This window comes from Rothia sp. HMSC058E10 (genome assembly GCF_001809415.1).
GTDB lineage: Bacteria > Actinomycetota > Actinomycetes > Actinomycetales > Micrococcaceae > Rothia > Rothia dentocariosa.
Window position 1 is genome coordinate 890 of sequence record NZ_KV797613.1, and the last position, 57,671, is coordinate 58,560.

Below are 57,671 nucleotides of genomic sequence, written 5' to 3' on the forward strand. Positions count from 1 at the left end.
TTGCGGCAGGCTGGGTGGAAGATTATTGAGTTCTCCAGTGAAAAGTTATTGGAGTCTTCGGGGTCTGCGGAGGCTGCTGTGATGGTTTTTGAGGCTATTGAGTTTCCGTATGAGGTTCCTCGGTTGCCGGATGATTGGATTCATGAGTATCTTGAGGATTTGCATTGGTTGGATTTGAGTCAGGGGTTCTTTTTTGTTTTGAAGAATTATGATGCGCTATTCCAGAGTCCTCATGATCCTCATTATTATATGGCGAAGTGGGCTGCACAGCTGTTGCAGACTGTGGATACTGAGTTGAGGTACCGGTATTCGGAGGATGAGGATGGGGAGTATGATCCTGCGAATATCCTTTATGGTATGGAGGTGTCTCTAGAGCATCTTGATCAGGTGTTGGAGTTTTTTGAGGGTCGGGCGGTTGTGGTGCCTGATTTCGATGAAGAGGATCCTGGGGCTGAGCATCCTTTGTATGTTAAAAATAAGGAAGATACTATTAGGAGTTGGCGGGGTATAACAATTGACCCAGCAGATACTGAGGGTTAGTTGTATCTTCTGAATAGACGATATGACGAATCGTGCAGATCTTCAAATTACCAAAGATGGTAAACGGTACTATGTTGAATGGGATCGTACTACTTCGGGACGTGAAATTGAGCATGCAGAACGCATTGCAGCCAATGATCCTAACCATGGCGGTATTGAGCTACGTATTGTTGATTCGTATAAAAAATAGCTAGTGTACGGAAAGGTGTGAATTGTCATGACTGAAAATACTGATCGGTACAGGCTTGTAGATGGAAAATATGAGCCTGTGACTTATGACTTAGCATTTTTTAAGGAAAATTACCAATATGTAGCTGAATGCTATAAAAATTGGGTATCGAATATCGAAATTCCTAAGACCTTAAAATGTAAAAAAGTTCATATTTTAGGAAATAATATATTTGAGTCTTTATTGCCTTTGCAATTTGCTGAGACTAAGATTATTTTTGTCCAATGTAAGAACGGGTGGACTGTCATGTTAAGGAATAGTCCAAAAATGCAAGACTATACAACTATTATGTGGAATATGGAGAAAAAATATTTTCTTGATGGTGTTCTAATAAGGTATATTCCCAATATTTATCCACCGAAGAATTATAAAGATCTTGATAGCTATAGGGAATCATATGGAGATATATTTTTTGGTTATTATAATGGATCTGGAGAAAAACTGTGCGGTAAGACCGGGCGTCGTATCATACATTTAAGTCGGCAAGGGCTTCGGAAATGGTATTTTCAGGCGGCAGGTCAACCACCTTTCAGTTTTGAGGATATGAATGTCTATGAGAAACGGAAAGTAACTGACCGTTTTTCTCCAGGGCTAATGTTACAGTATGCACAGCATTTAGGGATTGACCCGTATAATCCAAGTTTCTACACTGGTCCTGCACTTGTATGTGATGTAGAAGCGTCTTGGCATCATGATGATCCAAAATTCTTAAAACCTTTAACTTTTGCCCAGGCTCGCAAAGAATATAAACTTGATCATCTTTACGATAGCTATGGTGATGATGAAGACTCATCGAAACCACATCTTGATGATATCCAGAAGAATGAATCTAAAAAATCTGATGAATTCGAGCCTTTAGATGAATATCAGGCTGATTCTCTACGTCTGAGTGAGCTACAGGCATTGTTGCCATTACCGGTTGAACAAGTTAGCGTGGGAGATTTGAATTTCTCTTTCACGGGTAATAAAGATAATTCTTCCTTTAAGCTCTATGTGGATTGTGACTGGCGTATCGCTCCAGCACTAGAGAAAAATCGCCTAGAGGAGTTTCCGAAGAATCAGCAAGAGCCTATTAAAGCTCTCCAAGGCGGCATGATAGTTGCCGTTGAAGCGGATACACCAGATGCCTATGATCCGCTTATTACCGTTCGCGATATTCATGGTGAGGACTGGGTAATTCACATCCTGAGCGAAGATGAAAATGCTCCGTGGGGTGTCATGCAAAATCGGGAACAGATTATCGAAGGCCCCAGTTGGCAGGCTCACGAAGCATGGAAAGAAGCACGCTGTCAGGAGACCGAGAGGTAAAAGCCTACACATTGGTGACGAAAACTCGTACACCTGCAAACTCCGTCCGGTACTATCGCTAATGTAGATCATTACATCCTCTGCCCCATGATGAAGGAATAAATACATGGCACTCATAAGCCCCGTTACAAGCCAGAACGATGACTTACAGCGCATCATCGAGCAATTACATTATCAGGGCGCTGAGGATATTCTTGTTAATGCCCCTCAGCAGAGTGCTTACGGCTACCAAGTAGGGTATAACCATCCCGAGTTGCAGTACACGCTTGATGGTAAACGGTACTATGTTCTCTGGCTGACTGAAGAGAGTAAGCTCGCGCAGTATAAGGCACAGCGTATAGCTGCTAATGACCCAGAACATGGAGGGATAGAAATACGTACTGTGCGGGAATACGATGATCCCGCGACGAAGACCTTTACCCGTTCCGCATCCTAAATTCTTACGTAGCGATAACCGACAGAATAGAGTGTTATGAATCCCCACTACACGTTAGCTAACGGTGCATATGAGCCCACTACCTACGAACTTGGCTATATTTATGCGGATCTGCAGGATATCGCCCAGGCATATATCGACTGGCAGCAAAAGCTGGGCTATCGCATGCAGTATGAGGTTGTTGAATCGGGCGGTTTAGCTGCGGCGATGTCGTACCTTGAGCCGCTGCGTCGTATCAGTGATGCTGTTGTGTTTACTGAGTGCGAAAATTATTGGGTTTCGGTTTTGACAAATCGTGTGCCGAGTAACGATGTAAATTCTATTGTGCACACAACCTCTCGACTATTGAATACTACCGGTGTGCTGATCTCAAATGTTCCGAATCGGTACCCTATAGCTTCTCATGCTGATTCTCGGGTGAATGTGCGGGGTCGTCGCCGGTTTGAGGTTCTTTTTCAGCCTGATAATCCCGGCGATATTCACACGGAACGGGCTCGACGATGTGTTGAGGTTAAACGTGAGATGGGTTCTCGGTGGCGTTTCGTTCATGAGGGGCTCCCAATTAACTTTGAGCAGGAAGAAGCATATAAGGTTGCGCGTATTCCTGACCGCCTTAGTGAGGATATGCTGATTGATTATGCGCACGCTATGCGAATTAACCCGTATGATGAGAACTTCTACACGGGTCGTAGCGTGGCGGTGTATCGGTACAAACCAGAGTTTGAGGTAGAAGAGAATAAGAAATTTATTGTGCCTCATAGTTTTGCCGAGGCACGCCACTATTTTGGGTATGTTCCTTCTGATGGCACAGCCCCGTTGGAACCATCGGATGAGACACCTGCCGGGTGGGATACCCGTTCAGTACTTGAACGTATGCGTTCACACCTCCCGTTAACCATTGATGCAGTTGAGATCATGGGCGAGAACGCCTGCGCAGTTTTATCTGGGAAGGATTGGGCACTTCAAGTTAACTGTAGCGGTGTTCTTACTGCGGCAGAGGGCTCTGTTCCCAAGGAGCCCCAGGATAATCATTTTCCGGATAGTCTGGGGCAAGTTCAGGGAACGGTAATCACTGAGGTTTCCGGTTCAGAAGACGGGTATAACCCCGTGATAACACTGCGTGCTTCTGATGGTTCCCCGTGGACTTTAACCCTGCAAGCGGGTGCGGTGAACGATCCATGGGAGCTATTTGCTCATGGCGAGCGTATTGCTGGCTTTTCGTGGCAGGATCACCAGGCTTGGCAAGCAGGAGATCTCACCGAAGGGTAGCTCATATAGAAGGTGACTTCTCGACATAGCCATCGGGATGTCACCTTTTTGCCGTCCCTATCATGTTCCTGCGGTTATCCAGACGGAAGCTGAACGGCGTTCCGGCTGGTAAACTGATGGTGCTATACGTGCGGTATAAAACCGCGCAGTCACCGTGTGAATGTGCCCCAGGCGTCTGCCGTAAGCACGTACCCTAAGAGAGGGTTTCTTATGATTATTGGATACGCCGCTGGCGCCTACGACCTGTTCCATTACGGGCACCTCGAAATCCTGCGCAAGGCGAAGGAAAACTGCGACTACCTTATCGCCGGTGTCGTGCACGACGACGTTCTTGAACAGACCAAGGGGCGCCGCCCCGTCATCCCCATTGATGAACGTGCCGCAATCGTCAGCCATATCGACTATGTGGACGAAGTCTACATCGAAACCACCCCCGATAAGATCGAAACATGGCACCAGAAGCCCTTCAACGTCTTCTTCAAAGGCGACGACTGGAAGGGGACTCCTCAGGGCCTCGCCCTCGAAAAACGCTTCGCAGAGGTCGGTGTGAGTGTCCACTACTTCCCCTATACGGAGCACACCTCAAGTACCAAGCTCCGCAAAGTTGTTGATCTGTTAGAAGCTGAGCACGACTTGCGTGTTGAGATGCGCCGCTTCGCCGAACTTCTTGGTGACCGTGCCTATCATGAGGCGGTAGTCGCCGCTAAAGCAGAGGCCCCCGTGGGAGCGGCAGAAGCCGAAGCATCCTAAAGCCCCATCGGTCGTTAGTATTCAGTACCCAACATAAAAAGGCTCTTTATGTGAGTGAAGCGGGTTTTTCGCCGCTTCATTCACATAAAGAGCCTTTTTAGCAGGTAGACTAGCAGACCAGTAATTAACCCTGCTGAGCGGTCCACTTCTCAGCCGAGGTACCAAGAACCTTGAGCACGCGACCAACCTGAGGTTCGGCAGCGGCAGCAATCTTCTTGCCCACCAGCGGAATCGAGCAGGAGACCTCACCATTGACGTCCACACGTGCCTGGCTGTCGCTCACAGGAGTGAGGGTCTGGGTAGCCTGCGCGCTTACAGGCATACCGCTAACCTTAACCTCGGTGTTCACGGTGCGGGTGCCGTCGGCAGCGGGTGCGCTCACCTTATCGGTCTGGGTCATACCCACACCGTTAGAGACGAACTTCTTCGCAATATCCGGCACGCGGTCTGCGGGGATGGTGCGCTCTGTGGTGATGGTGTACTCACCGGCGGGGTCACCGTCAAGGTTGAAGCTGACGAAATTAACACCAACCTCGTTGCATACAAAGCGTGCGAAATCTTCGCTGGCGTATGCTGCAGCGATCTGCTCAACTGATACGTTGACGTCGTTGGACTCTTGAACTGCCATATTTTATCTTTTCCTTCCATGGCGCGTGCGAAGCCCCGGGTATCCTATCCGGAAGATAAGCGCTCCGAGGCTTTCGTACCTAACAGGTAACAGCCTTCGTGGCTGCACAACTTGAGTGGAGCACCCGCGCATATGTGCGGTCTTCTGCCTCATATAGCGGCGGATGCTCCGGTGTAGCCTTACGTCTGAAAACTCGGCGGATACATGTGCACTATATCGCCGATAGCTACTTAGATTCTACTCGCTGGGTGTAATAGCGTTAATTCGAGCCATTTCTTGTTTACCCGCAGCGTGGGCACGTGCTGCCTGCTTGAAACGGGCTATGTATCCCTCAGCACGGCGAGTCTTCCCCGAAAGCAGGTTATCGAGCCCCTGCGCCAGCTGTTCCGCTGCGATACTTGGGTTCGCCACATAGGGCTTTGCCGCATGAAAAAGTGAGGGATTTTCAAAGGCTAGAGTAAGCTTGTCGAACAGGTCTGCGCGGCTCTCAACGATAACGGCGCCGCCTTGCTTCTCCATCATGGTAACGAAAGGGACCTGGTGGTTATCGACAACTTCATCAAACTCAACGCGGCGCGGTACAACGAGGGGGATAGCGCCGGTGGCACGCGCATCTTGAATAGACCCCGGGCCACCCTGAACCAGTACAACCTGCGCCTTGGCATATAGGCGTTTGAGGGTGCCTGCGGGCAGAAGTTTAACGTTATCTGCCCCTTCAATGGGGGAGGTATGGCCGTGCTGAATGAGGCACCGTATCTGAGGGTTCTCCGCCAAATAAGCCTTGACCCACCGTAGCAGCCGATCAAAGGTGTGATAGTCGGTTCCGAGAGAAACCACAAGATCATAAGTATCCGCCGGAAGACGTGAGGGAGCCTGGGCGAGAGTGAAGCTCGCCGGATCGAGAATAATGCTATGCCCCGCAGTATGGGGCACGTTCTGAATAGACATATATGTCTGATCCTAACTCTAATCGGTGAGTGCGGAATCGGTCAGCCTAAAGAGTGGAAGTAGGCCAGCTAACCCCGAGTGGTTGGTAAATCGGAAGAGTTTCTGCGATTGACTCCGGTGGTTAGTCGAAGGTAATGCTCGCCCGCAGATGTTGTTATCAGTTTGTTATGTATTAAGTATATACGCGCAGACGCAGGATTAAAGTAAAACTTCACGGTCATGAAAGCGGTGAAAATTATTAATCCCACGCCCGCGCATATAATGCGGTGCTGCGCCCTAGAAAATCGGGTGCAGAATCGTCGAATCCGGAAAATTCTTCTGCTGTTCCTCATTCTGAACGTTAAAGCTATCGGCCAGAATATAGAGCATTTTTCCCGTCATCGTCGGCAGTGTTGGGCGGTCATAACACTCAATGTACATGGTCTTGACCCGAAACAGCTTCGCCGCTACGAAGAACGGAACCGCAACCCCAGCCCCCGCAGAAACTACGGCCTGCGGTTTCTCCTGAGGAATAACCTTCAGAGCCAAGAAGAAATTCCGAATAGCGTTCTTAATATTGCGGGTCGTAGGGTAGTAGGCCCAATGTACACGCTCGTTCTCAAGCGCCGCCTGAACATCGGGCTGTTTGAAACTCACCCACACTCGCTCGTAGTTTTCCCATGCAGAAGCGGTCTCGGTCAGATGCTTCAAATGCCCGCCGCTGCTAGAGACGAGAAGTAACTTTGCGGACTTATCCAACGAGTTAGCCATCGTTTATCCCTCTTTCTGCGGTTCCATAAATACTGCGATGCTCACGGTATTTTCAAGAGTCTGCAGGTACGAGAAGAGCTCGCGCAGCTTTGCCCGGTTAGTATCTTTGTTCACCGGAATCAGGCACAAACGAGTGGCATTGCTGAAGCGCACAACCTGCGGAAGCGTAGCGGAGTTCCCCAAATCAACCACAACGGGAATGGAATTACCTGCAACATACTTCTCGGGGTTCTGCAGCGAGTGACTGTCTTTGAGCGACTTGTAGTCGATAAAACGCACCTGATCGCTTGGCAGCGCGGTGTAGAGAGCCTGGTACATACGGTAAGCGAGTTTGCCGGATGCAGAACTGAGGGTAATACCGGCATAACCGGCTTTCTTGAGGTCACCATCCGTAGCGCCTACACGGTGCAGCAGCAAAAGCGCTCCTTCGGTGTCGTTCGGCTTGAGCTCATGCGAATCGATACCCATTTCCTTGAGACGACCAGCGTAACCTAAGGTACGCATCGAACGGTCATAAATGTATGCCGCAGCAATACCCACCAGCAGACCGAAGGCACCGCCAACGACCATCAGAACCATGGGGGAGAGACCCTTCTGGCTCTTTGGAACCTGAGCCGAGGATACAACACGACCGCCCTCCTGAGAAATCAGCTCAAGCTGAGAAAGGCGTTCACGAAGCTGAGTAAGTTCGGAAGCTGGGATGGTATTGCTATTTTGTGCTTCGTCAATCTTCTCATTGAGCTTCTTGCGCCGGTTCTCCACATTAGCCTTGAGGCCTTCACTGCGCACCTCCAGATAGGCTTCAGCCACGGCATTTGCGTAGTCAGCCGCTTGCTGGGCGTTAGGCAGAGTCACCTCAATATCCAAAACGGCCGACTGCGAAGTACCCGTTACCTTTGTGGCAGCCATGAGCTTATCAACGTCCATCGCCTGGTAGTTGGGGCCCTCTTGGTTAGCCTGAGCCTTGGTAATGGCACGCCCGGCAACCTGGCGGGAACTTGCCGCACGGGACTCGGTGTTAATATCGACCTTCAAGGAGTTCGCGCTGCCGGTTCCAGAAAGGTCGTTCACGAGCGGATAAACCACCACAGTTGATTTCGCGGCGTATGATGCAGGCGAAATCACACCGTAGGTTCCCGCAAGAATCGCCATCACCACGATCGGAATAAGAACAATGAGCTTATGGCGCCATACTCGCTGAACCTGCTCAAGCAAAGATGCCGAAGGCTGTTTCTCGGAAGTGCTCGAATTTTCCATGGTGTTCTCTTTCTGAACGATAATCCTGGGTCGTTCGTGGTTCGTGATCGGTGTTGTGTTGTGAGAGTCCGTCGTATCTTCGGAAGACTTCGCCGGGGCTTCGGCGTCTGTGCTTTCCGTTGGTGTCGCCTGAGTCTTAGCGGCGGGCTGCGCGGGTATCATGCCCGTGGGCGTATCCGGGGCACCATTCGCGGTAGCCTGTGCAATCGCAGGAAGCCTCGGCTTCTTCACGGCTTGCACGGGTCGAGCTGGCTCGGAAGATTTATCGGCTTCAGGCTGTGCAGAATCCTGCGGCAGAGCATTTCTGAGGGTACCAACCGCAGAATCGGGTGAACCCGGCTCATCACCAGCCGCCGCACCCAGGAATATTGGTACGGTTGGCGATTTTTCGATATGCGGTGTTTTCCCCGTCTGGGGGTTGCTGTGATCCTGCGACGATGCGTTAGCCTGCGGCGCAGACTCTTGTTCTCTCCCCATGTGCGGAGTTTGTCCCTTCTCGTGAAGTTGTTCGTGGTGAACCGCCGTTCCCTCGGCGGGAGGTGTAGCTGACAGATGTGTCTCAGCTGCGGTATGTTGCTGAGATTGCGCATCCGAAGACTGCGCCGGTGGTGTTTTTGAAAGCGCCGCAGTAACGGCGGAAGCAATGCTGGAAGAGCGCTGAGGATGCTGCGGGGAAACCCCGACGAGCTGAACCATCGTTGCTCCGTGGGCAAGCGCATCATTCAAGCGCTGTGCATCGGCACCGGAATCGGTGTACTGCGGGAACGCTTCACGTCGCCCCTGAGCAATAGCGGCACGCACCGCCGAAAACTTGCTGGGGGAGCGAACGATCGCCATCACCGTGGTAGGCGCGTTTTCCGGGGTCTGGGCTGCAACAACTTCTTCCGCAGTTGCGGGCTTCTTGCGTGCCGAGAGGAAACGTTCAACGCCCAACGGCTTGCGGAAGCGCTTCAGCAGGTAACCGTAGCTTGGAACCAGAAGAACCAGGTACAGCACCAGAGCTACTAGGCTTTGCCCCAGAATCGCGAGCGGAATAAGGGCGCATACAGTCGGTACCACACCGCCAAGGATGAGCGCCGGAGCCATTTCCTTGACAGTAGCGCGAATACCCACCAGCTTGAAAACCTGGTAGCTTGCCAAGAACGTATCAATCAGCAGTGCCGCCGCCCAAGCGGTGACGGCACCATAGAGCCCCCATAACGGAACCAAGGTAAGGTTCAAGATAATCGCCAGAACCAGAGCGGAGAGCTTATTGAGAAGCTGCCAACGGCTTTTACCGCTCATAAGCAGAACCGATTGCACGCCACCCGCACTCATCGCGAGCATCGCCGCCGGGCAGATAACCCAGAGAATACCGGCGCCAGACTCGAAACCTTTACCAAAGAAACGCAGCAAAACCGGGCCGAAGAAAGCAAGTGAAAGGTAGAAAGGCCAGGCTAGGGCGGTGAGCACGCGGGTGGTCGCAAGGAAGATTTCACGGGCACGAACCAAGTTTTGGGTTGCCAGAGCCGCGCTGATCGATGGTCCAGTCACGATGCGCCCGGTGTGTTCGACCATAGTGCCAACACGCACACACCGGTTTACCGCGCCGTAGACACCGCCTGCGGCCGGTCCGAGGAATGCTGCGATAACCAGCACATCAATCCATTCGAGTGCGGTCTCGACAATGGCGGCAACGCCGCGGGCAGATGAGAACATCCAAAAAGAACGCAGCGTTTCTTCCGGGGCGTCCTGGTGCTCGTTCGTGGTGGGCGGCGCGTCCTGGCTCATTTCTTCGGGAAGAGGGCGGTTGAGCAGGTATGCAGTGACCGCCGTGGTGATAATCACCGGAATAGTCCATGCCCACACTAAGCCCATCAGAGAACCCGCAAGAATCACCGCAAGAGCTACACCCGCTAGACGGAGAGTCGGGAGCACTACGTTCTGCAGGAGGGTGAATGTCACTACCTGGTTTAGACCGCGTAATGCTCCGAACCCCACCGTCATGGCGGCGGCAATTATCAGGAACGGAGCGCTCACCCGTAGAGCGGTGGCGTATTCGTCGCTTCCCGGCATGATCAAACTGTACACCAGCGCTGCGAGGGCTACGACAACGGCAAGAAGTACCGAGGGGAAAAGAGCGAAGCGGATAAGCTGGGGGAGCGCAGAGTATCGTCCTAGGGCACGCTGTGCGGACATCGTACGTACAAGTCCGGTATCCGCGCCGAAGACTGAGAGCGAGGTTCCGATCGCAAAGAGTGCCATTAGACGGAAGAATTCACCGGCACCGGCTGCGCCGATTCCGTTTGAGACCACGAGGGTTGTAACGAACGCAATACCGGCACCGTACATCACACAGAGAGAAGCCAGCGAGCCGCTGCGCGCTAAAGAAGCATGACGTGCCATTAAAGCTCCTCTCTGTAATATCGTGCACGAATGCAAGCCATGGCGCTGAGCAGAAGAACGCTGAGCTGTGCCACATCGAAGCTATAGAAAATAATGACAACACAGCTGCAGACCGGAATAGAATGCAACCAGAATCCGGCGGGGGTGCGCACCTTCAACCCTTCACCCAAAATACTGAGAATAAAGAGGGCATATATAGCAAGACCCACAAATCCGAAACAGAACATTAGAGTCCATAGATACCCCTGAGTACCCATCGAAACACCCACGCTCAATTCCATACGGGGAGTTCCATACCCCACAATGGGAGACTCTAAGGACGCTGCCCAGGTTGAGCGGTACAGCGCCGCGCGACCGCCGGTCGAGTCAGAATATTGCTGACGACCCAAAATAGCTGCCACCGTGCCGGAGGCAATTAACGCGGTCACCACCCCGACAACCATCACCCCGGCCGCCGTTACCAGGCCCCAATAGCGACCAATAATCAGGCGAATAATGACGTATGCAGTCGCAAAACCCAGACCAATGAACATACCGCGGTTACTGGTCGCAACGAGCGGCACGACCGATGCTCCGAGGACGATCGCCAAAAAGATGCGCAGAAGCCACGAGCGTGTGCGAGCAAAGAATGCGAACATCACGGGCGTAAGCACGGTAAAGGCAAGACCCCAGCTATTGGCGTAGGGGAAAGGCGCGGCGGGGCGCACGTAGGGTTCGGGCGCTCCCCAGGGGTTTTGAACCTCCGCGAAGGGTGGGAGCATATAGTCTTTCACCAAAGAGTTCGACATGAAACTCTGTGGCACGACGTAGCTCATTGGTGTTTGAACGCGCACTTCCGGGAAGAGCACGCCGCCCCATCCGAGTACGACAACCGTAACCCACAAAGCAGTTAAACTGCCCAAGAGCTGATTGATCGAGATGCTTTCTTTAGCGTTGAAATAGTAGAGCGCATACACGCCCGCGTTGAGAATATTGACGAAGCGCAGCGTCCAGGCGATATAGTCTGTCACATCTTCTAACGAGACGGTACAGACAATCACCCAGAAGATGAACGCAGCCCATATCCAGAGCGAGCGGGGCACTCGCACGCCGCCGCGGATAGTCAAGTAAATGACCATCGTTACCGAAAGCACTAGCGGCACGATCTGAAGCAGCCCCAACGCCCAGAATGCCGGGAACCCGTAGAACAGGGTGAGAAGAGGCCACGCAGGAAGACGTTTACGGGGTGCCTGTGCGGATGCACCGCCCGCCGCGGGTGTAGACGCGAGCTTCCTTGAAGCACCGAGGGTTGGAAGAGCTAGAGCAGTAGACATTACAGACCTCTTCCTGTCTTCTGAACGAGATCAAGAAGCAGCTGAGGTTTCACAATCCCCAGTGCTACCACGTATGCCGCCCAGGCACGTAATTGCTTTTTATCGCGTTTAAGGGCCGAGCGGGCGTAGGAACGAGCAAGATCACGGTGACCGAGCGCCGCATGCACAAAAGCTATCTGCCCGGCAATACGTGCCAGTCCACGCGGGCTACGCTCAAATTCGGGGAATTTTTGCAGTATATAGGTAAGCCCGTCCGCCATAGCCTGCCACTTACCGGCAAAAAATGAGGGACGATCCCACAGCACCAGAATAAGCGGTTTCTGCACTGAAAAAACGTCGCCGTAGCGGGTTGCTCGTAAGAGTAAATCGTAGTCTTCGCCGTAGGAAGCTGGCAGCTCCTCATCGACTAAACCGAGATGGTCGGTCACAAGGTCTTGCCTCGCATAGAGCATAGCGGAAGGATGAATTTCCGTAATGCGTGAGAGCAGAAAGTCATCGAAGGATGCACGCTTAGGCGCCAGCCGCCCAATATCACGCCCACCCGAGCGAACGGTGATACCCGAAGAAACCGCGACCGCCTCCGGGTGAGCATTCCATAGTGCGAGTTGTTCGGTCAGCTTGGTGGGCATCCAATAATCGTCGTCGTCACAGAAGCCAATAATTTCTCCAATGGCGGCAAGAATCCCGCTGTTACGACCACCCGCAAGACCGCCCGTGCGTGTGTTTGCTATCGTAATGAGCTTCCGATTTTCCGGAACCTGCACGTCTTCCAGCAGATCGGGCTCTACCCGGTCATACACCACGACAACCTCGATAAACCCCGCATAATCTTGATCGAGAATAGAGCGTACCGCAGTGCGCAGAGTTTCGGGACGTTTACCGTTAGTTGCGATCACGGCGCTTACGGCGGGAGCTGAAGATTCAAACTTCACGGTTATGCCTCCTGCGAGGGGGACGATGCGGGGGTTGCAAGCGTGACGTATTTACGGTGCATAGACAGCAAAACGGTCGCCGCGTTTGCCAAGAAAAGAAGCGCATAGACGAAGACGAAGATCACGCCAAAACCCCAAAAAATGTAGATCCAGCAGAGCGTACCGGCGTCCATATGCAGATTGATGAAGGAACGGAGGTTACCCCCGGTCGAAGGTGCCGCAGTTTTACGGTTTTTGCGCAGCTGCTCAGCGAGAATCTGACTCATAAAATGTCCGGCGGTGAGTACTGTGAATGCCATGGGCAGTACCCAAAGAATCCAGCCACCGGGAAAACCATCGGCGGTATGTGATACAGAGAAGTATTCGGGAAAACGGATGAAACCTACCAGCGTTGCTAGGTGTACGGTGGGTACTCGCATGGAATCTACTACATGGTCAAGCCATTCTCCTGCTGGTGAGGATGCGCCGGTCACGCGGGCTACCTGCCCGTCCGCCGAATCAAGCCCGTAACCGAGGGCAAACAGAAGCGCAACGATAACGCCTGTCAGGATTGTTGGGGGAGCGGTTAGAAGAACGATAACACCTGCCGCCGAGACAGCAGCGCTGACCGCCGTAACGCCGTTGGGCGTAATACCGAGGGAGACAGCGGCAGCAGCAAAATAGCGTGCAATCCTGCGGTTTACCCATCGGGTGTATGCGGGAACTCCAATACCTGGTTTTTGCGCCTGCTCAAGCGCTCTCAGAGTATCCGAAAAGCCGGGGCGTTTTGCTGTGCTTGGCGTAGTGATGTGACCCATGTGAAGAATCCTAATCGGTGATCAAAGTTTGAGGTGGTGCCGCGGGTGATGACGACGTTTGCTGTTACCTAAGCCCGCCGGAAGACATGCGATCTAAAACCGAGTGTCCGAGCAAAAAGTAAGTCATAAAGATTATAGAAATAAAATGCTCTAAAAAGTAGGACTTTGCCAGGCGCGCCTTATTTTGCTGACTCTTAGTCAAACATTGAAGACGGTATCGCGCTGAAAAACGCCCCCGTAGCCGAATACTAAATCCAGCTACAGGAGCGTTTATGCAGTCCCTACACAGGGGCTAGGTGATTACCAACCGAATCCGTAGTCGTAGAATGCACGACCGAAGAATCCGTGAGCATAACCGAAGCCACCCATGTAACCAAAACCACGGTGATCGTAGTTATAGGCTACGCGTTGGTTACGACGACCGTAGTAGTCACCGTTACCATAGTTGCCGTAGTACTCCGGGTAGTACCAGTACCAGACCTGAGGGCGGTGCTGCTGACCGTTATCCTCCTGATTCTGTACTTCAGGAAGGGGGTTCTGGTGCTGCGCGGTGGAAATAACCTGCATATCGAAGCTGATGTTGTTGCTCCAGTGCGAGTTAGCGTGAACCTCAACGGCGATTGCGTTGCGACCTTCGCGCAGGTACTCAGCAGGAACGTCAACTGAGAACAGCTGAGCGTTCTGGCTTTCCGGACGCTGGGTTGCGGGGGTATTAGCCGAGATACGACCCTGCGGCATGTTCTTACGAGCAACTTCCTTGCCGTTGACATAAACCACAGTACCGTCATCTGCGTAGGTGGTGAGCTTCAGATACTGCTGAGCCTGTTCCTTCGTGAGGGTAACGTCCTTACGGGCGTAGATGCTCATCGGAGTACCAAAGAAGGTATTCACCTCGGTCTCAACGTTCACCGAGCCAGCACCCAGGGGAGCCTTACCGCGAGACCATGCGCCGCCGAGCCATGAACGAGTTTTCCATTCGCTTTCGGCGCGGTCGCTGCCTACACGGTAGACCCATGAAGAACCGCTATCGACGAGTACCTGATCGCCCTGGGGCTTCTGCTCCTGTTTGGGAGCCTCTTGCTTGGGCTGCTCTTGCTTGGGGTTGTCCTGTTTAGGATCTTCCTGCTTGGGCTGCTCCTGCTTCGGGTTCTCCTGCTTCGGGTTCTCCTGCTGCTTAGGCTCGTTCGGTTTCAGATCATCGTTGGGATCAGCGGGCTGAACCTGATCGTCTGTCGCAGGGTTTTCCGGCTGAGGCTGTTCATCCTGTTTAGGATCTTCCTGTTTAGGCTGCTCCTGCTTGGGATCGTCCTGGATGGGGTTCTCCGGCTGAGGATTGACAATATTCTTATTGTCATCCTGCTTGGGATCTTCCTGTTTAGGCTGCTCCTGCTTAGGATCTTCCTGCTTAGGCTGTTCCTGCTTCGGGTTCTCCTGCTTAGGCTGTTCCTGCTTAGGATCTTCCTGCTTAGGCTGCTCTTGCTTAGGATCTTCCTGCTTGGGGTCCTCTTGCTTAGGATCGTCCTGCTTAGGGTTTTCCGGCTGAGGCTGCGGATTCTCCTGCTTGGGGTTCTCCTGCTTAGGTTGCTCAGCCTTCTTGCCAGATACAGCAACCGAAGTAGAAGCAGAGTAGTTACCGTTTGCATCAGCCGCACGCACGAAGTAACGAGCGTTGTCGGTGTGCTTTACCCTGTAGCTGGTGCCGTTCACAGTAGCAATCACGCGATCGTTACGGAGCACATGGTAACGTGCACCCGCCTCGCCAGATGCGCTCCAGTTCAGCTGATCGTTATCACCGGATTGAGTAACAGTCAGGTTACTCGGAGCAGGCGGGGGAGTAACATCGCGTGGTGCGTAGCGTACGAAGCCAACAGATTCCTGCTGTACACCATTTTCACCTAGGGAGCGGTTCAAATCGCCGCCAACCCACAGTACACCATTGGAGTCCACGAAGGATTCCCAGATGCCGTGACCACTCTTACCCTTAAGAGTAGGAGCGAACTCGGGGAGAGTTTTACCGCTGTCCTTATCGAACGCAGCAACCAAACGGATGCTGTCGGTCACGGTAGAACCACGCCATGCGTAGTCGTGGGTGCCGCTGCCCTGGTACAGGAAGTCACCACAGTGGCAGGCGCCGTAGATGTTATTACCGTTGAGATGCAGATCCTGGAAATCACCGCCGTTGCGGGTAATACTAGAGCTCAAACGGGTCATTGGTTCGTTCTTAGTGTACTGAGAAATCATGTGCTCAGTACCGCCAAGCCATACGGAGCTGCCAGCATCCTGAACGTCAAAGTGGAAGCCCCACACCCTTTTCTCGCGGGTTTGTGGATCCGGAAGGTATGAGGGAGTGACCTCCCATGTGCCGACCTTCTTGGCGGAATCGAGGATACGTGCCACACGGAATGCGCGTTGGTCATTCATCTCGGTGAAGTAACCGGCGGCAAATACCTCGGAGTTATCTGCCGATGCACTCATACCATTTACTGTTCCGTTGAAACGCGGGGTCCACGTGCGATCAACCTGGTTGGTGGAGATCTTCACGCGAGCAGCGTTACGGGAGTAAACCTTATTGGGGGTTCCTGAGCTCTTGAGATGGGTAAACGTACCGCCCAAGTACAGGTAATCTCCCTGAGCTTGCAGAGTCTTCACAGAAAGAGCTGAACCGGAAACGTTGTTTTCAACCTGCAGGTTCAGTTCGCGGTCAAGCTGTCCGGTTGCGGGGTCAAGCACCGCAAAACCGGGCACCTTTTCGCCGTTAACCTCGGTGAATTCGCCACCAACGGCCAACTTGTTGTTCGGCAGAGCCTCAAGAGACTTAATCTGACCATTGAACTTCGGCTTGAAGGTCTGTACCAGTTCACCAGTATTGACGTTGAAACCAGCAAGATAAGACTGATCCACATGAGCACCGGCTGCAGACTCCAGGTATGCAAAGTCACCGCCGGTGAAGACAGTGTCGCCTACCTGAGTAATAGCCTGAACGTAGGTGTTCATTTCGTTGACGTTACCGGTTCCGGACTTATCGCTTGTGCGCCACTTCCATGGCATAGAACCGCTCTTGGGCAGTGCGCGGCGGTTACTTGCCGCAGTACCGTTATCGCCAATAGCCTGTGCACCCATGTTCTGCTGGGTCAGCTTCGGGCGCAGGTACACCTGAGTGAAAGCGAAGGGAGTAGCGTTGGAACCGCTCGGGCGGTACAGATATGAGTTGCTTGCGCTCTCATTGCGATTTCCGTTAGCACGAACATCACGGCTGTAGCTAAAACCGAGCTTCCATCCCTGCTCACGCTGCTCATCAAAGTTCAGCACCGAGTAGGTGCCATTTTGCTGAATATGACCCTCAGTCTTGTCGAAGTGGGTACGGTCCCTCTGCATGTACTGGGGGTTATCCGCGCTGACGTCAATATTGGACCAGATATTGTTGCTTCGCAGAGCCCAGGTCCAACGCTCGGTCTGATCACGATGCGCCGTGATGTTCTGCCATTCCGTGCCGTCAGTATTCAGAGCGCGGCGGAAGCGCACGCCATCTTCAAGATCCTGCGGCTTCTGGCCGTTCAGCAGCTCATCAACAGTGGTAGAGGGCAGCTGTACCGGAGTCATCGCGTCGTCACCCTCAGGGCTGGTGTACAGCTTAGATGCAGCACCTCGACCGTGGTAGTTCTCGGTCCAACCGTCACGGCCGCGACCAATCAGAACCCAACCGCCGCCGTTAGTCTCCTGGTCGCAGTAGAACTGCTGTGGAGCCGACATCGAAGGGGTGTACAGCCAGTACTTACCGGATTTTGCATCCTTGTTGACTTGTTTAGCTTCATAGCAGGAAGCGGCTGCCTTGTCGCTGGAGGAGCCGTCGTGAACGACCGCATCCTCAGCAGCGTAGGCTACGGGACCTACCGGGGCTAGCCCGGAAAGTCCAAGCGTCAGGGCAAGCCCTACCGCCGTAGTCGCTTTTCTAGCAAATTTCATGGTTTTATTGCACCTCCGTTGAATGCTGAATACGTATTGAAGGAGTGGAATAAACACGGGCAGACACCGAAGGATAAAACGGCCTTACGATGCCTGTAGGTACGACGTACCATGTGCTTAGCAATCGGGATTGTTAGGGAAGTCGTGTTGGGCTATTTTCCACGTGCCGTCAGATTCGACCAGCGTATATATATTGAGAGACCGTTTGCCTCCGCTCTGGAGTTCCCGACCCGCGCTGTCTTTGGTCTTGACTTGGGAGGAATCCAGACATACCTCGACGAATCGTGCACGCTTGCCCTGGTAGGTTCCTTCGGCAACTTTGGGGCTGCCGACGACCGTGCTGGTGCCCTCGTAATGCCAACCGTTCTGGGCATACTCGGCAGCGGATGCCGCGTATTCTTCGGCGGCGTTGTCTACAGCTACCTTGTTGATGGAGTCCATGGTTGCCTCATCAAGAAACTGCCGGGGTTGACCGGAATCTGATGAAGCAGTATCTGCTGAACCTTCAGGCGCGCTTGGAACAGAAGACATGGTCTGCTCATAGGAGTTTACGAGACCGTTGACTTCTTTAACCTCGGCCGCGTCAGTCGAGACAGTTTTAGCGTCTTTGAGTTGCTCTGCCTGGGGATAATTTTCGTCCTGCGCAGGAACTTCAGCCTGTGCAGATTCAGAGGAAGTAGCAGTCCCAGAAGAAGGGGCGGAAGAAGCGCTAGATGCGCTTGAAGCAGAAGATGACGAGCTTGCTGAAGCTGAGCTGTCAGGGCTCGCAGTCTGTTGATCTGATGACTGAGAGCATGCCGCGAGGGGGACTATCAGAGACAAACTCAGAAGTAAGCCCGTTGCTGCCCGTCGCTGTTTCGGAAGTGAAGAAAACGTACGAAGCACGATCTTTCTCGTTCAGTTGTAAGGTGGTTGGTTATCGGTAAAGTGAAGGCACTTCTGCCAACAATAACGACAACCCACCCTTTGTGTAATTGTAAGTGAGTGAATTGCTATTGCCGACGGGAGTACCCGTTGGTTTTTATTATTTTCCATGGGGCTACACCGCGCCATGAAGGCACAGAACTTTCCGTGGATACCTATAGGCTAGCACAGCGAACGAGAGTTGTGACCGCGGTGAGGTCACAATACTCACGGATAGTCCGAGGGGTGGACAAATACTATAAGAAAACCTAATAAATATTTTATGAACCCTTATCAAAAGAAAGGTGTAAATGGTTGTTTCGATACAAAGTTGATAGTTGTTCTCGTGTATAGAAATTTACTCATAAAATACCTATAAAACTTCTGAGGGGGTTGGGTTTTGGTAACTGAGTCTACTTGAAAGATACTTAAAGCTCTTAAATTTATAAATATGCACTCAATATACGTTCTGAGACTTGGCACATACTTTACCTATCAAATAAAAAATAATAGTATATACCCCCAGAAAACGGGTTCCCTGTGATAACAAGGGAGAAGGGAGGTAGGCAAGCCTTACTATAAATTTCCTAGCCCCAGCCTTAAAACCAGGATTTACAAGGGGATATACCTTAAGGACACTCTCATGAACAGTTAAAAATATGCATTTCGCATGCCATCCTCAAAAATATGAGCAGATAGGAACCGACGAACAATAGATTTTATTGTGAAGGTCCACCCCACCGGCTGTAGTTGAGGAGATAGACAAAAAGCCTGAGCGAGATACCCCTACGGTATAAGATAGACGGGTACCCAAACGCATCAACGTGGCAATATAGAGCGCACGCGTTATTGGGAGGCGCCGCCTTATTGGGAGACGCCGCCTTGAATGCCACCGCATCCGGTAGAAGGAGTATCCGTGAAACTAACTGGACTGAGCCGTCTTCTGACAGAACAGCCCTCCTACCGTCATATTCTTGAAGCCTGCGATGTTCCCGCTGCGGAACGTCCTGTCCAAACCCTGATTGGCGCCGTTGCCGGTGTACAGGCACCCCTTATAGCTGATCTTGCCGTTGCAGTACGGCGCCAGTCCAGAACCGGAAAAACTCCGCTGACGCTCATTATTACACCAACCGAGCGACAGGCTGAGGATACCGCGCATGCCCTGCACTCATATTTGCCCGATCACCATATCGAGAGCTTTCCCGCGTGGGAAACTCTGCCGCATGAACGGCTTTCGCCACGCAGCGATACCGTGGGAAAACGTCTGAATGTTCTGCGCTCTATAACTCATCTTGAAACTCCGACTCCACAGGTTGTTATAGCTCCGGTACGTGCGGTCATTCAGCCCCTCGTGGCTGGTATTGAGAACCTGGAACCGGTAAGCCTAGTACGCGGTGAAGAATACTCTTTCAAAGACGTCATTAAAGGTCTAACAGATGCCGCATACTCGCGTGTAGATCTCGTAGCAAAGCGTGGTGAATATGCGGTTCGAGGCGGTATTATCGACGTCTTTGCACCTACCGCACAGCATCCGGTTCGCTTGGAATTCTTCGGCGACGAACTTGACGAAATACGTTACTTCTCAACGGCAGACCAGCGCACTCTAGGGCAAGAAGCAGACCACCCAACGCACGTTACTTTACTCCCATGCCGTGAGCTTCTTATTACCCCGGAAGTTATGGGACGTGCTGCCCGACTCAAAACGGACTATCCGGCGGCATCAAGCATGCTTGAGAAGATTGCGGGAGGTATCTATGTCGAAGGCATGGAATCTCTAACCCCGCTTCTTGTCGATAAAATGCAGACTCTCGTGTCTCTGCTCCCCGAAGAATCACTCATTATTTCTCTGGAACCTGAGCGGGTGCGTGCCCGTGCCGAAGACCTTGTGGCAACCAATGAGGAGTTTTTAGCGGCCGCTTGGGATGCTTCCGCTGATGCGGGCTCGCGTGCGCCTATAGACTTGGGACAGCTTCGGGTCAGCGACAGCGGGTTCCACACGATTGCCGCGACCCAGCAGGAATCTTTGGACCGTAACCTATCCTGGTGGGAAATCACCGAGCTTGTCGATAGTGTAGATCTTCTCAACAATGCTCCCGACGACGACATCCCAACTATGACGGTCGCGGCACAGGCTCCAGCATCCTTCACCGGCTCGGTAGAACAAATGCTTCACGAGGTTGGTTCGCTGGTTCGTGACGGCTGGACGGTACTGGCGCTTACCAATGGGCGAGGATCCACCGACCGCCTCATCGAACTTTTCCGCGAGAGTATCTCAGGAGAAGATCCAATTCCAGCCATACGTCGGGAAACCCTCGACGGGGGAACGGAAGGCGCTCTACAGCCCGGAGTCGTCGAAGTTTGTGAGACCCCAGCCTCTGCCGGATTTTTAATTCCTGAGGCGCGCCTTGCTGTCTTGACTGAAGGTGAAATTTTGGGCAGGCGCGGCACCTACGCGCCACGTGGCGCGAGCGGCAAAAAACTCAAACCCCGTAAACGACGCAACGCTGTCGATCCCCTGGCGCTAACCCCTGGCGATTATGTCGTTCACGAACGCCACGGTATCGGTAAATTCATTGAAATGGCTTCGCGTCCAGTCGCTGGAGTGTCCTCAAAACATGGGGAAACCCCTTTGAAAGAATACCTGGTGATCGAGTATGCGCCTTCAAAACGCGGGGGAGCCCCTGACCGCCTCTTTGTACCCTCCGATCAGTTGGATCTCATTTCGCACTATGTGGGAAGCGAAACCCCGACCCTCTCTAAAATGGGCGGGAGCGACTGGGCTAAGACAAAGAACCGCGCACGTAAAGCAGTTAAAGAAATCGCCGCTGACTTGGTGAAACTCTACTCGGCGCGGCAAGCTTCGCGCGGTCATGCATTCTCAGAAGATACTCCCTGGCAACGGGAACTTGAGGAATCTTTTCCTTATAATGAGACTCCCGACCAGCTTACCGCTATTCACGAGGTTAAGGCGGATATGGAGAAGGAAATCCCCATGGATCGCCTGATCTCCGGGGACGTCGGCTTTGGTAAAACGGAGGTCGCTATTCGGGCGGCCTTCAAAGCCGTGCAGGATGGTAAACAGGTTGCCGTACTCGTACCCACAACCCTGCTGGCGCAGCAGCATTTTGAGACTTTTACCGAGCGTTTCTCGGGATTCCCCATCAAGATTAAGGTGCTATCGCGCTTCCAAAAGGCTAAAGAAACCCGCGTTATCGTGGAGGATATTGCCTCCGGGAGTATAGATGTGGTGATTGGTACCCACCGCATCCTCTCGGAAAACGTGAAGTTCAAGGATCTTGGACTCGTCGTTATTGATGAGGAACAGCGCTTTGGCGTGGAACATAAGGAAAAGCTCAAGCAGATGCGCACTAACGTGGATGTGCTTGCCATGAGCGCCACCCCGATTCCGCGCACACTTGAAATGTCGCTTACCGGTATTCGGGAGACCTCAACGTTGGCGACCGCGCCGGAAGAGAGGCATCCCGTGCTCACTTTTGTGGGGCCGCGTACCGATGCCCAGATTACTGCCGCTATTCGACGCGAACTTATGCGGGAAGGGCAGGTATTCTTCGTCCATAACAGGGTGGCGAATATTGATACTGTTGCCGCCGAAATCGGTAAGCTCGTGCCGGAGGCGCGCATCGCCACAGCACACGGGCGCATGAGCGAATCCCGGCTTGAGCAGATTATCGTGGACTTCTGGGAACGACGCTTCGATGTTCTGGTGTGTACAACCATCGTGGAAACTGGATTGGATATTTCAAACGCCAACACCCTGATTGTCGATAACGCCCAGAATTACGGGCTGAGTCAGCTGCACCAGCTGCGCGGGCGTGTGGGTCGCGGGCGTGAACGAGCTTATGCCTACTTCCTGTACCCGACGGATAAGAGCCTGGGCGAAGTCGCGCATGAACGCCTCAAAGCTGTAGCTACCCATAACGAGCTGGGTGCAGGTCTGCAGCTGGCGATGAAAGACCTTGAAATTCGCGGCGCCGGTAACCTGCTCGGCGGCGAACAGTCCGGGCATATCGCGGGTGTGGGCTTTGATCTGTATCTGCGTCTCGTGGGAGAAGCCGTGGCAAACTTCCGCGGCGAACAGGAGAATACCGAAGTCGAGGTTAAGGTTGATCTTCCCGTCAACGCCCATATTCCGCATGATTATATTGATGCGGAACGTCTACGCCTGCAGGCATACCGCCAGATAGCCTCCGCAGACACCGATCAGAAGATCGCGGAGGCACGCGAAGAGCTTCATGACCGTTACGGTGCCCTGCCCGAACCCGTAGAGAATCTGCTTCAGGTGGCGGTGCTGCGCCGCGAAGCACGGGAAGCAGGCATCCATGAGATTACTGCGCTGGGGCCGAAACTGCGCGTGGTCAGCGGTGAGCCGCTGCCGGAATCACGGCAGATGCGCCTCAAACGTGTGTATCCTGGCTCAACCCACACCCAGCCGAAGGGTCTGAGCACGTGGCTGACGCTGGTTCCGCGTCCTAAGACTCTGCCGGTCGGTGGCGTGGACCTTATTGACGGTCCTATGTTGGAATGGTGCTCGAAGTTCATTAACTCTATCTACTCGGCAGACCCGAAAGCATTGGAGGAGTCATGATGCCATCGGCACCTACCCCGCGCACCCCGAAAGGCTGGGTGCGACTTCTGCTGAGTATCGTGGGATGGGCGGCGCTAGGCATTGTCACCTTAGGCACGATTGCTTGGGTCTTTTTCGGCACATACGGGTTAACGGTGTACTTCGTTGTAGTGGCGTACCTGCTGATCGCGGTTGCTTGCGGTACACCTGCCCTCTTGTTTTATACAGCCCATCGAGCTAAGGTTCGCAGCGGAGAATTTGGCACGAGCGGACCGGTAAGGTTTGGCAGCAAGGAATAGCGTGGGAGCAACAGATTGCCGGACGGTGTCACATTTCTTATAGACTGTGATACCGTCCGGCAGATAAGAAAAACTATAAAATGGGGTACTTCAGTTACTTTTGTACCTTATTCTGATCCGTAATCTTACGGGTTGTCTTCGAGGGCAGCAGATGGAACACAACACCAAAGAAAATTCCAAACGCAACGAGGGAACCGGCATACAGAACCGGACCGCCTTCGGGGTAGGTGCCCAGCAAGTAGAGGGATAGAAGCAAAAATACGAAGCAGCCGATGAACAACACTGCGTTCTCAAGATGCCTGCCCTGCCCGGAGTAGGCGGGAGGTTTCGTCGTTTTAGCCATAATTTTCCTTCATCTGTAGCGACCTGCATTGGGTCGATGATGTGTGTGCTTCACCCCGGTTTCAGTGCCCTATAAACATTTGTAAACCGAGAAATCCTTTCTCAAGTATAGTGTTTTTACCCGCACGAATGCACACTTATGACGCAGCGCAACTTCAAAATATGGTTCATGACGTTACCCGGCAAATATAAGACTCTCGTAGGCATCAAGATGTATCCGTAGCGTTCTCGACGACTCTGTCGCTCCTGCAGGCATCACGGTACCTACTCGGCACCAAAAATCGGCATTTAATATCCTAGAGACGACGGCGGTTTCGGTTGAGTATTTCAGTGTGATAGCACACAATGAAAGTGTGACTTCAACAGTGAACTATGCATCCCAACGAATCGTGATACTAGGCGCTGGGCCCGGCGGCTATGAGGCCGCGCTTGTGGCAGCATCATCGAATGCTGATGTAACAATCATCGAACGTAATGCTCTAGGCGGCTCCGCAGTCCTAACCGATGTGGTACCTTCGAAAACGCTTATCGCTACTGCAGATATGATGACTCGTTTCTCTGATGCTGGGCGATTGGGGATCGAAAATACCAAGGGCAACGCACCGCAGCTGCAAGTAGATATGAACCGGGTGAATGGCCGTGTTTTGGATCTAGCGCATCAACAATCCGCCGATATTAAACGGGCCCTTGCCTCCGCCGGGGTCAAAATTATCAGTGGCACCGGTAAGCTTACCGGCTCGCACACCGTCGCGGTTACTGATAATACCGGGCTGGAATATGACCTGCATGCAGACTTTATTCTGCTGTCGGTCGGGACGCACCCACGTGAGATGGCGACCGGGCAGCCTGATGGGGAACGGATTCTCACCTGGACGCAGCTCTATAATCTGCGTGAGGTACCTCGCGAACTCATCGTAATCGGTTCGGGTGTTACCGGTGCCGAATTCGCCTCTGCCTATAACGGGCTTGGCTCCCAGGTGACCCTAATTTCTTCGCGAGATCGTGTGCTTCCGGGCGAAGATGAAGACGCCGCGCGTGTGCTGGAAGACGTCTTTGAGCGCCGTGGTGTTCGGGTAATGCCGCGGTCGCGTGCGAGCGCCGTGGAACGCACCGACGACGGTGTGGTGGTGACTCTCTCCGATGGACGCAAGGTTTCCGGCACGCATTGCTTGGTCGCAATTGGTTCTATTCCCAACACTGAAGGACTGGGTCTTGAGGTCGCTGGTGTAGAGACCAACGAGTCGGGATATGTGGTTGTTGATGCTGTTTCACGTACGTCAGTACCGCATATTTACGCTGCTGGAGACTGCACGGGTGTGTACCCGTTGGCTTCCGTAGCCGCTATGCAGGGGCGCATCGCGATGGCGCATCTTTTGGGCGATACGGTGCATCCGCTTCGCACCGACCGAGTGGCAGCGAATATTTTCACCACCCCGGAGATTGCGACCGTGGGTATTAGTGAGAAAGACCTTGCCGCCGGGGTTTACCGAGGCGAGGCTGTCATGCTTCCGTTGACTACGAATCCGCGCGCCAAAATGATGGCGTTCCAAGACGGCTTTGTGAAGATTTTTGCCCGTAAGCACTCCGGTACTGTGATTGGCGGGGTCGTGGTCGGTCCGCGTGCATCCGAACTTATCTATCCTATTGCGCTGGCTATCGAGAAGAAGCTGACGGTGGATGATTTGGCCGCTACCTTTGCTGTATACCCGTCTCTGTCCGAGGCGATTTCTACGGCATCGCGGCAGCTTCACACCCGTGTTTAGTTTTTGCATAGCTCTTGATATAGGTTTGAGGGGCGTGACTCTATATGAGTCACGCCCCTCAAATGCTTACAGTATTCAGGCTATTTAGTGTTGACCGCGTTCATATCGACGTCTCGGGTTTCATGGGTGAGCAGGATGAAGAGAACACTCAGCAAGGATGCGCCTGCTAGGTAGAACCCGACGGCCCCAACACCAAACTTCGTATTCAGCCATACCGCCACGAACGGGGTCAAAGCGGCCCCCAAAATAGATGCCATATTGTAGGCGATACCGCTGGCGGTGTACCGCACATTAGTGGGGTACAGCTCGGGTAGGTAGGCGCTCATGGAGCCGAAAGAAAGCCCCATCAGGCACATTCCGATGAACATGAAGATGGTAACTGCGGTGGTATTGGCCTGTGCTCCGGTACCCACGACGGAGGGTGCAATAAATAGGGTGAAACTACCGCCGAAGACAGCCATAGCGATAGTGGTCCACAGCTGCTGTTTGCGGCGACCGTATTTGTCGGCTAACCATCCCGAGAGGGGAATAAAGAGCGCAAAACCAATGATAGAGATGAGCTGAATCTCCAAGAACTTGTGGTAGGGGATGCCCAAACCACCCGCATTAACCTTTCCAATACCGTAGGAAAGAATCCATGCAGTCATCAGGTAGAACAGCACGTAGCATGCCACCATGATAAAGGTACCCTGAATCATGGGCCACCAGGCAACTTTGAACGCCTCAACCAACGGGGTCTTGACCTTCTCATCGTTCTCGACGGCTTGAGCAAAGACAGGGGTTTCTTCGAGCTTGAAACGCACATACAGACCCACGGCAACCATGAGGATGGAGAGCAAGAACGGAACACGCCAGCCCCAAATCAGGAAGGGGTGATCGAGGTTCTTACCGTCTGTGGCGGAGTTGAAGGTAATCCAGCTGGTTAGGAGCAGCATGAATCCGTTAGCAAAAACGAAGCCAATGGGCGCGCCCAGCTGGGGCCACATAGCGGAACGTGCGCGCTTGCCTTCTTCGGCATATTCGCTGGCGAGCAGAGCCGCACCCGACCATTCGCCACCCAGGCCTAGACCCTGGCAGAAACGCATAATGGTTAGCATTGCCGGTGCCCACAGACCAATCTGATGGTAGGTGGGCAACAAGCCAATGAGGAAGGTCGCTAACCCCATAGTGAGCAGAGCGCCCACGAGTGTTGCTTTACGACCGATCTTATCGCCGAAGTGACCGAAAACGATAGAACCCAGCGGGCGGGCGATAAAAGCAACGCCGAAGGATGCGAAGGAAGCTAACAGCTCAGTGGTAGGGTCTTTGGATGCGAAGAACAGAACCGGGAAAACCGCTACCGCTGCGGTGGCGTAAATATAGAAGTCGTAGAATTCGATGGTGGTGCCCACCAGAGAGGCGATAATAACTCTGCTCTTGGGGGTCGTATTCTCAACCTGCGTGCTGTGCCCGGCGGAAACGTCGGGCGCGTGTGTGCTCATCGTGAACAGCTCCTGAAAAGGGATAGTAGCGACTACGCTCGATGCTGTGAGTGTAGATTTTCAACTTTTATATTCTACGCCTCGCGATGCGGTGCCAACATCCTGTATTCATCATCTGGACCATTCAGCTGTATTTCAGTGTTTGAGGATGAAAAATTAGGAACACACGAACAACAAACCGCCGGATGCGTATGAGAGAACGCATCCGGCGGTTATAGGGTGCTATTTGATGGTGGCTAGAACGGCACCTGCGGTGACGGTATCGCCCGCCTTCAAGGACAGCCCGGAAATCTTACCGGCCTTATGCGCGTTGATAGGCTGTTCCATCTTCATAGCCTCTAGCACCAGGATCAGATCGCCTTCGGCGACTGTGTCTCCATCGGCAACGGAGACCTTCACGATCGTACCCTGCATGGGGCTTGTCAGATCGTCTCCGCTGACCGCATTTGAACCGCCGCGAGCACGGGACTTACGGGTTTTCGATGCGGGCTTTGAACTGCTCTTGGCAGGAGTACCGCCCAATTCAGGTAGAACAACCTCAAGACGCTTACCATTAACCTCAACGACCACGGTTTGACGTTCGGCATCGTCATCATCCACACTGCCGGGAGCTCCGGAGTAGGGCGAAATGGTGTTCTTGTAATCGGTTTCGATCCACCGGGTGTGAACCTTGAAATCTGCTCCTGCAGCGGGGGCGAAATCGGGTTCGTCCAGAACTGCGCGGTGGAAGGGAACCACTGTCGGAAGACCGTCGAGTGTGAGCTCGTCTAGGGCTCGGCGAGCGCGTTCGATCGCCTGCTCGCGGGTAGCACCAGTTACGATGAGCTTGGCCAGCATCGAGTCGAAGTTGCCGCTGATAGTATCGCCTTCTACGAAGCCGGAATCCCAGCGCACACCGGGGCCGGAAGGAACACGAAGTTTTTCGATGGTACCCGGTGCTGGCATGAAGGAACGCCCTGCATCTTCGCCGTTGATGCGGAACTCAAAGGAATGACCGCGCAGCTGGGGGCTCTGCGGATCGATTTTCTCGCCGCGGGCAATGCGGAACTGTTCGCGCACCAGATCAATACCCGACACTTCCTCGGAAACCGGGTGCTCAACCTGTAAGCGGGTGTTCACCTCTAGGAAGGAAATCGCTCCGTCCGGGGCAAGCAGGAACTCGCAGGTACCCGCACCCTGGTATCCGGCTTCCTGCAGAATCTTGCGGGATGCTTCATAGAGCCGGTCGCTTTGTTCTTCCGTAAGGTATGGGGCGGGGGCTTCCTCTACGAGCTTTTGGTTACGGCGTTGAAGAGAACAATCACGGGTCGAAACGACTTGCACATTGCCGTGAGCATCGGCCAGGCACTGAGTTTCGATATGGCGCGGGGAATCTAGGAAGCGCTCAATAAAACATTCTCCGCGACCGTAGGCTGCGACCGCTTCACGCACGGCGGATTCGTAGAGCTCGATAATATCGCTGCGGTTACGCACAACCTTGATGCCGCGACCGCCGCCACCGAACGCTGCCTTGATCGCGATGGGCAAACCGTGCTCGTCGGCAAAGGCGAGCACTTCATCGGCAGATTCTACGGGATCCTTGGTCCCCGGTACCAAGGGGGCACCCACTTTCTGGGCGATATGGCGCGCGGCAACTTTATCGCCCAACTGGGTAATAGACTCGGGGGAGGGGCCAATCCAGGTTAACCCGGCATCAATGACTTTTTGGGCGAATTCGGCGTTTTCTGAAAGGAAACCGTAGCCGGGATGCACCGCATCCGCGCCGGAACGAATAGCTACCTCAATGAGCTTGTCCATCACCAGATATGACTGGGGCGCGGTCGCCCCTCCTAGAGCGTAAGCCTCGTCTGCGAGTTTAACATGCTGGGCATCGCGATCCGGTTCTGCATAAACGGCGACGGTCTCTAAACCTTCGTCACGGGCTGCGCGAATAATACGTACCGCGATCTCGCCGCGGTTAGCAATAAGAATTTTACTGACCGGACCGGTATGGTGTCCGGGAACAGCTGTAAAGTTTTTGATGGCTTTTGCCGGGTTGTGAGTCACTGAGGCTCTCCTTTTTATCCTGCCGAAAGCATAGCGAGAAAAGCTGAGAATGGCGAATATATAGCGCCGAATGACGCGAAAAATATAAGAAAAGTGAGGATGCTTATACCGGGTTTGGCTTAGCGGTCGTTAGTCTGATGAGGACTTCCAGAAAAAGCTTATCGATATCCCATATTGTGAGAGCATTTCCTTGAGTGCATTCACCGACAGCCCAATCACCGTATGTGATTCCCCGCAGATACCCTGAATAAAGGCAGCACCATATCCGTCGAGGGTAAAGGAACCCGCTACATGAAGTGGCTCACCCGTGGCAACATAAGCATCAACCTCTGCGGCGCTCATCGGCGCAAAGTTTACGGTAGCGCTGCGTACCTGCTGAACGGCGGGAAGCTGTTTATCTTTGGTCTCACCGATCCCATCCCGTAAATCTATGAGGCAATGTCCGGTGTGGAGCACCCCGCTTCGACCACTCATCGCAGCGATGCGCTCGCGTGCTTTCTCAGGGGTGTGCGGTTTGCCGTAGGCGACCGATTCAAACTCAAAGACAGAATCGCATCCGAGCACGAAGGCGTTTACTACACCCTGGGCGGCGAGAGAATCAGCAACCGCGCGTGCCTTTGCCTCCGCGAGAATACCGGAGACCTCCGCCGGGGTTAGGTCAGCGCGGCCCTCTTCGCGGGCGCGCTGGGCAGCACTGGCTAGTGCCGCATCCTCATCGACATCAGAGACATGAATATCAAACATAATGCCGGAGTCTTCAAGGAGCTTTTTACGCGCGGGTGATGCGGAAGCCAGAATCAGGCGCGGTGCGGGGCCTGATGCCGAATGCGACGCACCGGATGGAACAGAAGATTGGGAAGTCATATCTTTATTTTAGAACGAGTATCAAGATTGGTCTTCATACGAGAGAATAGTCTCCGTACCATACCGATGCGCTGCATACCCTATGCCGTAGCCAAGAACCGCCTAGGACGCAGCGGTAACCTTGGCAGAACTAGGCGAGGTATCCTCGCCACGAATCAGCTCGGACTGGGCGGCTTCCACAAGATCCTGCGGCACAAACCCGTTAGCGCTGCGCGGTGCATTGTAGATCTCGGCGCTGAGGATACCCTCGCGCTTAGAGACAATCGTGGGAACCAAGGCTTGCCCGGCAACGTTCAAGGCGGTACGTCCCATATCAATAATCGGGTCAATCGCCAATAGAAGACCCACTCCATCAAGAGGAAGGCCCACAGTCGAAAGGGTCAGAGTGAGCATCACGATAGCGCCCGTTGTACCTGCCGTAGCGGCAGAACCCAACACCGACACCAGGATAATCAGCAGATACTGCGAAATATCCAGGTGCACTCCGTAGAATTGCGCCACAAAAATAGCTGCCAGCGCGGGGTAGACGGAGGCGCATCCATCCATTTTGGTCGTAGAACCCAGCGGCACTGCAAAGGATGCGTATGCACGCGGCACGCCGAGATTACGTTCGGTAACGGCCTCAGTCATGGGCATAGTGCCCATCGAGGATCGTGATACGAAACCAAGCTGCACTGCGGGCCATACGCCCGAGAAGTACTGTTTCACAGAGAGCCCGTTGAGCTTCACGATCAGGGGATACACCACCAGGAACACGAGGAGCAGACCCGCATACAGTGCCGCAATGAACTTCACCAGCGAGCCCATGGATGTCCAGCCGTAGGCATAGACGGCATGCCCGATCAGCCCGATCGTGCCCAGCGGAGCGAGGCGAATAATCCACCACAGCACCTTCTGAATAATGGCGAGCGCGCTCTTGACGATATCGATAAAGGGCTTAGCCGCATCGCCCACCTTCAGAGCCGCAATACCGATAGCCCCCGAAATCACGAGCATTTGGAGCACGTTAAAGGAAACCGAAGAAGTTATACCGGAGTCGGTGGTTTTCGTGGTGACCTCAAGCCCTAAGAAATTGGAGGGGATAATCCCGGTCAGAAATGCTGTCCATGATCCCCGGGTGCTGGTGCTGCCCGAGGTGCTTACCTCGGCACCCACACCAGGCTGAACGAGCAGCCCCAGTACGATACCGATGGAGACCGCAAAAAATGCTGTAATAGCAAACCAGATAAGAGTCTTAACCGCTAAACGCGCCGCATTCGTCACCTGCGAGAGATTCGAGATTGAGGCAACGACGGCGGTAAACACCAGCGGGATCACCGCGGCCTTAAGGAGAGTCACATAGGACGTGCCGACAGCGTCTAGAGTGGCCATGAGCCAGTTGGGGTTAATTTTTGCATCGCCGCCGAGGGCGAGTGCAACGTACCCGAGCGCGATGCCCAGAATAAGGGAAGCTATAATTTGATGTCCGAAAGAAGTAGCCCAGCTGGGAAATCTAGATTTTTGCGGTGTTTCATGTGTAGTAGGCATGGCGTTACTGTAGACCCGTAAGAGAGAACAGCGGTAATTAGTGTGACGAACTATGACTGTATGACATAGCGTGACCGTGCAAGCGCCACCGAAAAAGACCCGAGGCACGTATTATTGCTAATTTTTATCGGCGCAGAAAAGCCTTTGTGCGAGGCGTGCTTGGTATCCTGAAAAGAGCCTGTTATCACCGAGACAGGATAGTGTGAAGGAGAAATGACCCGTGAGCGGGGCCGAACATCAAACCGCAGATGCCGCAGACGTAGAGCATCCGGAGAACGTACAGGACAGTCAAGACCTCAAGTCTCCTCCTGCACGCGGTACCGGTAAGAAAGCGCTCGCAGTGTTCGGCGCCGGTGCCCTTTTGGCAAGCGGCGGCATATTCGCCTATAACTCTTTGCACCAGAGCGAGGAAGCCTTTAGCGCGGACGGTGAAGAATACGCTCAGGTTTGTCAAGACTCCAACACCGGGCTGCGCGTTGAGGATGAGCAATGTGAGAGGGCAGAGAAAGAGGCTGGGAATACTTCTTCGGATTCCAGCTCTGGCTCTTCGGGCGATTCTCATTCCGGAACTCAGAATTCCGGTAATTCGGGCACGACACACCATTCCGGTACAACCAATGCGTTCCTGTGGTATTACCTAGGGCGCCGCAGCGCCGGTACTACCTCCATTCCCGCCGTGGGATCATCTCTGAGCGGCGGCAGCACCACACGCCCCAATTCGGGAACGGTATACAGCGGTCTTTCCCGCGGCGGCGGCGGATTTGAATCCTCCTATAAGAGCGCTAAAAAGACTTCCACCTATTCCTCGGGCAAGGTGACGGAATCGCGCAGCGGCGGCAAGACCACGACCTCTAAGGGAACGGGACTGACGGGGAATAATTCGGGCGGTAAGGGTGGAAGCAGCTCGAATAATAAAGGTGGCGGCTCCGGGAGTAAAGGCGGCTTCGGCGGAGGCTCGAAGTCCGGAGGCGGTACCTCCGGCGGATAGCCCGCCCCGCGTATTTTCTCAAGGGATACAAATACCCGGCCGACGTATCTATACCTGCGCCGGTTGCTCTATACGCCCCGCAGATGAGAATTCTCTACAAGTTCCTATACTGCACATCGTACTCAGCGGCGGTGTCTTATGACGAAAGATAATATGAAACGCGATGAATTTCCGGTGGGACGCCCCGGCTGGGAACAAACCATTATTGACGAAGGTCTAACCTATAGCGTCGATGGTCCACACGATCTGCAGCACTATTGGAATGAGTATGCAGCCTATGTTTTTACACCCGCAGAAATGACCAATCTGCGGGATCAGGCGCGTGAGGTTCATCAAATGTGCCTGCACGCCATTGAGCGTATGGCATCTGGTGCCTACGGAACGCTCGGTCTTCCCGAAGCCGCCTTTAACCTGGCTAAAGAATCGTGGAACCGCCACGAACCGGATTTCTATGGTCGCTTCGATTTCATCTACTCCGGGGTGCCCGGCGATCCTCTCAAACTCCTGGAGTACAACGCCGATACCCCAACCGGCATCGTTGAGGCCGCTATCAGCCAAAAGACTTGGGCGAGCGATCAACGCCTCGACACCCGCGGTTACGTACACTGGGGTGAAATTGGTGAGGCTTTTACCGAACGCTGGCGGCAAATGTTTGCGCACGATCTCTCTCATGGGCGTTCACCACGACTGCACTTAGCGAGTGTAACCGAAGAAATCGATGTTAACGACGAAGACTATAACAACCTCTGGCTTATAGCCCATGCCGCCAATCGTGCGGGACTGACCACGAAGCTTATCCGTATCGACGAGGTTATTTTCGATGAGACCCTAAAAATCTGGAAAGACCCTGAGGGAGAACGCATCGAGAACCTTTTCAAGCTTTATCCCTGGGAAGATATGGTGACCGATAGCGAAAGCGGTTACGATAAGCTGCTCTTCGCCTACCACGATATGATGAACCGTTGGATTGAGCCCGCATGGAAGATGTTCCTGTCGAATAAGATTTTGCTCGCCGCTCTATGGGATTTATACCCCAACCATCCCAACCTCTTAGAAACGCATGTAGGAATGCGAGGCGGTCTGAAGAACTGGGTGCGTAAACCGATATTTGGCCGCGAAGGCGATGGCATTGAGATCAATGCTCCCGATTATGATGTCTTTGTGCGTGATGAGGACGATGACCACTTTATCAACGTACCTGAAAGCGAATTTGTGTATCAGGATTTTGTTGCCCCGCCGGTGTACTCGGGGATTATTAACCGCACTAACCTGCCGATGCTGGGCATCTGGATGGTCAATGGCGAGGCGGTCGGTATGGGCATTCGCGAATCGGACAGGCCTATCACCGACTACGAATGTCGTTTCGCCCCGCATCTCGTACAGGTCAAACCGAACCTTATTCCCTAGCTGATGTGCCGCGTTTAACCACACTAAAACCCGTACACTTTGCTGTATATTCATAGGTTTATGTACGATACGCAGCAAAATATACGGGTTTTAGCGCCAGCTCTCTAGGGTTTAGCCTTATTCCCCAGTAAAGCGCAGGGGTTTAATCATCGTCGTCGTCATCCTCATCATCGCTATGGGGCATGACCTCATCGGTGAGGGCGCGGCGTAACGTATCGAGCCCTACCGAACCGAGCATAAGAGCCTTCGTGTGGAACTCACGTAAAGACAACCCATCACGAAGCGCATCGTCTCGAAGTTGAAGCCACAAACGTTCACCCACCTTATAGCTGGGCGCCTGCCCGGGCCACCCTAGATACCGCAAGAACTCAAAACGGATAACGCTCTCGGTACCCTCTAGATTGAGTTTCAAGAACTCGTACCCCAGCTCAGGAGTCCACAAGGTACCTGGTTCAACCCCCAGCGGTTCAGCCCAAGCATCGGGGATCGGAAGCTCACAGTGCACGCCAATGTCGAAAACCACGCGGGCGGCGCGCATCCGCTGACCATCCAACATGCCCATACGGTCTCCAGGATCGGTCAAGAACCCGAATTCTTCCATCAGACGCTCAGCGTAGAGCGCCCAGCCTTCACCATGCCCGGAAACCCAGATCAGCTGCGAACGCCATTTATTCATGCTCTCACTCATGACCAGCGCAATAGCCGTTTGCAGATGATGCCCCGGAACGCCTTCGTGGTACACCGTCGAAGTCTCGCGCCATGTGCCAAATGTATCGTCGCCCTTTGGAACAGACCACCACATGCGCCCAGGGCGCGAAAAATCGGGGGAGGGGCCGGTGTAATAAATGCCGCCCTCATGGGTAGGGGCGATGCGGCATTCCAGACGCAGCATTGGGCCGTCAAGATCAAACTGGGTACCTGCGAGCTCGTGCACCGCGCGGTCCGAGAGCGACTGCATCCACTCGCGGAGCGCATCGGTTCCGTGCAGAGTGCGTGACGGGTCGGCATCCAGGATCTCTTTTGCGCGTTCAATCGATGCTCCGGGCTCGATCTCCTCTGCAACCTGCCGCTGCTGAGCGATAATACGGTCAAGCTCCTGCACACCCCAGGCATAGGTTTCATCAAGATCGACAGAAGCCCCCAAGGATGCCCGAGAGTGCAGGGCATAGAGTTTGCGGCCGACCGCATCCTGCTGGGGAGCTGCCGGGAGCAGCACCTCGTGCAAGTACGTCTTGAGCGTGGCGTACCCATCTTTTGCCGCTTTAGCACCCCGCCGCGCCTGCTCGGCAAGATCCGGTACCGCCTGAGTAATCTCGGCGGCAAGCTCATCGAAGAAACCGCCCTCGGCGATATACGCAGCGATCTGCTCGATAACAATCTCTATCTGTCGACGCGGCGAGACATGGCCTGCAACCCGGGCCGTATGCAGAGTCTGAACAAACCCGGTGATCGCCTGCGGAACGTTGAACAGACGCCCGGCAATATTAGCCCAATCCTGCTCGGTATTTCGCGCCATCAGATCGAACCCGCCGCGAATCTCTTGAGGAACCGAAACAATGTTATTTAACTGCCAGCCGCCCAGCCCCGCACGGTGGCTCTCAAGACTAAGCCCCAGGCGCTCCTGCAGCGCATCAAGAGTCACAAGATCAACATCGTCTATGGGAATGACCTGATCAAGTTTCTTGAGGGTCGCGCGCACTAACTGGATATAGGCTTCCTCCCCGGCGGGGGAATAGTCGCGAAACTGAGTCGCGACACCCGTGCGCCCCTGCTCCGTTGCAATGACGGGATCTAAATCTAGAACCGCTTCGTAGAATTCGTTGGCGATGTGATCGACGTCGGTCAGCACTCGCTTGACGCGGTAAATCTCCGGAATTTCGTGGTGAATGCTCATACTTTTCATACTAACGTAGCGTGGCATACAGCACGGCATTATTGCGCTGTATGTCCAGTACGTGAAGCGCCGAAACTTGCGTGCGCCGCATACGCCGCGACGGCGGCTGAGCAATCCTGAGATTATCAGCCACCGTCGCGTGAAGGGTACTTAAGATAATTACGATGCAGCGGAGTCAGAACCGCTGAAATACGCGTCATCGAGCTCTATCGTCCCGGGCACCCGACCGTCACGAATACCCAAACGATGGGCAATTAGACGGTTCATGAGCTCGTCGCCCGCGATAAGATCCACCAGAATATGCGGGTACTTGGTGGAGCATCGAATGTACTCATCGTATGCATCATCACCGAAAGTTCCATCCGTGATAAACGCACCCAGTTGACCACCCAATTGCTCTAGAGAGAGGTACAGGTTGGTAATATCCTGTACGCTGACCGCACCGTCGGCTGAACGCTGAGCCCGCACATAGAATGCGCGGTCGCGTTGCCCACCAGAGGGGTAAGCAATAACCTGAACACCCTGTGAAGCATCCGCACGTTCAGCCGTATATCCTCGTACCGAGAACAAGTCTGCCGCAATATCGGTGAAACGGTCCTTCGTCACAGCCTGCAGCTGGGGCTGAAGGAGAGCACGTTTGAAAACATCGCGGTAGCGCCTCTGCGCATCCTGCACGGCATTCCTTGCGGCTTCGACGGCGCTGAGAGCATCCGACGATTGCTCTACACCGGGTGTCTGAGACGGTACCGGCGCAGGTGTCTGGTAGGCGGGGGCAGGCTGGGTGAAAGACTGTGCAGAAGCGTAAGCTGCCGAAGAAATACCCGAACCACCCTGCGCCTGGGCAATGTTCTGCGGGGTCGCCTGAACGGGGGCACCATAGCCCGAGCGAGGACCCGACCCGTAATGCCCGCGCGAATTCTGGTAGGAATAGGAATCCTGAGAATGCTCTCGCTTCTCATATGGTTTACGGCCAGTATTGAGCGCAGCCGCAATATCCTCGGGAAGTTTGTGCCGAAGTGCCTGCTTCTGAAGCGGTACGATACGCGCGGCAACAGTCTCCGGAATACCGTTGGGGAAGCGATCCAAAAGTTCTATGGCGCTCTGCGTGAGTGTGTACCGTTCGGGATCCTTGCGAGAAAGCCTACCGCTCTGTCCACCGTGAACCTGCAGATAGCCTTCCTGCTTCAAAACCTGAACCGCAACCGCGTACCGGTTGCGCACGCGAGGAGTCGTATTGGAGCGATGCGGCGCTAAACGAGCCTGCAGATACGGCAAATCCAGCGTGTCCTCAACCTTCGCGAACAGGTCGTAGAAATTGATATCCGGGTTGTCACGCACCAAGGTCAGAATGTCGAAAAGCATATGATGCGGATGCGGAATCTGCTCCGCCGCCGCGGGATCGAGGAACGCGTGGCGCATCAACTCGTCAATCGAGCCGTCCTCTATGCTACTAAGAGCATCGACGTAGGCAGATCCCACCATGAAGACCTCTTGCTCGTCTTCATCTCCCTCTTCGAGGTAACGGTGCGCCAACAGTACATCATAAACATGTTCGCGTCCTTGAAAATACTCAGGAGAGTCTTCGTCTGCAAGCTGCTGAATCTCAGCATCCTGGGCAATAGCACGATCCACATCGGCCAGGGGCAGCTTCGCGTTCTCGCCTTTGGCGAGTACCGCATCCATGATGACGTGCCCCATACGAATGAGAAGTTTCTCATGGTGTTTAAGCTGATCCACCGTGAGCAAGGATACGGGAGCATCATCGAAAATATCGCTGAGTGCCTGGGCGGGCACCCCGTGCGGGAAACTGTACCGCAGATTCTTACCCTCGGTCGTGAGCGCATATGCGATCTTATCGTGGTGTTCCTTGGGGCGCAGGTAGCCTGCATCAAGAAGTCCACGCACAGATTCGGCGCATGATGTCTCAAAAAGCTGCTGTTCCAGTTGGGTGAGACCGTACCATCCCTGCACAAAGCCACATTCGCGCATCACAAGCTCACGAAGTTTACTCTCTGTAACGCTCAGATGCAGCGGAATAACCGATAGGGCAATAGGAGCAATATTGCGCACATTAATTTGAGCCAGCAGTCGCGGATAGTAATCCTGCATATAGAACAAATGCGTGCCAATAATGGGATAGAAAAGATCCTCTAGAATTTCACGCTGTTCGTCCTCAGAGCGCTGAAGAAAATCAAGCCCACGTTCGCTCAAAGAATAGAGCAAATTTCCCGGATGCAGATTACTGAGCGATACATCAAGATAATCATGATTTACGAATGCGACAATAATTTTGTCAATCGCATCACGAAATAACACGGATTTACCCACCGCAATATAGCGCTGGGTCATGGTGAAACCTATTTCAACCCCAACTGGAGTGTAAAGTTCGGGAAAAAGCAGTTTCTGTCCGTGCTCATGTGCTCGTTCAAATTGGCGTAAAAGCGCTAATGCCGCTCGAACCGCAATATCACGGCAATCATCGCGGTACTCCTCTGGAATATCATCCCAGGAAAGCGCTTTAAGAATGTTATCTACCGGTGTTTTCTCATGCCGAAGCATGTTCGTATTTACGATGGTCACAAGTACCCCTGTTGATATCTATATTTACTGTTCTACTAGTATAAACGGGAAAAAGGAATAAGTGTATTCATCCAAAAGGATGAATTATGGCAGGAAGGCGCGCAGAACTGCTGATCCAGCTTTGCGGTCTATTTATACAGGATTCTGCTGTCCTTCGAAGGTATCACCCATGAGAATCCTGCGGAATCCCGCGGGAGAAGTACTCTTCATCAATTCTGTAGGTGCATTCTCCCGGAGCATGAATGACCCCCACACGGTGCCGAATCATCAGTGAAACTAAACGGTCACGGTCAACCAGAGCAATGCGGTTGCCCCCGGGAAGAGCTTCCATTTGTTGCGGAACCTGCGCAGCAAATTCTCCACAGGTAACAAAAACACCCTGTAACCCATTGTGTAAAAGAACTGCTCCAGCAAATTTTTGAATATCGCTGAGGGTTACTTTTGATGATCCACAATAATGTTTTGCTTGAACATAGATAGGCGGAAAACAAAGTTCTTTAGGATAATGTACAAGAACATCAATCCCGTGATCGTTAGGGCCGCCTATAACTGCTGCATGAAAAGTCCCTAAAGAATTAAAGACATCTGCCACAATATATTCAAAATATGTTGGTGAAACAGCATAAATACGTTCGATAAGATCACCGGCAAAATCTGCCGCATATGCCGCCTGAGCCAAAATAAGATCGGGATGCGCATCCCGCAAAGACGCACCGGGACTCAACGGGGTGGTCATCGGGGTATACGAACTATGTTCGTGTTTATCTTGGGCTGGGGTATCGTGGGAATCCAGTTTGTCTGGATCCTTAGGAGCGCTTGCATAAAGCGGAGTAAAAAGTTTTTGGAGCTCATATCGAGCGCTTTGGGGAATGACGCTGCCGCGGCGCCGAATCTGCGCCGTTAGAATGTCGGCACCGGAATCGCTGAGCAGATAGCGAGTTTTTGAGGTTGTGGTTTTGGGAACGACCAGCACATAGCCCAAGCGAGCCATCGCCTGGAGCGTAGCCTTGACCTGGTGCATAAAAGCATCGGATTTGAGATCCTGAAGTTCTTCTTTGGTGCCTAAAGCGTGTGTTTGTTCAGAGAGGGACTGCGATATATCCGCCACGGTGCGGGGGACTGCACGGCTAAGCCGCCGCAGAGCCGGCAGAAAAAGAATCTCAACGGCCTCAAGCGGCACAGCATAATTTTTGTATTCTTTAGACATATCTGAACCACCTTTCGGGCATTTTAGTGTGGTTCGCTATATATACCTAGTATATAGGGCATCTAAATATCTTCCAGAGAAGCGATACATATTTCTCTTTATATACATCGAGCCTCGTACGTTATAGCGCACGAGACTCGATATTTTGCCGCAGCGAAGGCAAGGTTACATCGGGCGAGCCCTACGCCACGATCCCGGACCGGGACGCAGCGAAGCCCCCAGCCGCTGACGCCGGTTAAGCAAACGAGAAGCCGCCGTCAGAATCGAATTGTGCTCCTGCTGAGTCTGCGAACTCTGATATGAAGCTACCAATACGGTGAGTGCGGCAATCTCCTCAACCGTCGGATTACCCTTGATAACACGCAGCAGAGGCTGCTCGGAAGATTGTGAATCATCCTGAATATCCGCAGGATCCACGGTATCAGCATGCGGGGCAGCCTCCGAAGCGCCGTTCTGCGGTAAAACCTGATCAGCGGACTCTTTGGGAGTCGTAGGAGCATCCTTCTTCTTCCCGAAAGAGAAATAATTCAGCGGATTGTAGCCTGCCACAGGCGCCTCCTGACAATAAATAACCGATAATGCAGTATCTTGGTTCGAACTCCGGTCAGTACTGCATCACAACGTGAACTAAGAGCGGTCAAGAACTACAGCGGAATATTCCCATGCTTCTTCGCTGGCATAGCGGCACGTTTATCATGTAGCGCGCGAAGAGAAGAGATAATACGCACACGGGTCTCATGCGGAGCGATAACCTCATCCACATACCCCAACTCGGCGGCCTGGTACGGGTTCAGAATCTCTTCCTCATACTGCTCAATCAGCTCAGAACGGCGTTCCTCAATATCTTCGCCAGCCTCCGCAGCCGCGGCAAGATCACGACGATAAAGAATATTGACCGCACCCTGACCATTAAGCACACCCACCTGGGCGGTAGGCCACGCCATGTTAATATCGGCTCCCAGCGTTTTTGACCCCATCGCAATATATGCGCCACCAAAAGCCTTGCGGGTAATGATTGTAATGAGCGGTACAGTCGCCTCCGCATAGGCGTAGAGCAGTTTAGCACCGCGGCGAATAATACCGTTGAACTCCTGATCCGTACCCGGCAAGAATCCGGGAACGTCCACAAACGTCAAAATCGGAATATTGAAAGCATCGCAATTACGCACAAAACGCGCCGCCTTCTCAGCGGCGGCAATATCGAGACATCCCGCAAACTGCGTAGGTTGATTTGCCACAATACCCACCGTGCGACCCTCCACACGGGCATAACCAATCATGACATTCGGGGCAAATAACGCCTGAAGCTCAAAGAAATGCCCATCATCAACCACGGACTCGATCACATCGCGCATATCATAAGGCTGATTCGCAGAATCGGGGATGAGAGTATCAAGATCCAGATCATCCACCACGACCTCAAACTCCTGGTCATGATCCAACGGCAGCGACTCTGACAGGTTATTGGAGGGCAAGAATTCCAAAAGCTCCCGCACGAAATCGAAAGCGTCTTCTTCATCTTCGGCAAGGTAGGCACTCGTGCCAGTCATTGCATTATGCTGACGGGCGCCGCCCAAGGTTTCCATGTCAACCTGCTCACCGGTGACCGCCTTAATAACGTCCGGACCGGTGATAAACATATGCGAGGTCTTATCGACCATCACAATAAAATCAGTGAGCGCGGGGGAGTATGCGGCACCACCTGCGCAGGGGCCCATAATAATTGAAATCTGTGGAATAACACCCGAAGAACGCACATTCATCCGAAAAATATCGGCAAACAGCGCCAGAGAGGCCACCCCCTCCTGGATGCGAGCCCCGCCGCCATCGTTAATGCCGATCACCGGGCAGCCATTCTTGAGGGCAAACTTCTGCACCTTCACGATCTTCTCGCCGTTCACCTGCGAGAGCGAACCCCCGTACACCGTAAAATCTTGAGAATAGATAGCGACAAGACGCCCATCAATGGTGCCGTAGCCCGAAACTAAGCCGTCACCGAGGGGTTTTTTCTTGTCCATACCGAAAGCCGTGGTACGGTGGCGAGCTAAGGCATCAAACTCTACAAAAGAACCCTCATCGAGAATCATATCGATGCGCTCGCGTGCCGTATTCTTACCGCGTGCATGCTGTTTATCTATAGCGGCCTGCCCGCCGGGGGTAAGGGTCTGCTCGCGACGAGCATAAAAATCGGCGAGTTTACCGGCGGTCGTACTCAAGTCGTATTCCTGAGCGTTCTCAGACATGTATTCCTCGATTCGTGCGGCACGCATCATGCGTAGAGGGTTTTTATGACGTGCGGTGTCGATACGGATAGTAGGTTTTCTCAGGCTAGAAAAGCTACCCTATCAACTATAGTGTGCGGGGCGGTCATGGTGCCAGGTACCCGCGTATTTTCGTCATATGTGTTGCCTCAGATTCCTATGCTCCATCGGGATAAACCCGCCGGTTCGTTGCCTGGTGAGGGCACAAAGCGGCGGGTCGAAAACGGTGCTGAGGGGTAAAACTAGCGGATGCTGCCCAGAACCGGGTTCCACTCGCCGATAGTGTAGGACTCGACGGCACCGCCAATTTTCATGGGGTCGTTCTTGACGATGGTCTCGGCGGCATCAAAAGAATCAACTTGAGCGATTAGGAGAGCACCTACGGACACCGAGTCTTTCAGAAGCGGACCGGAAACTACGATCGTACCTTCCTGAACGCGTGTAGAGAGGTATTCACGGTGCGCCGGACGATGTGCATCCTGAAGGGCTGGGTCTCCGTAGACGTAAGAAATGACATAGTATGCCATGGCTGGTTCCTTTCCTGTGGTATTTACCGGTGGTTATCTGTCTCCAAGGGTACGCGCAGGGCGTAGACCCCAGTTACTCTACTATCTCACACCCGTATGAGAGCTCAGCATCACGAAGTACAGAGTGTACAAGGCTCCGAGCCACTATGATGGTACATATGTCGCTACCAGACCAGAGGCCTGCAATCCTTGATCCGTCCCGTATTCTTCCCGAAGCACGTGAGGCAGGGTACAGCTTCGTGCGCGTTTACGATGTTGTCGATACGACGAACACCGAAATTGTTCGGCGCCTTACACGCGGGGAACCGTGCGAACGTACCGAATTGGGGGAACTGTCGGTTTTTACCACCCTTTATATGACTGCCGGAAAAGGACGTATGGACCGCGCGTGGACAGCTCCTGCAGGTACTTGCTTAGCCACCAGCATTGTGGTGCGCCCTCATGCTGGTGTTGGGCAGCAGCTGCCGATTACAAGCTACCATTGGCTGACTATGCTTGCCGGGCTAAGCGTGCTTGATGTCTGGCGTGAGTTGGGGCTTGATGCCGCCTTGAAATGGCCCAATGATCTGGTCATTCAAGGTCGTAAGGCATGCGGTATTCTCGCCCTGCTTCTGAGCGAACCGGCTCAAGTACCGGAGGAGAAAGGGCAGATGAGTATTGTCGTGGGGATTGGGCAGAACCTGAATATGCGTGAAGACCAGGTGCCTGTACCGACCGCCACGAGCGCTCTTATCCAACGCGGTGAACCCGTTGATAACCATGTGGTTTTGAACCGTATGCTGACCATTTTTGCCCGTCGCTATCGTGAGTTTGTAAGTGTTGGGGGAGACCCCCAAAAAACTTTGTTGTGCGGACAGTCTCTGCTTGATCAGGCACGTGCCGCCACGGTGACACTGGGAGCCGAGGTATCGGTGCACCTTCCTGATGGACGCATCGTCACCGGGGCCGCAACCGATCTTGATGCTCAAGGGCGCATCCTAATCCGTGATACAACCGGTGCCGTGCAGGCCTATTCCGTAGGAGACATTGAACATTTGCGTCCGGCGGATGGAAGCTACGGTAATTTTTACCCTGCCCTCAGACAGGAAGATTCTCCAACGCCAACACCGTCTGAGATAACCCCTAATACTTCTGCAAAGGCATAAGCATGAAACTGCGTGGCAAACTCTACCCCGGCGAACAGACCATTGTCCTAACGAGGGCTCATCCCGGCGCTCTTGTGGGAGCCTTTGTCTACCTGCTGGTGGCCTTTACCTCAGCAAGTTTTGCCTCGACCGCACGATCATCGGGGCTGCTCTTCTGGGCGGGCAGTGTGGTAGCTGTGGTTACCGCTCTGGTGGCTCTTCGTAAGATATGGCGCTGGTCTGTCACACGGTACGCTATCACCACGCATCGCATCATGATTATTAAGGGCCTGATGCGCCGTAAGGCTGACATATCCTTGCTGCTTGACGGCATGGGAAATCGTTGGGTTTCGCAGAGTAGCCTGGGCGCTTGGATGGGGTACGGATCTTTCCATGTTGATTATGCAGGAGGATTTCGGCACCAGCTTATGCACCTTCCAAACCCCGAACGGTTCCGGAATATTGTCGAGCATGCCTGGCAGGACTACTATCCGTTACGTGTTAGTTATGTTTAGGGTCTAGCGGGCGAGATTTTTGCCTGGTAAGGGTAGAATAATGTGGGCAAGCATACTTTTTATGTCTGCCCGGAAGAGCACACAGGTATTCTTAATGTGAAATACTGCACCCGAATACAGTGTGCTGCATATATCCAGGGGACAAGGAAGGAGAACTCAACGCCTATGACTCATGAGAGCCTATCTGGCGATAGCGTTGAGGCTACCCCGTATAAGAATCCCCGAACGTTGGGCCCCGAAACCCAGATGTTGAATCTGCGTATTCTGCAGAACCTAGCGCAAAACAATATTTACCGTGACGAAACCTCAAAAGAAGGCGTGCGCGTGCTTGAACGCGCCCTGCTGGGAGAGGGCCGCCGATATAAACCCCGAGAAGCCGCTGCTGCCGCGCAGATGAGCCTTGAAGATGCTCGCCGGATCTGGCGCAATATGGGTTTTCCTGATATTCACGCCGCCGATCCCCATTTCACGGAACTCGACGTCAATATGCTCGAAGACCTGGAGAATCTCAACCGAACGAATCTTGTTGCGGAAGAGAGCATTGTCTCTTTGACACGGTCCGTAGGGCAGCTGACCGATCGCATTGTGGCGTGGCAGATTGAAACGCTGGTGCACGACATTATGGATCGTGATGGTGTAGACGATGCGCAGGCACGCCGTCAGCTTCTCTTCCGTCTTGCAGATCTCATGCCGGTTCTCGAAGAACTCGCGCTCTACGCTTATCGTCGTCAAATGTATACGGGTGTTCTTCGTCTCGCTCTGCGCGAGAATAAAAAGCTGGGGTCGGAGCCAGCTCAGCTCCCCCTCGTGCGGGGTGTAGGTTTCGTTGATTTGGTGTCGTATACCTCCCTGGTTCGTAACCTGAGTGCCCCCGAATTAGCGCGTCTTATCAACCGTTTTGAACAAAGCTGTCTCGATATTATTGCTCCGAGCGGCGGGCGCATCATTAAGACTCTAGGCGATGAAGTTTTCTTCCTCACGGAGGCTCCCGAGGCTATCGCCGAGATCAGTCTGAAACTGGCGGAGCAAATCGGAAAAGACCCTGAACTGCCAGAAGTGCGTGTAGCATTTATTTGGGGCGAGGTCCTGGCGAATCGTGGAGATGTTTATGGTTCGAGCGTAAACCTTGCTTCACGGCTGGTATCTCTCGCGGAACCCGGTTCTGTGCTGACCGATAGCGAGACCGCCGAAACGCTCAAAGAGTATGGCGACCGCTTTACTCTGACGTACCAAGGCACACGCAACGTGCGTAGCTTTGGTAATGTAGACCCTGTGGCGGTTACGCCCGGCGCTAGTTACATAACGGAGAACGATACATCATGGCAACTCCCTTGAACCTGACCCTGCGCACCGGCGGTGCGACTCATCGTGGGGCTCATCGTGACAACAACGAGGACTCGATGGCTGTAGCGGGGTCTCTATGCGTGGTGGCCGACGGTATGGGCGGTCACGAAGCGGGAGAGGTCGCATCGCGGTTGTGTGTACGTCAGCTGGCGTATTCGCATTTTTTTACTCGACCCGGCGGTATGAGCGAAGAAGAACAAGAAAACTACCGTCAGCGTGTCGAAAAGATTAAACAGGACTACCAAGATAAAAATTCAAAGCAGCGCCATCGTCGTTTAACAAATGAACTGAACCATGAAATTGTGCGTGCCCTTGATCGCACACGTGAGATTTTGGGTGAAACGAACGACAGTATTAAAGATGCGCTTTCGCGTTCAGGCGGTACCACCGTAACCGGCGCGTGGCTTACCAATATAGGTCAGCAGTACCTGTGGGTTGTCTTTAATATTGGCGATTCTCGTACATACCGGTTGATGCGTGAAGACGATGGTATTCACCACGCTGAAATGGAACGCCTGCCGGGCAACGAGGGCAATGTATCTCTTGAGCAGGTCACTACTGATCACTCTGAGGTTCAATATCTGGTGGATGAAGGGCAGATTACTCAGCTTGAAGCCCTAACGCACCCGCGCAGAAATGTGATTACCCGTGCACTAGGTACAGGTAATTTTTGGGAACCCGATTTTTGGGTGCTTCCCGCACGAGCGGGCGACCGTCTGATGCTCTGCTCGGACGGTCTTTCTGGCGAGCTTTCCCATGAATATATGGCGCGTGTTCTTACCTCTATACGTCACCCGCAAGATGCCGCCGATGTGCTTCAGCATGAGGCGCTGCGCTCGGGCGGTCGCGATAATATTACCGTGATTGTTGCTGACGCCATAGAAGCGCAAGACTAGTCTTTCCCCGTGACATTAACCGGCGCATCGGGGAAAGTGAACGGTTAGACTAGTGGGGTGACTGAAAATCTTGCTGAAACTCCCGCATCCCTTGACCGTGCCCTCAAGGCGCTAGATTCGAGCGCTGAGCTGACCGATACTATTCGCGCCGAATATGCCGAGCTGACCGATACTATTCGCACCGCTCGGCATGACTACTATCAGGCAGATGCCCCGACTCTCTCAGATGCCGAATACGATAGGCTCTACCGCAGGCTTGAGCAGATTGAGGCACAATATCCCGCGTTGATTGCTAACGATTCGCCTACCCAAGAGGTAGGTGGAGAAGTCAGCGAGGCTTTTTCGCCGGTAACCCATCTGGTACGCATGTACTCCCTTGAGGATGTTTTTTCTCTTGAGGAGCTTCGGGCATGGCTAACAAAGGCCGAGGAAAATACCCGTCTTCTCACCGGCACCGCACCGCAGTGGCTTACGGAGCTGAAGATTGATGGTCTTGCGGTCAATCTGCTGTATCGTAACGGTGTGTTGGTGCGTGCGGCTACTCGTGGTGACGGTACTACGGGTGAGGATGTAACCCATAATGTGCGCACTATAGCCTCAATCCCACAGAAATTAGCGGGGGAGAACCACCCGGCGGAGCTTGAAGTACGCGGCGAGGTTTTCATTTCATCGGCAGACTTCAAGAAACTCAACGAAAAAATGGTGTCTGAGGGGAAGAACCCGTTCGCCAACCCCCGAAACGCCGCGGCAGGATCCCTGCGTCAGAAAGACTCTGCCGTGACCGCTGAACGCCCTCTGAGCATGTATGTTCATGGCGTAGGCTCGCGGACCGGGCTAGATGTGAACTCCCAGTACCAAACCTACGAGCAATTGGCCGCTTGGGGGCTTCCCACTAGTCCATACAGCAAACTTTTTACTTCAGTCGATGATATTCTTCGGTATATTGCCGAGTACGGTGAAAAGCGCCATTCCCTGGTGCACGAGATCGACGGCATAGTCATCAAGGTCAATGACTTTGTAGCGCAGACTCAACTGGGGTACACCTCGCGAGTGCCGCGCTGGGCTGTAGCGTATAAATACCCGCCCGAAGAGGTTAACACCAAGCTTCTCGATATTCGCGTGGATGTTGGGCGTACCGGCCGCGTGACCCCCTATGGTGTGATGGAACCCGTGCTTGTCTCGGGCTCTACCGTTGAACGCGCAACCTTACATAATCAGGATGTGGTGAAGGCCAAGGGTGTGCTTATCGGAGACACCGTGGTTCTTCGTAAGGCTGGCGACGTGATTCCCGAGATCGTGGGGCCTGTGGTTGCTCTTCGTAACGGTCATGAACGCGAGTTCGTTATGCCCACCGAGTGCCCTTCCTGCGGTACGACGTTGGCTCCCGGTAAAGAGGGCGACGTCGATATGCGCTGCCCCAATTACCGTTCCTGCCCGGCGCAGCTGACCGAGCGCATCTACTACGCCGCGTCGCGGGGTGCTTTCGATATTGAAGCACTCGGCTTTGAGGCGGCTAAGGCTTTGACAGCTCCCGCCGAGCCTGAGCAGCCTCCGCTCACGAGTGAGGCGTTCCTCTTTGATCTCACCGCCGAAGATCTACGCGATGTGAAAATTCGCCGCGAGAAGAAGGTCAAGGGGGTGGGTACCGGCAAGTTTGAGCTTGTTCCGTACTTCTATACGAAGCCCACGAAAGCAAAGCCAGACCCTGTTCCTACGAAGAACACACAAAATCTCTTTGTAGAGCTTGAGAAAGCAAAATCGCAGCCTCTCTGGCGCGTGCTTGTAGCCTTATCGATTCGCCATGTGGGGCCAACCGCGGCGCGAGCCCTTGCCACCGAATTTGGCTCTATGGATGCGATCGCCCAGGCTGACCGGGATAGGTTAGCGGCTGTTGATGGTGTGGGCGGCGTTATCGCCGATTCGATTATCGAATGGTTTGCAACGGATTGGCATCGCGAAGTTCTTGCCCGTTGGGCGGCCGCCGGTGTGCGTATGGAAGATGAGCGTGACGAGTCAATAGAACGCACGCTCGAAGGCGTGACCGTGGTTGTGACCGGAACCCTTGTGAACTATAGCCGTGACAGCGCGAAGGAAGCGATTATCGTGCGCGGCGGACGCGCCTCCGGGTCTGTGTCTAAGAAGACCCATTTTGTGGTTGCTGGAGCCTCTGCGGGGTCAAAACTCGATAAGGCCGAGGCCCTGGGAATTCCGGTTCTTGATGAAGACGGGTTTACGAAACTTTTGGCCCAGGGGCCCGATGCGCTAGCACCGGGGGAGTAGGACTCTTACTCCGAGTTATCTACCAAATAACGGCGAAAGGTTACGCTGTATAGCTGGTATTTGGTGTGGGGTAGCGCAGCTGCATGATGTACTGCGATGAAGGGCCTGAAATCCGGTAATAGGGTTGTTAACGCCCGAAAATAGTTCCATATGGGGTGATTTAAGCACATAATCTCCCCAAAGATCGTACAGATATGCTAAGGCGCGCCATCGCGCCGCAGAACTGTTAAGTGGGTTGGGCTCACGTCGTCATGAACCCTTAAAACACGCCGCAAGCGAAAAATTTTTTAAAAAATTTTTAAATGGGTGCAGGGTCACTATTACGAAATGATAAAGCTCACCCCCGGAAACAGAATATAGAAGAGTCGTTCTTGTATGCTTCCTTGGTATGGCAATGGATGAGTAGGAATCGAGGTTTTAAAAGTTTGAACTTAGTCTACCCTGAGTTAATTTACCTGGGAGTTCCCTGTGAGGACTCAGAACGCTTGCTGAGAGCATAGAAGAGGTTGGAATCTTGAGTTTTCTCAGCTATCTTTATCTGCAGAACGATTCCTTTATTTGGAATCAATCAGAAATTTAGTTTTGGGACCGGAAACCCCAAAACGATGCCCGGTTCTACCGCACGTCCCCACGTGAGGATGCGCCTCTGCCGTCTACCCCGCAATACGCGACTATGGTGGAAGCGTGAATCACGTGGATAGCCGCTCACATGGTAGAGCCTCGACAAGTAATCAATTTGTTAAAACGGGTGAGCGGTAACGCTATGAAGCTCCGGGGACGGAGTGAGCGTGGATGGCCTTATTTGGAGCATTATGAAGAACACTTCCGCAATCCGCCGTACTGTTGCTGCTCTCGCTATTGGTGGTGCAGCTGCAGCCGCTGCCGCGCCTGCTGCAAACGCAGCACCGGCATCCACCTGGGATGCTCTGGCACAGTGTGAGTCCGGTGGTAACTGGGCAACCAACACTGGCAACGGTTTCTACGGTGGTCTGCAGTTCACCCAGCAGTCCTGGAACGGTGTCGGCATGTCCGGTTCCCCCATGAACGCTTCCCGTGAGCAGCAGATTGAGGCAGCAGAGCGTCTGCTTGCACAGCAGGGCTGGGGCGCATGGCCCGCATGCTCCTCGAAGCTCGGTCTGTCCGGTAACGCAACCCCCTCCTACACCGATCCCGGTGCAGCTCAGCAGGAGGTAGCACCTCAGGCACAGGCTCAGCAGTCCTACTCCGAGCCCGTTCAGGAAGCAGCACCTGCAGCTCCCGCACCTACGACTCAGGCTCCTGCTCAGGAAGCTCCCGCAGCACCTGTTCAGGAAGCAGCACCTGCAGCTCAGGCACCCGCAGCAACCGCTGCTGGCACCTACACCGTGCAGTCCGGTGATACCCTCTCCGGTATCGCTGCTCAGCTCGGCGTTGCTGGTGGTTACCAGGCAATCGCAGCTGCTAACACCGACGTTGTCTACAATGTTGACCTGATCTTCCCCGGTCAGGTTCTGAACATCCCCGCATAATTTGGGGAGTTCACCTTAACGTAGACATATGAGCCCCATCTTCCTTCGGGAAGGTGGGGCTCATATACGTCTAGGCACGATACTGCCCTTTTACACTTCAGACTTTTATGAATGCCAGAGCGAAAATCTATTCTGTGCAGGCTTATAGGTTTGGAGTCCCTGCAAATCTAAAAACTCTCTCGCTAGATCACCAATACGTCAGCATACCTGCGAGCCGGCGGGTACACTAGATAGAGAATTGAAAGTATACCTAACGGAGAATCATGTCTGCCATCACCACCGAGCAGGTTAAGCACCTTGCCGAACTGGCACGCATCGAGATGACCGAGGACGAGCTCAACGCTATGGCGGCAGAGCTCGATATTATTGTCAGCTCGATGGAGCATCTGTCTGAAACCGTCACCCCAGACATACCCCCGACCAGCCATCCGATTTCGCTTCAGAACGTCTTGCGTGAAGATGTTGTGGGGCAGACCCTCACCCAGGAAGAGGCGCTTTCAGGTGCCCCCGATGCGCAGGATGGCAAATTCCGCGTGCCCGCAATTCTCGACGAAGACTAAGGGGAAGACGTGAACGAACTTATTGTGCTCACTGCGGCTGAAGCCGCTCAAAAACTTGCAGCCGGTGAGATTTCTGCCGTTGAGCTTACCCGGGCGCATATAGATCGCATTGAAGCAACCGACGGCACCCCACTCAGCGAGAACCGCGCTGACGGTAAAAGTGGTCTGAACGCTTTCCTGCACATCAACCGTGAGGAAGCCCTGGAGATCGCGCAGGCTGTTGATGCTGACCGTGCGGCAGGTCAAGAGCTGCCCGCGCTCGCTGGTGTACCCATCGCCGTTAAAGACTTGATCGTCACAAAGGGACAGCCCACCACCGCCGGATCGCGCATGCTTGAAGGATGGATGAGCCCCTATGACGGTACCGTAACTCGCAAGGTGCGTGCAGCACGCATGCCAATCTTGGGGAAGACTAACCTTGACGAGTTTGCTATGGGTTCCTCGAATGAGCACTCGGCATTCGGCGTAGTTCGTAACCCATGGGCGCTTGATCGTGCCCCCGGCGGCTCTGGCGGCGGATCTGCCAGCGCTGTTGCGGCTTTCCAGGCTCCCTTAGCTCTTGGAACTGATACAGGCGGATCTATTCGCCAGCCTGCCTCCCTCACCGGTTCTGTAGGCGTAAAACCGACCTACGGTTCGGTATCCCGCTACGGCGTAATTGCTATGGCATCTTCGCTTGACCAAGTAGGTCCCTGCGCTCGTACCGTGCTCGATACCGCGATGCTTCACGAAGCTATCGCCGGTCACGACCCCATGGACTCTACCTCTTTGAATGAACCAGTCGGTCCTTTTGCAGCTCAGGCTCTTGAGGGTGCCAACCCTGAATCCCTCAAAGGGATGCGCATCGGCGTTATTAAAGAACTCGGTGGCGGTTCCGGCAGTGGCTTCCAACAGGGTGTTCTTGACCGTTTCCACGACGCCCTAAAGCTGCTGGAGAAGGCTGGGGCTGAGGTTGTAGAAGTTTCCCTTCCTTCAGTGAAGGAAGCGATTAGCGCTTACTACATGATTATGTCCTCCGAGGTATCTTCAAACCTGGCAAAATACGACGGTGTGCGGTACGGCCTGCGCGTTATACCCGAAGACGGTCCGGTGACCATTGAGCGCGTCATGGCAGCTACCCGCGAAGCTGGTTTTGGCGACGAGACTAAGCGCCGCATCATTTTGGGTACCTATGCACTTTCAGCGGGTAACTACGATGCCCACTACGGTGCGGCATTGCGCGTGCGTACTCTTATTCAGCGTGATTACACCGCAGCTTTTGAGAAGTGCGATGTGCTGGTTTCTCCGACTTCGCCAACGACCGCCTTCAAACTGGGTGAGAAAACCAAGGGCGACCCTATGGCGATGTACTTGGGCGATGTGGCAACCGTGCCGGTAAACCTTGCAGGGGTTCCCGCGATTTCGCTTCCGGCAGGCGTTGCTGACGAAGACGGATTGCCAGTGGGCATACAGTTCACCGCCCCCGCACGCGAAGATGCACGCCTGTACCGGGTGGGCGCCGGTTTGGAAGCGCTTCTGAATGATACCTGGGGTGCGCCGTTCTACGCCCGCATTCCCAACACCGAAAATCTGATTAGCGACTTTGACTTTGGGGGTACCAAGTAATGAGTGAAGAAGTCCTCAGCTTCGAAGAAGCCATCGAGAAATATGATCCGGTGCTTGGTTTTGAGGTGCATGTAGAGCTCAATACAAACACCAAAATGTTCGATGCCGCTCCGAACGTTTTCGGGGATGAACCGAACACCAATATCACCCCGGTCTCGCTTGGGCTGCCCGGTGTGCTTCCCGTGGTGAACAAGGTTGCAGTTGAATCAGCTATTAAGCTGGGTCTTGCCCTGGGATGCGATATCGCACCTATCTCGTATTTTGCGCGTAAAAACTACTTTTACCCGGATTCCCCGAAGAACTTCCAGACCTCGCAGCATCACGGTCCTATAGCTGAGAACGGCAAGCTGGATGTAGAACTCGAAGACGGAACCGTCTTTACCGTTGAGATTGAGCGCGCGCATATGGAGGAAGATGCCGGTAAGCTCACCCACGTGGGCGGTGCCGACGGGCGCATCCAGGGCGCGGCATTCTCGCTGGTGGACTACAATCGCGCCGGTGTGCCGCTAATCGAAATTGTGACCCGCCCGATTGTGGGCGCTGGCGAGCGTGCGCCCGAACTGGCACGCGCCTATGTTGCGGCGATTCGTGAGATTGTCAAAGGCTTGGGTATCTCGGATGCTCGCATGGAGCGCGGTAACGTGCGATGTGACGCAAACGTTTCGCTCATGCCCAAAGGGAGCGAGAAATTCGGTACTCGTTCGGAGACGAAGAACGTTAACTCTCTGCGCTCGGTGGAACGTGCGGTACGCTATGAAATTCGCCGTCACGCTGCTATTTTGGAGCGTGGCGAGAAAATTCAGCAGGAAACCCGCCACTGGCATGAGGATACCCGTGAGACGTCATCAGGGCGTCCCAAATCTGATGCTGACGATTACCGCTACTTTCCGGAACCCGACCTGGTGCCCGTGGTACCCGAGACGGCGTGGGTTGAAGAGCTACGTGCGAGCCTGCCCGAGCCTCCTGCGGAACGACGCCGCCGGTTGAAGGCGGAGTGGGGGTACTCAGATGAAGAGTTCCGTGACGTGGTCAATGCCGGTGCTCTTGATGTTGTTGAGCAGACTATTGCCGCTGGGGCTAGCGCATCCGCTGCCCGCAAGTGGTGGATGGGTGAAATTGCCCGTAAAGCTAAGCAGGCAGAAGTTGAACTAACCGATTTGGGAGTTGAACCCGCAACGGTGGTGGAGCTTGAAGCGCTGATCGGCGAAGGTAAGATCAACGATAAGATCGCCCGTAAGGTTCTGGAGCATGTGCTTGCTGGCGAAGGTAAGCCTGCCGAGATCGTTGAGGCTCGCGGTCTTGCTGTGGTCTCTGATGATGGTGCGCTCACCGCCGCCGTTGAGGAAGCTTTGGCGGCCATGCCGGATGTTGCCGATAAGATTCGTGCTGGTAAGGTTCAGGCAGCGGGCGCAATCGTTGGCCAAGTCATGAAGGCTACCCGAGGCCAGGCGGATGCGGCTCGCGTGCGTGAGCTTATTCTGCAGGCTTGCGGTGTGGAAGGCTAATTACCCAAGCACCCTCGATAAGCACTCTGTTCGGGCTCTAAAAAGGCTCTTTATCCGAATAAAGCGTATTTTTTATCGTTTTATTCGGATAAAGAGCCTTTCTATGCTGAATACAGTGCAGCAGCGCGATGAGTAAAAGGGGAGAAGCCCGCAGCAGACACGCGGCACATTCACCCTCATACGGTACAGTAGTGATATGCAGCATAGTAGATTGGGGAGGAAAGCATGAAGGTTATCCGAAGTCTCAGCTCGGGGACCTTCCTAATGCTTATCGTGCTTACTCTTGTGCTTGCTGTAAGTTCGGTGCTTGAAAGTGTGCTCATCAAATACCTATCCGATGCCGTTATCACGGGCGATCATAAGCTTTTTCTCCTGATGTTTCTTGCCGTGCCCGTATACCTTATCGTCGATACATTTTTTCATTACGCACGCCAGTACCGTGCCGCTCTCGCTGGGGTGCAGATTCAGAATAATCTGCGTGCAGAACTGTTCCGCCGAATCGGGCTTTCTCCCGTAGCGCGGTTGACGGGCAGGAGCTCCGAATATTATTTTTCGCAGTTCACGAGTCAGCTTGAAAACATTAAAACCAACTATATTGACGTTATTTTCTGGGGCGGGTACCTTGCCACGCAGCTTATTCTCGCCATTGTCGCTGCTTTTATTCTGAACCCGTTCATGGCGTGCGCTATTCTTGCGCTGAGCCTGCCGGTGGGTTTGATGCCGATGCTGACTCGAAAACGTATTGGCGCCGTGACGAAAGTTTATGCTTCGCAGACCGACGCGTTGAACGAGGTTAGCGGTGATACGCTCCGCAGCGCTTTGGGGTGGAAGATTCTGGGCGCATACTCATTCGTGGCTAAACGCTTTTCTGAAGAATTGAGTGAATGGTACGTGGCGGCGCAGAGTTATCAGCGCACGCAGGAACGTGTAGACGCCGTCAATAGTATGTTCACGAAACTTCTGTATTTGGGAACGTGGCTTGCCGGTGGGGCGTTGGTGCTCTCGGGGCTATCGAGCGTGGGTGAGGTGGTCGCTTTTGCCCAGTTGACCGGTATGATTTGCATGCCGCTATTTATGTCTACGGGTTTGCTCACCCAGTATTATGCAGGTCGTGAGATTATTCGCAAGATTGATGCAGAAGTACCCGCTGTGGAAGATTACCGACCGGGCGAGCCTATCACACTGGACGCGATTACCTATCGTGACGTCAAGCCGCTGGGCGAAAAGTCGGCGGGGTGTGGTGTGAGTTTCATGTTTGAGACGAGTAAAAAGTATTTGGTGATTGGCGCATCCGGATCAGGCAAATCTACGCTTTTCAAACCTCTTTTTGGAAATCACCCCGAATACAGCGGAACTATTGAGGTACACGAATCTGGGCAGACGCGCGATCTGCGTGAGATTACCGAACAGGATATGCATGCCTCCCTAGGGCTGCTCGCGCAGGATAGTCATCTGCTGCACGATAGCCTGCGCGAAAATATTCGCCTGTATGATCCGTCGGTGCCGGATGTGCAGATTCTCAGGACTTGTGAGCGCGCAGGTCTGGGCGAATGGGTTTCCGCGAAGGGTCTTGATTATATGCTGAGCGACGATTTGAGGTCGCTTTCCGGCGGGGAGAAACAGCGTATCTTACTTGCACGTATGCTCCTGCACGAACGCTCTTTCTACATTGTGGATGAGCTTACCACTGGGCTGGACCACGCTACGGCGGGACGGGTTGAGCGTGCTCTTTTCGAGAGCATGGAAGGGTTTGTTTACATTACGCACCGTACGGTTCCCAAGGTTTTGGCGGCGGTCGATGAGGTGCTTGTGATGGAAGACGGCGAGCTTGTAGCCTCCGGAACCTGGGATGATGTGCACGCGGCCGCCCTAGAACGCGGGCTTGTGGGGCATCCCTGACAACCTGCTAAAAAGGCTCTTTATTCGAATAAAGCGTATTATTCGCCGCTTTATTGGAATAAAGAGCCTTTTGTGTCCTCAGGAAGAGGACACATTGGAAGGGTATACCCGCTTATTCGGTGATCCCTAGGTGTGTGAGGATGAAGGCGTAGTCCCACGCGATCTCACGCCAGCGGGCTGGAGCATGCAGATTCCGAGCGCGCGAGGTACCAAATCTGCGTGCGGAAGGGTATACCCGCTTATTTGGTAATCCCTAGGTGCGTGAGGATGAAGGCGTAGTCCCAAGCGATCTCACGCCAGCGGGTATACCGCCCGGAACCCCCTCCATGTCCGCCAGTCATATCGATCTTCAACAGCGGGGTGGGGGATGACGGGTCGATGGTTTCGCGCAGTTTTGCAACCCATTTGGCGGGCTCCACATAGAACACGCGTGTATCGTGCAAGCTGGTTACTGCCGCGATGGCGGGGTAGCGCACAGGGCGGATGTTCTCATAGGGAGTGTAGGACTTCATGTACTCGTACACTTCCTTATCTTCAATGGGGTTGCCCCATTCTTCCCATTCCAAAGCAGAAAGCGGCAGGTCAGGGTCAAGGATGGTGGTGAGCGCATCCACGAAGGGGACCTGGGCTATTGAGACCGCATATTTCTCAGGAGCCAGGTTCAGCACGGCACCCATGAGCAACCCGCCTGCAGAACCACCGTAGCAGGCGATACGCGCAGGATCCGCCCACGGCTTGGTCGCCAGGTAATCGGTGACATCCACAAAATCAGTGAATGAGTTCTTCTTGTGAAGCTTCTTGCCGTTGAGGTACCAGGTGCGCCCCATCTCGCCGCCACCGCGAATATGCGCAATCACGTACACCACTCCGCGGTCCAGAATCGACAGTGTGGGGATAGAGAACATGGGGTCCATCGAAATTTCGTAGGAGCCGTAAGCATACTGAAGCACCGGATGCGGCTGTGTCAGGTCAAGATCGGCGCGGTGAATCACCGAGATGGGGATGAGGGTTCCATCGGCGGCGGGTGCCCAGTCACGGTAGGCACGATAATCCTCACGCTGATAACCCCCAAGCACCGGGGTCTCGCGGCGCAGAAGCAGGGTCTGCGACATGGGGAAATAATCGTATACACGGCGCGGAGTTAGGAATGAGGTGTAGGCGATGCGGATAACCGGGGAATAGTTCTCGGCACGCAGCACGCCAGCGGTGTACAGTTCCTCATCGAACCCGGCAGGCTCCATGAACGTGATACCTGCGGGCTTCTTGCGGCGCCACTGCACGGGCAGCTGCTCCCGCGGGGCAAGGAACAGGCGGGTGGTTGTATCCGCGCGGGCGGTCACCACCAGGTGGGTCGCAGAGAGTGTGAACCCTTCGAGGCGAACATTTTCGCTGTGACGAATCACCGGAACCCAACGCTTCGAATATTCCTCTAAAGATTCGCCTTCCTGCGGCATATCGGCGAGCACCAGCTCCGAGTTCAGCGCCTTATAGTCGTGCTGAATCAGCAGATGGGTTTCACCGGCAATCGTGATCGGCTCCGCCTGGTACTCAATGCGCGCATCCCGCGGAATAATCACGCGCGGCGTGCTCTTCGGCTCGGCAATAGGCACTAGGCTGACCTCGGTAAACTCGGAGTTGCCGCTTGAGAGTACGATGGACGAACGGTCGGCGCTCATTGCTGAACCCAGCCACATGGTGGGGTCAGTTTCCTCGTAGATCAGGTGGTCTTCGGTGTCCGCGCCAATATCGTGCACATACACGCGGTAGGGCCGCCACGAATCGTCCGGCACCGTGTACACGAGCTGCTGCGCATGGTTAATGAAGAACGACCCGCCGCTAATATTCGGGATGGTATCGGGCAGGAACTCGCCGGTTTCCAGGTTGAGGAAGCGCTGCTCGTAACGTTCGTCGCCTTTCTCATCAACCGAAATGCTCAGAAGCTTACCGTTACGCGAAGGCTGGAACACGCCGAGTGCGAAGAACTCCATGTCTTTGGCGTACTCATTGCAGTCAAGCACCACCGATTCGCCCTCTAGCGGCTCGCCGGGCTTAATAACCGGGGGAGTGTAGCGCACCACCTCGTCGCCCTCATGCAGGGCAGGGTAACGGTAGAAAATCGGGTACTGCCCGCCGGGAACCATGCGGCTGTAATACCACCAATCGCCGATGCGGTTCGGAACCGTCAAATCTGTGAGCAGGGTACGGGACTTGATCTCCTCAAAGATGCGCTCGCGTAGCGGCTGCTGATCCGCTGTG

42 protein-coding genes (1 of these 42 cut by a window edge) are annotated in these 57,671 nt (G+C 53.8%); 21 read left to right on the forward strand and 21 right to left on the reverse strand.

Annotated elements, in window-relative coordinates; genetic code table 11:
* The 6 genes from HMPREF2609_RS02205 to HMPREF2609_RS02225 form a co-directional block, all read left to right on the forward strand.
* Positions 1–540: hypothetical protein (locus HMPREF2609_RS02205; RefSeq protein ID WP_070534822.1), on the forward strand; the 540-nt coding region annotated here is incomplete at its 5' end.
* Positions 541–562: 22 nt separating this feature from the next.
* Complete coding sequence (locus tag HMPREF2609_RS10880; protein WP_168162146.1) at positions 563–730, forward strand: hypothetical protein; 168 nt, start codon at positions 563–565, stop codon at positions 728–730.
* Between the two features lie 27 nt (positions 731–757).
* Positions 758–2,077, forward strand: coding sequence for a hypothetical protein (locus HMPREF2609_RS02210; RefSeq protein ID WP_070534824.1), 1,320 nt, complete (start codon positions 758–760; stop codon positions 2,075–2,077).
* 106 nt (positions 2,078–2,183) lie between these two features.
* Complete coding sequence (locus tag HMPREF2609_RS02215; protein WP_070534826.1) at positions 2,184–2,513, forward strand: hypothetical protein; 330 nt, start codon at positions 2,184–2,186, stop codon at positions 2,511–2,513.
* Between the two features lie 36 nt (positions 2,514–2,549).
* Entirely contained in the window at positions 2,550–3,782 is a 1,233-nt protein-coding gene (locus HMPREF2609_RS02220) for a hypothetical protein (protein ID WP_070534828.1), read from the forward strand.
* 210 nt (positions 3,783–3,992) lie between these two features.
* A complete protein-coding gene (locus tag HMPREF2609_RS02225; RefSeq protein ID WP_070534831.1) occupies positions 3,993–4,532 on the forward strand; it encodes an FAD synthase family protein in 540 nt (179 codons plus the stop codon).
* 124 nt (positions 4,533–4,656) lie between these two features.
* Here HMPREF2609_RS02225 and HMPREF2609_RS02230 read toward each other — a convergent pair whose 3' ends face one another.
* The 9 genes from HMPREF2609_RS02230 to HMPREF2609_RS02275 all read right to left on the reverse strand — a co-directional run bounded on the left by HMPREF2609_RS02230 (position 4,657) and on the right by HMPREF2609_RS02275 (position 18,327).
* A complete protein-coding gene (locus HMPREF2609_RS02230; RefSeq protein ID WP_004006161.1) occupies positions 4,657–5,160 on the reverse strand; it encodes a DUF2505 domain-containing protein in 504 nt (167 codons plus the stop codon).
* Positions 5,161–5,397: 237 nt separating this feature from the next.
* Positions 5,398–6,108 carry a glycosyltransferase gene (locus tag HMPREF2609_RS02235; RefSeq protein WP_070534833.1) on the reverse strand — a complete coding sequence of 237 codons (711 nt, stop codon included), beginning with the start codon at positions 6,106–6,108 and terminating at the stop codon, positions 5,398–5,400.
* 276 nt (positions 6,109–6,384) lie between these two features.
* Complete coding sequence (pssD, locus tag HMPREF2609_RS02240) at positions 6,385–6,858, reverse strand: PssD/Cps14F family polysaccharide biosynthesis glycosyltransferase (RefSeq protein ID WP_070534835.1); 474 nt, start codon at positions 6,856–6,858, stop codon at positions 6,385–6,387.
* A gap of 3 nt (positions 6,859–6,861) precedes the next feature.
* Positions 6,862–10,500, reverse strand: coding sequence for an oligosaccharide flippase family protein (locus tag HMPREF2609_RS10500; RefSeq protein WP_053088935.1), 3,639 nt, complete (start codon positions 10,498–10,500; stop codon positions 6,862–6,864).
* Positions 10,500–11,813, reverse strand: coding sequence for an O-antigen ligase family protein (locus HMPREF2609_RS02255; protein WP_048753460.1), 1,314 nt, complete (start codon positions 11,811–11,813; stop codon positions 10,500–10,502). Before HMPREF2609_RS02255 ends, HMPREF2609_RS10500 begins: the two co-directional genes overlap by 1 nt.
* Positions 11,813–12,745, reverse strand: coding sequence for a glycosyltransferase family 2 protein (locus HMPREF2609_RS02260; protein ID WP_070534837.1), 933 nt, complete (start codon positions 12,743–12,745; stop codon positions 11,813–11,815). Before HMPREF2609_RS02260 ends, HMPREF2609_RS02255 begins: the two co-directional genes overlap by 1 nt.
* Before the next feature lie 2 nt (positions 12,746–12,747).
* Positions 12,748–13,542 carry a CDP-alcohol phosphatidyltransferase family protein gene (locus tag HMPREF2609_RS02265; protein WP_070534839.1) on the reverse strand — a complete coding sequence of 265 codons (795 nt, stop codon included), beginning with the start codon at positions 13,540–13,542 and terminating at the stop codon, positions 12,748–12,750.
* A 300-nt stretch (positions 13,543–13,842) separates the two neighbouring features.
* Positions 13,843–17,505 (reverse strand): fibrinogen-like YCDxxxxGGGW domain-containing protein, encoded by a 3,663-nt coding sequence (locus HMPREF2609_RS02270; protein ID WP_070534842.1) that lies wholly within the window; start codon positions 17,503–17,505, stop codon positions 13,843–13,845.
* A gap of 117 nt (positions 17,506–17,622) precedes the next feature.
* A complete protein-coding gene (locus HMPREF2609_RS02275; RefSeq protein WP_152901578.1) occupies positions 17,623–18,327 on the reverse strand; it encodes an IMS domain-containing protein in 705 nt (234 codons plus the stop codon).
* 997 nt (positions 18,328–19,324) lie between these two features.
* Here HMPREF2609_RS02275 and mfd point away from each other — a divergent pair.
* On the forward strand, positions 19,325–23,014 hold the full coding sequence (gene mfd, locus HMPREF2609_RS02280; protein WP_210391445.1) for a transcription-repair coupling factor: 3,690 nt from the start codon (positions 19,325–19,327) through the stop codon (positions 23,012–23,014).
* A complete protein-coding gene (locus tag HMPREF2609_RS02285; protein ID WP_246824132.1) occupies positions 23,014–23,292 on the forward strand; it encodes an amino acid transporter in 279 nt (92 codons plus the stop codon). Before mfd ends, HMPREF2609_RS02285 begins: the two co-directional genes overlap by 1 nt.
* 94 nt (positions 23,293–23,386) lie before the next feature.
* Here the strand turns inward: HMPREF2609_RS02285 and HMPREF2609_RS02290 are convergent, their stop codons facing one another.
* Entirely contained in the window at positions 23,387–23,635 is a 249-nt protein-coding gene (locus tag HMPREF2609_RS02290; RefSeq protein WP_013398676.1) for a hypothetical protein, read from the reverse strand.
* A gap of 352 nt (positions 23,636–23,987) precedes the next feature.
* Here HMPREF2609_RS02290 and HMPREF2609_RS02295 point away from each other — a divergent pair, with 352 nt between their 5' ends.
* Positions 23,988–25,397 carry an NAD(P)H-quinone dehydrogenase gene (locus HMPREF2609_RS02295; protein ID WP_070534846.1) on the forward strand — a complete coding sequence of 470 codons (1,410 nt, stop codon included), beginning with the start codon at positions 23,988–23,990 and terminating at the stop codon, positions 25,395–25,397.
* A gap of 80 nt (positions 25,398–25,477) precedes the next feature.
* Here HMPREF2609_RS02295 and HMPREF2609_RS02300 read toward each other — a convergent pair whose 3' ends face one another.
* The 4 genes from HMPREF2609_RS02300 to HMPREF2609_RS02315 form a co-directional block, all read right to left on the reverse strand.
* A complete protein-coding gene (locus tag HMPREF2609_RS02300) occupies positions 25,478–26,878 on the reverse strand; it encodes an MFS transporter (RefSeq protein ID WP_070534849.1) in 1,401 nt (466 codons plus the stop codon).
* A 222-nt stretch (positions 26,879–27,100) separates the two neighbouring features.
* A complete protein-coding gene (locus tag HMPREF2609_RS02305) occupies positions 27,101–28,924 on the reverse strand; it encodes an acetyl/propionyl/methylcrotonyl-CoA carboxylase subunit alpha (RefSeq protein ID WP_048751545.1) in 1,824 nt (607 codons plus the stop codon).
* Between the two features lie 129 nt (positions 28,925–29,053).
* The gene (locus tag HMPREF2609_RS02310) at positions 29,054–29,788 is read right to left on the reverse strand and encodes a Maf family protein (RefSeq protein WP_070534853.1); all 735 of its coding nucleotides are present in this window, start codon (positions 29,786–29,788) and stop codon (positions 29,054–29,056) included.
* A gap of 102 nt (positions 29,789–29,890) precedes the next feature.
* Positions 29,891–31,315, reverse strand: coding sequence for a dicarboxylate/amino acid:cation symporter (locus HMPREF2609_RS02315; protein ID WP_070534854.1), 1,425 nt, complete (start codon positions 31,313–31,315; stop codon positions 29,891–29,893).
* Positions 31,316–31,535: 220 nt separating this feature from the next.
* On the opposite strand from HMPREF2609_RS02315, the gene HMPREF2609_RS02320 reads away from it, so the two are divergent.
* Together HMPREF2609_RS02320 and HMPREF2609_RS02325 are read left to right on the forward strand one after the other, a co-directional pair.
* Entirely contained in the window at positions 31,536–32,303 is a 768-nt protein-coding gene (locus HMPREF2609_RS02320; RefSeq protein WP_070534855.1) for a hypothetical protein, read from the forward strand.
* Positions 32,304–32,441: 138 nt separating this feature from the next.
* A complete protein-coding gene (locus tag HMPREF2609_RS02325; RefSeq protein WP_246825540.1) occupies positions 32,442–33,710 on the forward strand; it encodes a glutathionylspermidine synthase family protein in 1,269 nt (422 codons plus the stop codon).
* Between the two features lie 142 nt (positions 33,711–33,852).
* Here HMPREF2609_RS02325 and HMPREF2609_RS02330 read toward each other — a convergent pair whose 3' ends face one another.
* The 6 genes from HMPREF2609_RS02330 to HMPREF2609_RS02355 all read right to left on the reverse strand — a co-directional run bounded on the left by HMPREF2609_RS02330 (position 33,853) and on the right by HMPREF2609_RS02355 (position 42,179).
* A complete protein-coding gene (locus HMPREF2609_RS02330) occupies positions 33,853–35,604 on the reverse strand; it encodes a DUF885 domain-containing protein (protein ID WP_070534856.1) in 1,752 nt (583 codons plus the stop codon).
* 159 nt (positions 35,605–35,763) lie between these two features.
* Positions 35,764–38,184: a restriction endonuclease gene (locus HMPREF2609_RS02335; protein ID WP_246825541.1), complete on the reverse strand. Its 2,421-nt coding sequence runs from the start codon at positions 38,182–38,184 to the stop codon at positions 35,764–35,766.
* A gap of 163 nt (positions 38,185–38,347) precedes the next feature.
* The gene (locus HMPREF2609_RS02340; RefSeq protein WP_070534859.1) at positions 38,348–39,391 is read right to left on the reverse strand and encodes a restriction endonuclease; all 1,044 of its coding nucleotides are present in this window, start codon (positions 39,389–39,391) and stop codon (positions 38,348–38,350) included.
* A gap of 165 nt (positions 39,392–39,556) precedes the next feature.
* Positions 39,557–39,940, reverse strand: a complete 384-nt coding sequence (locus HMPREF2609_RS02345) for an acyl-CoA carboxylase subunit epsilon (protein WP_070534861.1) — start codon at positions 39,938–39,940, stop codon at positions 39,557–39,559.
* A 95-nt stretch (positions 39,941–40,035) separates the two neighbouring features.
* Positions 40,036–41,634 (reverse strand): acyl-CoA carboxylase subunit beta, encoded by a 1,599-nt coding sequence (locus HMPREF2609_RS02350; RefSeq protein WP_070534864.1) that lies wholly within the window; start codon positions 41,632–41,634, stop codon positions 40,036–40,038.
* A gap of 260 nt (positions 41,635–41,894) precedes the next feature.
* The gene (locus HMPREF2609_RS02355) at positions 41,895–42,179 is read right to left on the reverse strand and encodes a YciI family protein (protein ID WP_004006185.1); all 285 of its coding nucleotides are present in this window, start codon (positions 42,177–42,179) and stop codon (positions 41,895–41,897) included.
* Between the two features lie 158 nt (positions 42,180–42,337).
* Between HMPREF2609_RS02355 and HMPREF2609_RS02360 the strand changes: the two genes are divergently transcribed.
* From HMPREF2609_RS02360 to HMPREF2609_RS02405, 10 genes are all read left to right on the forward strand, one after another.
* The gene (locus tag HMPREF2609_RS02360; protein WP_083296676.1) at positions 42,338–43,324 is read left to right on the forward strand and encodes a biotin--[acetyl-CoA-carboxylase] ligase; all 987 of its coding nucleotides are present in this window, start codon (positions 42,338–42,340) and stop codon (positions 43,322–43,324) included.
* 2 nt (positions 43,325–43,326) lie between these two features.
* Positions 43,327–43,818, forward strand: a complete 492-nt coding sequence (locus HMPREF2609_RS02365) for a PH domain-containing protein (RefSeq protein WP_070449166.1) — start codon at positions 43,327–43,329, stop codon at positions 43,816–43,818.
* 165 nt (positions 43,819–43,983) lie between these two features.
* A complete protein-coding gene (locus HMPREF2609_RS02370; protein ID WP_048751560.1) occupies positions 43,984–45,153 on the forward strand; it encodes an adenylate/guanylate cyclase domain-containing protein in 1,170 nt (389 codons plus the stop codon).
* Positions 45,138–46,058: a PP2C family protein-serine/threonine phosphatase gene (locus HMPREF2609_RS02375; protein WP_004006189.1), complete on the forward strand. Its 921-nt coding sequence runs from the start codon at positions 45,138–45,140 to the stop codon at positions 46,056–46,058. Before HMPREF2609_RS02370 ends, HMPREF2609_RS02375 begins: the two co-directional genes overlap by 16 nt.
* A 129-nt stretch (positions 46,059–46,187) precedes the next feature.
* The gene (ligA, locus tag HMPREF2609_RS02380) at positions 46,188–48,338 is read left to right on the forward strand and encodes an NAD-dependent DNA ligase LigA (RefSeq protein WP_246825550.1); all 2,151 of its coding nucleotides are present in this window, start codon (positions 46,188–46,190) and stop codon (positions 48,336–48,338) included.
* An 812-nt stretch (positions 48,339–49,150) separates the two neighbouring features.
* Positions 49,151–49,846 (forward strand): transglycosylase family protein, encoded by a 696-nt coding sequence (locus tag HMPREF2609_RS02385; protein WP_172461385.1) that lies wholly within the window; start codon positions 49,151–49,153, stop codon positions 49,844–49,846.
* A 263-nt stretch (positions 49,847–50,109) separates the two neighbouring features.
* Positions 50,110–50,406 (forward strand): Asp-tRNA(Asn)/Glu-tRNA(Gln) amidotransferase subunit GatC, encoded by a 297-nt coding sequence (gene gatC / locus HMPREF2609_RS02390; RefSeq protein ID WP_004006192.1) that lies wholly within the window; start codon positions 50,110–50,112, stop codon positions 50,404–50,406.
* Between the two features lie 9 nt (positions 50,407–50,415).
* Positions 50,416–52,011: an Asp-tRNA(Asn)/Glu-tRNA(Gln) amidotransferase subunit GatA gene (gene gatA / locus HMPREF2609_RS02395; protein ID WP_070534870.1), complete on the forward strand. Its 1,596-nt coding sequence runs from the start codon at positions 50,416–50,418 to the stop codon at positions 52,009–52,011.
* Complete coding sequence (gene gatB, locus HMPREF2609_RS02400; protein WP_048778636.1) at positions 52,011–53,516, forward strand: Asp-tRNA(Asn)/Glu-tRNA(Gln) amidotransferase subunit GatB; 1,506 nt, start codon at positions 52,011–52,013, stop codon at positions 53,514–53,516. The genes gatA and gatB overlap by 1 nt, the downstream gene beginning before the upstream one ends.
* A 225-nt stretch (positions 53,517–53,741) precedes the next feature.
* On the forward strand, positions 53,742–55,415 hold the full coding sequence (locus HMPREF2609_RS02405) for an ATP-binding cassette domain-containing protein (protein ID WP_070534872.1): 1,674 nt from the start codon (positions 53,742–53,744) through the stop codon (positions 55,413–55,415).
* A gap of 239 nt (positions 55,416–55,654) precedes the next feature.
* Here HMPREF2609_RS02405 and HMPREF2609_RS02410 read toward each other — a convergent pair whose 3' ends face one another.
* Positions 55,655–57,671: the 3' portion of a S9 family peptidase gene (locus tag HMPREF2609_RS02410; protein ID WP_070534874.1), read on the reverse strand. Its footprint extends 185 nt past the window's final position; the window shows 2,017 of its 2,202 coding nt (coding positions 186–2,202); its start codon lies beyond the right edge, outside the window — the gene reads right to left on this strand; the stop codon is at positions 55,655–55,657.

Coding starts and splice junctions, on each gene's coding strand:
- HMPREF2609_RS02355 (WP_004006185.1), bottom strand. CDS start 42,179: ATGGCATACTATGTCATTTCTTACGTCTACGGAGACCCAGCCCTTCAG.
- HMPREF2609_RS10500 (WP_053088935.1), bottom strand. CDS start 10,500: ATGGCACGTCATGCTTCTTTAGCGCGCAGCGGCTCGCTGGCTTCTCTC.
- HMPREF2609_RS02360 (WP_083296676.1), top strand. CDS start 42,338: ATGTCGCTACCAGACCAGAGGCCTGCAATCCTTGATCCGTCCCGTATT.
- HMPREF2609_RS02365 (WP_070449166.1), top strand. CDS start 43,327: ATGAAACTGCGTGGCAAACTCTACCCCGGCGAACAGACCATTGTCCTA.
- HMPREF2609_RS02265 (WP_070534839.1), bottom strand. CDS start 13,542: ATGGGTCACATCACTACGCCAAGCACAGCAAAACGCCCCGGCTTTTCG.
- HMPREF2609_RS02325 (WP_246825540.1), top strand. CDS start 32,442: ATGACGAAAGATAATATGAAACGCGATGAATTTCCGGTGGGACGCCCC.
- HMPREF2609_RS02215 (WP_070534826.1), top strand. CDS start 2,184: ATGGCACTCATAAGCCCCGTTACAAGCCAGAACGATGACTTACAGCGC.
- pssD (WP_070534835.1), bottom strand. CDS start 6,858: ATGGCTAACTCGTTGGATAAGTCCGCAAAGTTACTTCTCGTCTCTAGC.
- HMPREF2609_RS02255 (WP_048753460.1), bottom strand. CDS start 11,813: ATGTCTACTGCTCTAGCTCTTCCAACCCTCGGTGCTTCAAGGAAGCTC.
- HMPREF2609_RS02330 (WP_070534856.1), bottom strand. CDS start 35,604: ATGAGCATTCACCACGAAATTCCGGAGATTTACCGCGTCAAGCGAGTG.
- HMPREF2609_RS02350 (WP_070534864.1), bottom strand. CDS start 41,634: ATGTCTGAGAACGCTCAGGAATACGACTTGAGTACGACCGCCGGTAAA.
- HMPREF2609_RS02405 (WP_070534872.1), top strand. CDS start 53,742: ATGAAGGTTATCCGAAGTCTCAGCTCGGGGACCTTCCTAATGCTTATC.
- HMPREF2609_RS02300 (WP_070534849.1), bottom strand. CDS start 26,878: ATGAGCACACACGCGCCCGACGTTTCCGCCGGGCACAGCACGCAGGTT.
- HMPREF2609_RS02220 (WP_070534828.1), top strand. CDS start 2,550: ATGAATCCCCACTACACGTTAGCTAACGGTGCATATGAGCCCACTACC.
- HMPREF2609_RS02385 (WP_172461385.1), top strand. CDS start 49,151: ATGAAGAACACTTCCGCAATCCGCCGTACTGTTGCTGCTCTCGCTATT.
- HMPREF2609_RS02310 (WP_070534853.1), bottom strand. CDS start 29,788: ATGACTTCCCAATCTTCTGTTCCATCCGGTGCGTCGCATTCGGCATCA.
- HMPREF2609_RS02230 (WP_004006161.1), bottom strand. CDS start 5,160: ATGGCAGTTCAAGAGTCCAACGACGTCAACGTATCAGTTGAGCAGATC.
- HMPREF2609_RS02340 (WP_070534859.1), bottom strand. CDS start 39,391: ATGTCTAAAGAATACAAAAATTATGCTGTGCCGCTTGAGGCCGTTGAG.
- HMPREF2609_RS02210 (WP_070534824.1), top strand. CDS start 758: ATGACTGAAAATACTGATCGGTACAGGCTTGTAGATGGAAAATATGAG.
- HMPREF2609_RS02375 (WP_004006189.1), top strand. CDS start 45,138: ATGGCAACTCCCTTGAACCTGACCCTGCGCACCGGCGGTGCGACTCAT.
- HMPREF2609_RS02235 (WP_070534833.1), bottom strand. CDS start 6,108: ATGTCTATTCAGAACGTGCCCCATACTGCGGGGCATAGCATTATTCTC.
- HMPREF2609_RS02285 (WP_246824132.1), top strand. CDS start 23,014: ATGCCATCGGCACCTACCCCGCGCACCCCGAAAGGCTGGGTGCGACTT.
- HMPREF2609_RS02315 (WP_070534854.1), bottom strand. CDS start 31,315: ATGCCTACTACACATGAAACACCGCAAAAATCTAGATTTCCCAGCTGG.
- HMPREF2609_RS02225 (WP_070534831.1), top strand. CDS start 3,993: ATGATTATTGGATACGCCGCTGGCGCCTACGACCTGTTCCATTACGGG.
- HMPREF2609_RS10880 (WP_168162146.1), top strand. CDS start 563: ATGACGAATCGTGCAGATCTTCAAATTACCAAAGATGGTAAACGGTAC.
- gatB (WP_048778636.1), top strand. CDS start 52,011: ATGAGTGAAGAAGTCCTCAGCTTCGAAGAAGCCATCGAGAAATATGAT.
- HMPREF2609_RS02270 (WP_070534842.1), bottom strand. CDS start 17,505: ATGAAATTTGCTAGAAAAGCGACTACGGCGGTAGGGCTTGCCCTGACG.
- gatC (WP_004006192.1), top strand. CDS start 50,110: ATGTCTGCCATCACCACCGAGCAGGTTAAGCACCTTGCCGAACTGGCA.
- HMPREF2609_RS02290 (WP_013398676.1), bottom strand. CDS start 23,635: ATGGCTAAAACGACGAAACCTCCCGCCTACTCCGGGCAGGGCAGGCAT.
- HMPREF2609_RS02370 (WP_048751560.1), top strand. CDS start 43,984: ATGACTCATGAGAGCCTATCTGGCGATAGCGTTGAGGCTACCCCGTAT.